This window comes from Streptomyces sp. NBC_00885 (assembly GCF_045207475.1).
Classification (GTDB): Bacteria; Actinomycetota; Actinomycetes; order Streptomycetales; family Streptomycetaceae; genus Streptomyces.
Window position 1 is genome coordinate 8538187 of the sequence record NZ_CP108796.1, and the last position, 55996, is coordinate 8594182.

Here is a 55996-nt window from a genome sequence, read left to right on the forward strand (position 1 = left end):
GCGCGGCTGGACGCGATGCTGGCGCAGGTGGAGTCGGGCACGACGCCGGAATGGGACCCGCTGACGATGACGAGGGGGCCGGGCGGATTGCCTGCGGAGGCGGTCCCGCTGCCACTGGGCGGGCCGCCCGGCGCGCACGACCCGACGCACCGCGCTGCTCCTCTGGCCGGCGGGCCGGGCAGCTCCGACTCCCGCGGCCCCACCATCCCCCAGCCGCCCGCCCAGCGGCGGAACCGGACGCCCCTGCTCCTTGCCGTGATCGCCGTGGCCGTCGCCGTGATCGCCGCGACCGCCGTTGTGTTCGCGCTGCGCGGCTCGGGCACGGACGAGGCGGGCGGCAGCGGGGGCCCGTCCGGCAGTACGGCATCGAGTCCGGCCACACCGACGACACAGCCGAGCCCCACACCCACGCCGAGCGAGCCACCGACCGCCTCCGGCAAGTGGATCGCACAGCTCTTCACCGAGCCGGTCGCATCGGGCACCGGCGTGCGGGGGCAACGCCTCAAGAAGATCCGGCAATCCATCCCCCAGGCGGTCCTGCTCCGCACCGACGACTTCGCCTCGCTGCGGCCCGGCTTCTGGGTGATCTACGTTCCCGGTCCCTTCACCGACGGCCACGCCGCGCTCAACTTCTGTGCTCAGCACGGCCGTACGTCGCCCAACGACTGCCTCGGCCGTTATCTGAGCACCAGTTCCGCCGACTACGACCTCCAGTGCCGTCCCCCGGTGAGCAGCCCGACCGGCCGCTGCACCCGTACGTAACCGCCAGCGGTGGTTTGTTGACTTCGGCAGGGACCGCAGTAAGTGGACGAGTGGGGGTGGTTTTGATGACTGCTCGTCGTCCGTGTCCGTCCGGCGCTGGGACCGATCGAGGAGCGCGTGCTTTGATCATGTGTTCGTCTCGCTGGCCCAACGGCGCGCTTTCCGCGAGTATTGACCGGGTTGTTGGCGCCGCGTGAGCGGAACAAGACGCTGACCTGTCTGGCCGGGGCCGAACCGGTGGGGGCTCAGCACCCGGCTGACTCGACCACACGACCTCACCCCGCCGGCGCGCTGATCTCCCTTTTGAGGATCTTGCCGCTGGGGCCGGTCGGCAGCGTGTCCACGAGCCACACCTCGCGCGGGTACTTATACGCCGCCACCCGCTCCTTGACGAACTGCCGGAGCTCGTCGGGCGTGACCTGCTCCTTCGGGCGCAGCACCACCGCGGCCGCGATCTCCTCGCCCAGAAGCGCGTCGGCGACACCCACCACCGCGGCCAGCGCAACGGCCGGGTGCTCGTGGAGCACCTCCTCGACCTCGCGCGGGTAGACGTTGTAGCCGCCGCGGATGATCATGTCCTTCTTGCGGTCGACGATGTACAGGTAGCCGTCCTCGTCCTGGCGCGCGAGGTCGCCGCTGCGCAGCCAGCCGTCCGGGATGGTGGCCGCCGTCTCCTCCGGGCGCTTCCAGTAACCCTTCATCACGTTCGGCCCGCGGACGGCCAGTTCGCCGATCTCGCCGGGAGCCACGTCCTGCCCCTTGTCGTCGAGGAGCCGCACCTCGACGTCCTTGATCGGGGTGCCGATGGACCCGGCCTTGCGCGGCCGGTCGGGGTGGTTGAAGGTGACCACCGGACTCGTCTCGGACATGCCGAAGCCCTCCAGTACCACGCAGCCGAAGCGACGCTCGAAGCCGTGCAGGATCTCCACCGGCAGCGAGGCTCCGCCGGAGACGCACATCCGCAGCGTGGACACGTCGGCCTCCGACGGGTGCTGGAGCAGCGCCGCGTACATGGTCGGTACGCCCTCGAAGATCGTCGCCCGGTCGCGGGCGATGGCGTCCAGCACGGTCTGCGGGTCGAAGCGGGGGATCAGGGTGAGCGAGGCGCCGGCGCGGACGGTCACGCTCATCGTGCAGATCTGGCCGAAGATGTGGAACAGCGGCAGACAGCCCACCACCACGTCCTCCGGCGTCATCCGCTGCACATGGACCGCGTTGACCTCGGTGTTGTGCCGCAGCCCGGCGTGGGTGAGTGTGGCGCCCTTGGGGCGGCCGGTGGTGCCGGAGGTGTACAGGAGCACGGCAACGTCCTCGCTGTCCGGCTCGCTCACCTCCGGCAGCGGTTCGTGACCGGCCAGCAGGCCCGCGAAGGCGGCGGGCTCGACGGCCATGTGCCGCACTCCGGCGGCGGCCGCGCCCCGCGCGCCTTCGCCCGGCGCCTGGTGCCACTCGAAGAGCATCTCCGCGCCCGAGTCGCGCAGGTGGTACTCGGTCTCCCGGGTCTTCAGCAACGGGTTCATCGGCACGACGACCGCTCCGGCGCGCAGCACGCCGTAGTACAGGACGACGAACTCGGGAACGTTGGGCAGCATCAGCGCGACCCGGTCTCCCGGTCGTACGCCCTCGGCCCGCAGCAGCGCGGCGGCGCGGGCGCTGCGCTCGTCGAGCTCCGCGTAGCTGGTGACCTGGCCCCCCAGTCGCAGCGCGGGGCGTTCCGGCTGCCGCCGTGCCGTCTCCACCAGGAACTGAGCCAGATTGGCCATGACCGCCTCCACGAACGTCGCCGTCGAAATCCGTTGTTCACACTGACGACATCGTGCAGAGGTCCGTGGCGACGGCATATGTGCGGTACGACAGCGTCTGCCCACCCGGATTGTTCCCGAGAACAAAACAGGGGCGTTACGCTGCGGGAATGAACCTCTCAGGGGTGGTCTCTGCGCTTCAGGCGAGTCTGCCGGAACTGGGCGAGCGGATGGCGCAGCGCATTCGCTCGGACGTCGATGCCTACAAGGACGAGTCCCTGATCCCCTTCGACTCGCTGCGCCGCTCGTGCACCGCCAACGCGGACCTGCTCCTGAACCAGCTCGGCCGTGCGGGCGCGCAGGACCCGAGCCCGGCGCGGGAGACCGGCCGCCTCCGCGCCGAGCAGGGCGTGCCGCTGGCGGACACCCTGCACGCGTACCGGATCGGCTTCGAGCTCCTGTGGACGGAGGTCCTCGCCGAGGCACGCACCCATCCCGAGGTCACCGACGCCCAACTGGTGTCCCATTCCGCGGAGATCTGGGCCCTGTTCGGCCGCTACGCGGAGGCGGTGGCGGCGGCCTACCGGGAGACGACCGCCGAGCTGACCTCGCGGCGTCAGGCGCGCCGCTCGGCACTGGTGGAGGCGCTGTTCACCGGCGTCATCGCCGACCGCACGCTGTGGGAGGCCGCTCGCGAGCTGGGTCTGCCCGACCGCGGGCCCTATGTGGTCGCCGCGGCGGCGGCCGACGCTCCCGGCGAGGAGCCGCTGGCGGGGACGGAATCGGCGCTGCGTCAGGCCCAGGTCCACTTCGCCTGGCGGCTGCTGCCCGACCAGCAGATCGGTCTGGCCGCCCTGCCCACGGCGACGGCGGAGAGCACCTGCCTGCGCATCCTGCGCCGCGCGGGCGCCCGCGTAGGTGTCAGCCCGTGCTTTCACTCGCTGCGGGACACCCCCCAGGCTCTGCGCTTCGCCCGTCTGGCTCTGGCCGGCCTCCAGGGCACCGGGCCCGGCGTCGCGCGGTTCGACGACAACCCGCTGGCCATGGTCGTCGCAGCCGCCCCGGCCGAGGCGGCGCACCTCGTCGAGGTGGTCCTCCAGCCCCTGCTCGATCTCCCGGCCGCGGAGCGTTCCCGTCTCCTGGAGACCCTGGAGTACTGGTACGCCGCCGCCGGCTCCGCCACGGACGCGGCGCGGAGTCTCTTCGTCCACCCCAACACCGTCCGCTACCGGCTGCGCCGCGTCGAGGACCTGGCGGGCCGCTCCCTGTCCGATCCGCGAGCGGCGGCGGACATCGGCGCGGCGCTCCTGGCCGTCCGCCGGGCGGGCGCATCATTCGGTGACGTCATTCAGTAACTCGACTGCGTACTTCTACTGGCGTCCTCGCCTGGGTCGGCCCGTAGGATTCGGCGGGCCTTAGATCTCGAAATGGGTTGACTCTGGCGGGAGTTGGGCCGGAGCCGGGTCGGCGCTGGGCTGAACCGGACCAGGTGGGGAACGACCCGAGAGCACTCACGCGACTCGTCGGACAGCCCCTGGTACGCAGGGCGTCGGGCAACAACTCCCCGCAGCGAGGGCGCCCACCGTGGTGGACGCCCCGTCGCTGCCGTGTCCGCTCATCCGTCTCTGTTCCCCGGTCTGCGGGTCCTCGGCGAGCTTCATCAGCGAGCGGTCCGGCAGTCCGAGCAACTCGGCGGGTTCCACGTTTCGTCGCCGGGGCGTGCTGGGCACCTCGAGCACTCGCCCCTCCGACGGCCACCGCCGAGCGATACCACAACTGACGGGCATACAGGGCAGAAACCGCACCAGCACGGCTTGATCCAGGGTCCATGACCTGCTTTCGGTCAATGATCCGCGATCCGTGAACTCACGGACAACCCAGGGTGGGTCCCTTCCCTTCTCACAGGATGGAAGACCGTCTCGCGCCCAGAGTCCGTCGCGTCGCATCCGGCCCAAGCGGCGTTCCGTGCGCCGCTGTCCGTCCACCGTCCCATCAGGCACTCGTAGAACCGAGGAATGATGACCAGATCCCTCCTGGCCCGGCCATGGCGTCCGGCGATAGCCGTCGCTGCGGCGATCGCTGTGACCGCAGGCGTCGTCGCAGCCGCCCCCGACGCCAAGAAGGCGCAACCCACGCCGAAGCTCAGCCTGATCGCTGCCTCCAACTCGGTGACTCTGGACTCATGGAAGGAATCACCTGGCGTCTACCTGGACCTCGGTACGTACGTCACTGCCGAGAACGGGCCTCTCGAACTCAAGGTGACCCGCAAGTCCTACAAGGACCCGGTCGTCGCCACGCAGATCATCCGTGCGGGGAAGGAGGTCCGGACGAAGGCCCTTCCCAAGGGTCTGGTGAAGGACTTCTCAGGGCTTCCGAACTTCGCCGAGATCACCATCACCGACGCGGCCGGCAAGAAGGTGCTGACCAGGTCGGAGGCGTTCTGTCCCAACAACGCGTCCGGTCGGGTGCGCCCCGACGCCCCGGCCAAGTCGAAGTACCCCGAGAGCTGTCCCGTGAACCCCTTCACGCTCGGCTCGGTGTGGGGCGTCGAGAACGGCTGGGCGTCCAACACGTACTCGGGCCACTACTCCGCGCCGGTTGTCCTTCCGGCCGGGAAGTACACCGCCAAGGTGTCCGTGGCCAAGCGCTACCGCGACCTGTTCGACATCGCGGACAAGCCTCAGACGGTCAAGGTGACCGTACGCGAGCTCAGCGGAGAGGGGCCCGCGGGCAGGTCGGCGGCCGACAGGAGCCACGGATCCCACGGGGCCGGGCACTCCGGTCACGCCGCGACCCCCACGCCCGCGCCCGCGCCCGCTCCCGCGACGAGCGGGGCGGGGCCGTCGTACAACGTGGGCCACGGGCCTCACACCCCGGCGCCGCCCGCCCTGCCGTGGGCACTGAAGAAGGCCGGTTTCAGGTCGGCACAGGTGGGTGACGGGTCCGGACAGACGGACGGCTCCCGGAAAGCGCCCGCGGCGGCGCCCAATGCGCAGCGGCCGACCGGCAGGGCTACGGTGCCGGACGTTCCCAAGCCCGACCTCCGTTCTCTGCCGGCGTATGGCATCCAGATCAGTGACGGCGGTGCCGACGTCCCCGGGAAGGACTACCTCGCCTTCAGCGCGAATGTGTGGAACGCGGGGCCCGCGAAGCTGGTGGTGGACGGATTCCGCTCGCCCGGCAAGAAGCTCATGGACGCCTACCAGTACTTCTACGACGCCGGCGGCAAGCAGGTCGGCTACACGCCGACCGGCACCATGGAGTGGGACCCGCGCCCGGGGCACGAGCACTGGCACTTCACGGACTTCGCGAGCTACCGGCTGCTGAAGGCCGACCAGAAGGAAGCGGTGCGCAGCGGCAAGGAGGCCTTCTGCCTGGCCAACACCGATGCCGTGGACTACACGGTGAAGAACGCCAACTGGGACCCGGACAACACGGACCTGTCCACCGCGTGCGGGCAGGAGAACTCGATCTCTGTCCGCGAGGTGCTCGACGTCGGCTCGGGCGACACCTACACCCAGGACCTCCCCGGCCAGTCCTTCGACATCACGAACCTGCCCAACGGCACTTACTACATCCAGGTTCTGGCCAACCCCGAGAAGCGGCTGAAGGAGACCAACCTCAGCAACAACAGCGCGCTGCGCAAGGTTGTTCTGGGCGGTCGGCCGGGCGCGCGTACGGTCACCGTGCCCGCTCACGGCCTGGTCAACGCCAACTGACCTCCGTTGAGGGGAACGCCTCGTGAAGCCGGGGCGTCCGCTGTCGGCCGGACGCGGTTGAGACATCCGGCCACGGACCGCGACGTCGCCCCCGGGACGTGGGCGAATTCGAGGGGTCGTTGCAACACTGCTGGTCAACTGGCTAGGTCCAGTAGCTTGGCGAGGCGCTCGGCTGGGGTTTCCCAGCCGAGCGTTTTGCGTGGGCGGCTGTTGAGTTCTTGGGCGACGGCGGACAGGTGCTCGGGGGCGTGGGCGACAGAATCAGCGGGGAACAACGGTCGCTGGCAGGCAAGGCTGATGAGAACGGTCCCAGACAGGGGCAGGCACCGTTCACGTGTGAGCGAGTCCGCCGCGAATCCCGCGATCATCTCCAGCTCGGCGATCGAGGAGGTGGGCGAGCACGTGCCGGTGCTGACCGGCTGACCGCCCGCCCCTGGGCGGGCGGTCAGCCGAAGCGTCAGATGCGGTGCACGGTGTGCAGCTTCTTGGCGTAGGTGCCCGTGCCGTCCAGGAGCGAGGCGCCGCCCAGATCGGACATGGTGGGGCCGTTGCCGGTCTTGCGGCTGGAGAGGAAGCGGCGCTTGCCGACCGCGTCCCTGCCTAGATAGATGCCCACATGGTCGACCGTGACGGTCGGGTTGTCGTCACCCGAGTCGGCATTGAACAACACGAGGTCGCCGGGCTGCAGCAGCGCCGCGGCGGGCGGGTTCGTGCCGTCGGTCTGGTCGATGCGCACGCCGGGCGCGTGGTCGACCATGTTCCGGGACTTGCGCGGGATCCGGCTCTTGGAGGTGTCCTCACCGGCGGCCATCGGCACGCCCATGTGGTAGCCGTAGACCATGCGTGTGTAGCCCGAGCAGTCGAGGTTGCCGACCTGCTTGCTGGACGGCCCGGTGTAGGTGCCGTCGGGGAAGGTCCAGCCGAGGTTCATGTACTCGTGGAAGTCGGCGCCTTCGTAGCGGTAGCCCTGCGGGTCCAGGTAACCGTAACCGGCCTCGCCCAGTACCTGCTTGTCCTTGGTCGGGACGGCCCCGCTCGTCACGGCAGGCGCCCCGGCGAGGAACATCGCCGCATGAGCGAGCACGTCCGGCGCCGTCGAACCGGCCCAGCCGCGGATGGTCTGTTCCAGCTCCGGCGTCCAGGTCCCGTCGAACGGCTGGGGCAGCACGCGTACCCAGTCGCTGTGCGTGACGCTGGGCGGCGCCTCCCAGGTGGCGGCGTCCACCTGGAAGCGGCTGACGACCACCTTGACCGGCAGGTTGGTGCAGCCGTCGTTGGCGAGTGCGCGCAATCCCACCCGGCCCTTGGTGAAAGTGGAGTCGCTGACGTCGACGGCCCACGAGGACGGCTCAGCGAGGTCGGAACGCCATGCCTTGACCTGGATACGGGCACCCTCACGGCGCACCCGGATCGTCCAGTTCGTGCCCGCAGGCACGCCAGTGGCACGCGTGAGGGCCGCGCTCAGCTGAGTGACCGAGTCCGCGACCTCCTTCTCAACGCGCAACTCGACCGCCCCGGAGGTCAGGAAAGACAGCCGGGCCCGGTAGCTGTTGTGAGTGTCCTGGTAGCCGAAGGACAGTGCGTACGAGCAGGCCTGGCCGGCAGGCACCTTGTCCAACTTGGCCACGGCACGCACGTCGACGTCCGTGATCTCGTCGTCGCGCACGCTCGCGTGACGGCTTGCGAAGTCGGTGGTGAGGGCGATGACGCCGGTGCCCGGCACGACCGAGTAGTCGGTCTCTGCAGGCCCGAGCGTGGACCAACTGCCGCCGCCCGGTGAGCTGCCCCAGTACTGTCTCTCCACCACCGGAAGCGCCGGATCCGGAAGCGTGCGTTGGAAGTCGTCCACGAAAGGCTTCTTGTTCTCGGTGAACGTACGCTCCGGGCCGGGCAGTACGACGGTTCTGGCACCTTTGGTCAGCAACGCGATCCGTTTGCCGCCGGATGTGACCTCGGTACGGGCCGGGGTACCCGGCAGCACGGTGGCGGTAAGAGGAGTATTCAGCGTCACCTGGGTGAAGAACGACGCGTCCAGCGGGGCCAGTGTTACGGAGGACCGGGCCGAGCCCAGACCGGCGGGGGCCGAGAACGACTGCACGGAGAGGGCAGCGGACTCGGCGGCTCGGGCGGGGGCGGCGGCCAGACCGCTGAGCGGAACGGAGGCGGCAGAGGCCGCGAAGAAAGCGAGCAGACTACGCCGGGATGTGTTCGACATGCCCGTCATTATCTGGCCGTCTTCGCTGCCCAAGATCACCGCCCCCTGGTTGAACCCTGGGGCCGAAACTGAGCGGCTACTCGGACTTCGCCGGGCTCACCACCCGGGCGCGGCCTCAGCGGAGAGTCGCATGTCGGAGCGGGGCGATCAATGCTGCGGTGACGGGGTGGTGAAGTCCCGGGCGGCGACCTCCTGCTCACGCGGCGACAGCCGCTCACCGTATCGGGGGCGGCCCGGTGGGCGCCGCTCGGCGCCGGGGTGGGCTCGCAGTACAGCCCGTACTCGGGCCACGTCCCATGTCGCACCGAGGACTTCCAACTCCTCAGTAGAAGTGGCGAGTCGTACGAGTCCGGTAGTGACGAGCAGTCCGATGGCAGCAACGATTGGAGGGTTGCTGAACACGTACGACCTTGGGTGAAAATTGCGGTCGGGGTGCTGGCCCGGCGGTTCGCTGGTGGGTGATCAGCAGATGGTGTCGCGGGCGAGGGCGAGTTCGTCGCTGGCGGCGAGTCCTTCTTCACCTCCCTGTCCCTGGGAGTGGCCGACATCGTCACCGCCGAATCGGCGGCCAGGCCCTCGACAACCTCTTTTGCGGACGTGTCGGCTTCCCGCTTCAACGCAAGCGAGTCCTTCTGGCCTGACGCTCCATGACGGCATGTCACAGAAGGCCACATCACCCGGACCCCGAAACCGCGAATTCCCGCCCGATCGAAGTGATCGGACGGGAACTCTTCAGCCGCTCCCGAACCGACTCAAGAGCAGCCGGGCTCTGGCGGCAGTGCCCCTCTGGTCAACCCAGCAGCACGTCGCAGGTGGACGCGAAGAACTCGCCCGTCTTTCCGCCATTACCGCCGTCCGGGGTGTCAGGGCCGCCGTGGCCGCCCCAGATGTGCACGATGGCTGCCCTGCCGGTCCGCCGTGGGAAGGTCGCGAACTCCCACTTGTCGGATTCGTCTTCCCTGTGCGAGCCCTGGACCTCGACCAGGAAGGGAGTCGGTTCGAGGTCCACCCAGCTCAGGCCCCTGGTCGGATCCCAGCCCTCACGGGTGATGAACCACCGGTGGGACCATGACTCCGACGTGTGGTAGGCCGTGTAGTCGTACGTGAAGGTCTGGCTCGGGGCGGAGGTGTCCAGCTCCGTCAGGGGCCACTCTCCCAGTGCGGAGTCCGGCGCCAGGTCCAGGCCGCGGAAGGCTGAATTGCCCGTGGACGGGACGGTGTTGTCCTGGAAGAACTTGCGGTACTCGAGGTACTTCAGGGCGTCATTCCACGGGTAGTCGGCGAGCATCCGGTCGGTGCCCGGTACCACCTCTTGCCAGACGGTGCTGGTGTTCAGGTTGCGGGCCTCGACGCAGATCTTCGCGGGATCCTCGTCCCGAATGGCGGCGGCCGCTCGGCTGCGTGGGTGGTTGACGGTGCCGTGCTGTGGAGCTGCTTCCCTGCCCTCGGGGGCCTGCCGCGCCTGCCGCGGGGACGACCAGGGCAGGGAACCCGCCCGACTCACGGTCACCTCATTGGTGAACGGCGTGAACTGGCCGTCGACCTTGGCACGGATCTTCACGCTGTACTCGCTGTCCGGCTCCTCGCCCAGGTCCACCCAATGGGAGTTGGACGGCGCCCAGTCCCACGCGGGCCAGTAGAGGAAGACGGTCTGCCGGGCCTCGCCGTTGATCCACACCTCGTAGACGTGCGGGTAGGGCGCTTCGCCGTTGTTCCAATCCTCCGGGGGAGGCCACGCCCCCTGCTCGGGGCCGTTACCGCCGATCTGCCACCGCAGGCTGATGCCGCACATCGTATGCGGGCCGTCAGCGCGGTGCCTGACGTCGGCGCGAAGGTCGGACGGAACCGAGTTCTGAGAGCCGCCGCTCATGATTCCCTCTTCCTGGAGAATGCGTCCCGCGGGATATCACCGCGACACGTATACATGACGCACAGTCACGCCTCTCCAGGCGTCGACACGCACGACGCAAGCGTGCGTTCACCCGTGCGTGTGCCGATCGAAGGCGAGCACCTCTCATCTTCGTTCCTCGCCGAGGGTGCCACCGCCGGCGCTCCGCAGGCACTCGTCGACGCCAACCACCCGCGGAGCGGTTACTTCCGGCTCCGGAAGTTCGTCTACCAGCGGCAGGACCGTGCTGCGGCTGGCCGGCGCACCGACGATGTCGGCCAGGCGGGATCCGGCTCGGCCCGCGAGGGCGAGGCCGAGCGCGGCCAGGGGCGAGCGGGGCTGCTCGGTCCGTTGTGGCCGTGCCTTCGGGTCAGGCCTGGTATCTGCTCGACGAACGTGCGGCGTCCACGTCCAGCGTCCCCGGTAGGTGAACCGGCGGAGCCGTAGCTGGAGTACGGCCGTGGCCCGCACTCGGAACATCGGCGGGAACCGCAGGCAGGAGCCGTGAACCTGGGCGGACCATGCTCCGCAACCCGGACACGAGGCGCCTGCGGCGGTGCATCGCACATCAACACGCACTTTCGCGATGCTCACGCCTACCGACAGCACCGCGACGTCGGCGATTGACGGAAACAACAACTCCAATCGAGGCGTTTGACACCGAACCCAGGCGTCCACGCCCTCGCGCCGCCCCGACCGGCCGGTACCGCCGCGATCGGGGCGGTCATGCATCTGCCGGCCACCGCCACCGAGGAGGGCCGGGACCTGTCCTCGATGAGCGGCATCCCGTTCGGCACCACCTACCGTCTGCTGCCGGTCTGACGGCCCGGTCTCACTTCAGGTGTCGGCCGAGGAACCGGTTCCCGTCGTCCACCTCGAACCACGGGGTACCGGTGTGCCCGCCCATGTTGGCGTGCAGCGTCTTCTCCTTGGTGCCGAAGGCGTCGAACAGGTCCAGGGCGCGCTGCCGGGGGTTCCCCTCGTCGTCCCACTGCAGCAGGAACAGCAGCGGAATGGTGACCTGCCGGGCCTCCTCGCGCTGGGCGCGGGGCACGTAACCCCCGGCGAAGAAGCCGGCGGCAGCGATGCGCGGTTCGGCCACCGCCAGCCGAATGCCGACGGCGGTCCACCCGGCGTACCCGACCGGGCCGCCGATCTCGGGCAGCGTAAGGAGGGCGTCGAGGGTGGACTGCCATTCCGGGACCGTCTTTTCGACCAGCGGGCCGATGAAGGACTCGAAGATCTCGTCGACCGGCTCGCCGGCCTGCATCGCCCGGCGGAGGTCGGCGCGGGCCCGCTCGTCGGCGACGGAACGGGGCCGGTCGCCGCACCCTGGGGCGTCGATGGCGGCCACTGCGTAGCCGTACGCCGCGGAGTGCCGGGCCCGGGCCACCAGCCGGGATTCCCTCCTGGGCAAGCCGTTGTTGTGGGCCATAAGGATAAGGGGGACCGGTGCGGCGGATCCAGGCGTCCACAGGGTGCCGGGGATCTCGCCGAGGGTGAATTCGCGTTCGAGGACGCCGTCGTCGAGGCGCTGCTCGGAAGTGAAGTGCATGGTCGTGCCTTTCGGGAGTGCTCTTGAACGGCGCTCCCGGACGACCTATCGCCCGACCGTGACCCCGGAGGGGAGCACCCATGTCGATACTGCATTCACGGGTACCACCTCCTCGTTCGCTCGCACGGCCTCCGGAAAACTAGCAGTGGTCGCCGTGGCCCGCCAACGGGTTTTGCCGAGGGTGGGCGCAGAAGGCTCCCGCCTTCCGGCGAGGGCCTTCGATCTCTTGGAAGGTGCGCGGGATCCCGCCCGTCCGCTCCCGACGCGGCCCGCGTCGTCGGCGCCCGGCCAAGCTCGATGCGGACAAGGGCTACGACTACGACCACCTGCGCAGATCTCCGTAAGAGGAGCACGCGCCACCGCATTGCCCACAAGGGCATCGAGCCCTCCACACGACTGGGCCACCACCGCTGGTCGTCGAGAAGACGGTCTCCTGGCTGTCCGGATGCCGACGCCTGCACCGCCGGTAGCAACGCAAGGCCGAGCACGTCCTCGCCTCGTCGGTACAGCCGCGGCGCTCATCAACTACCGCCGACTCACTTCATAGAGAACAGCGACTAGGATCTACCGCGACATCGCGTGTCGGTCACCGGCTGGGTGAGGCATGGAGGTGTCGGGAGGTGCCCTCGGAGGCATTCCTTGACAGTTGAGTTGAACCACACGATCGTCCACGCCCGGGACAACCGGGAGTCCGCAGAGTTCTTCGCGGACCTGCTGGGCCTTGAGATCACCGCCGAGTGGGGCCCGTTCATCGCAGTCGACCTGAGCAACGGCGTCACGCTGGACTTCGCCACGATCCCCGCCGACCGGATCACTCCCCAGCACTACGCTTTCTTGATCTCTGACGAGGAGTTCGACTCGGCGTACGCGCAGCTCACACAGCGCGGCATCGAGCACTACGCCGACCCGCGCCAGCAACAGCCCGGCACGATCAACCACAACGACGGCGGCCGCGGCGTGTACTTCATGGACCCGGTGGGCCACGCCATGGAACTCATCACCGTGCCGTACGGCGGCTGGACCTCGTAAGCACATGTGCCGAGGGCCGCACCCAAGCACCGGGTGCGGTCCTCACCGCTGCTTGTGCCCGAAGTGCTCGCGGCCGCGCCCTGCGACTACCTGCCCTGCAGCCCGGCGGGGACCCAGCCCTGGGTGGTAGCTGCGCACGGACGCGTCCGACGCCGCCGACCAGGTTGTCCGCCACGACCAGCTGCATGGGACCAGCGTGACCGGAGATGTCCCGACGGGGCTGGGAACACGGCTGCACCGACGCAGAGACGGACGCGGTCCGCGCCTCCGTGCCGCGTGAATGGCTGGCCGGTCAGGAGGAGTTCGCCGATGGTTGAGCGGGCGAGGTAATGCCCACGTGTTCGGCTCGGCCGGGGAGCCGGCCTCGGGGAATTAGGGGTCGTGCAACGGGTCTGGATGGGGCCCGGGACGGTACTGGTCCCGGGCCCCGTGCAGTCCATCCCCGCCGAAGGCGTTTTGGCCGGTGGCTACGCTTCCAGGAGCTTGGCCAGGATCCACTGGCCGAGTTCTGTGGTCATGACGGTGTGCCCTTCATTGGCGGTGGCGCAGGCGAAGTCGTGGAGGTCGCTGCTTTCGCGGTCAACCTTGCTGTAGAGGGTGTTGCGGTCCTCGATGCCGGCCGACGCCACGGCGCTGACGGTGGGGACGAAGGTGGAGGCGTTGTAGGTCAGCTCCGCCGGCTCCTGGTCGATGAGTCCGGCCAGCATGGCGGCCATGCCGAAGTTGGCGGCGTTGTCCAGGAGCGGAGCCTTGGGGAACAGGCCGCCGGGAGCGCCGTCGATGTCGGGCAGGTTGCTGGTGCGGACCGGGACCGGGTCCGCACCAGCCTTGTGCAGTTGGGCGACGGTCTGTTGCCCCTTGTTCTGGGTGTCGAGGTGGGTGCCGCCCAGCTGCGGACCGGAGCTGACGACGGCGGGTACGCCGGCGGGGATGTTGTTCCCGGCCCCGGTGCCCGTTCCGTTGGCGACGCCGAGCAGGCGAGGGCGCTGGGGCCAGCCGCCCACCCGCTCGAGTGCTTTCAGGAAGTCGGTGCGAGCCTGGTCCTGTCCGGCGGAGACGTCGACGGGAACGTCGGCGGCGCCGTCGGCGGTTTCGACATGCCAGCGCAGCAGCTGTCGGGCGGCGTTGCTGTTGACCATGGTGGAGAAGCGGCTCAGGAGCGGGCCGAGCCCGGGGGTGCTGCCCCAGTGGTCCTTCACGAAGTGCGCGAAGGCCTGGACGGAGATGGGCAGCCACGCGCCGCGGTGCGGGGTGTCGTAGGAGAGGTAGGTGGAGGTCTCGTGATCCTCCATCTGGCTCTCCATCTTGGCCAGGGCGTAGCGGGTGACCAGTCCTCCCATGCTGAAGCCACCCACCGTCAGCATGGCCGGGCCCTCGCGGTCGGCGATCGCCCTGCGGATGCACTCCATTGCGACGTTGGCGTTGTCGAGGATGGACGCGGAGCGCTCGTCGAAGCCCAGGAGGATGACGTCGAAGCCGTTCTCGCGCAGGCTGGAGATGAACGGGTACTGCCCGTTCTCCAGGCCCTCCCACAGCAGTGCGGGCTCGCTGGGCCCGATGGAGAAGCCGTCGGCGAGGATCACCGGCCGCTTGACGTGCGTCTGCTCCGGCGAGCTGTAGAACACCCAGGCGGTCCCGCCCCTGAGCGGCCAAGTGGTGTTCCATGGCTCCGCTTGCGGGGATGGGGGCTGTGTTCCCGGAGGGGTGCCCCAGATACTGACAACAGGCGTGGACATGCTTCGACGACTCCCTTGGTGTCGCGGCTGGTCATGCCGAACATGGTTATCGTCCCCGCGCGGTCATCCGAGCCTCGCCCCAACTCGCGCTGCATCACTCTTACGAGGACGAAACCACCCTTACCGCCCCCCGGTGCGCCTCGCGTGTGCGGGCGCGCCCTCCGGCCCGAGGCCACCACGGTGACTGTTCGGCTCGGGCATCGGGGCGGGTTCCACGGCCCCTCACTCACTGGTGGGGTGCTTTGAACTGCGGTATTGGGAGTTCCTGAGAAGGCCGCAGGTGCGCTCTGGATGCTGTGTGCGGTTGGTGGCGGTGTGGTGGCCTGGGATTGATTGAGGCTTCGCTGAGCCTGTTCCCCAACCTTGTTGTGCTGCGACGCTTGCTTTCCCCCGCGTCACGTCGGCAGCCGAGGTAGCGTGAGATGCATCCTGATCTTGGATCGTTATGGACCGCGGCCGGAGTAGTTTCCGGCTTCCAGGTCACCGGATTTGCTCTACGGATCAATAGAGAGATCGACGTTAGCGGCAAGGGCGACATCACGTGGCTGCCTCCCGCAGACATCCTCAACTTGCTGTCGATCGCCGTGACAATGCTCGGGGTGTTCATTGCACCCGTCCTTGATATTGGTAGCGCAGCTGTCCCAGTCAAGGCGTTTGGCTTGTCTATCCTCTTGCTCGCGGGATATCCATTCGCACTCGCAGGCCACTACGACATGTTCAACCCGCGAACGCATCGCTCATGGACGTATTGTCCGAGGCAGGAGCGGATCGCCTTAGCCGTTGTTGGTGTCTCGGCAGTCGCCTATACCGTTCTTGCAACACTCCGCTAGGGAAACCTGACAGCGAATGAGAATCTGCCGCTTCACGCGGTATCCACATGAATCAGACGACTTGCCTGAGGCGATGGAACTGCCCTCCAGAACTCACACCGCCAAGCCGTAGTCCGGATAATCATCGCCCCCGACAGGCAAGGTCTCGCCGCCCGAATCGACCGAGATGCCGCAGCCCAACCCACCCGTGGCCATGGAGCATGAGCACACAAGCTCACCCGTCGGGGTGTCGTCAAAGGCTCCGCGTCAGGACGGGGCGAGGACGCAGAGCTCATGGCCCTCCGGGTCGGCCAGGCACGTCCACGGGACGTCGCCCGGGCCGAGGTCGAGGTCGGTGGTGCCGAGGGCCCGCAGCTAGCGTGCCAGGTGCCGCAAACGTCAACGTACCGCCGGATCAACCGGCGATGCTTCGCAGCCGCGCGCCTCGGCTGCACCGGGCCGGGATCACGCCCCGTCGCAGCCGAGGCGCGCGGAGACCAGTTGGCGCACCTGAGCCTCCTGCTCGTCCAGATAGAAGTGCCCGCCGGGCAACACGCGCAGCTCGAAGCCACCCCGCGTGTGCCTGGCCCAGGCCTCCGCCTCTTCGAGCGTGGTCCAGCGGTCGTTGTCTCCGATGATCGTCAGGATGGGCGTGCGCAGCGCGAGACCCGGTGGGCAGCGGTACGTCTCGATCGCCCGCAGATCGCTGCGGACGGTCGGGAGAATCATGGCTCTCGCCCGGGGATCTTCCATCAGACGGCTGTTGGTGGCGCTCAGCTCGGCAATGTGCGTGGTCAGATCGGCGTCGCCGAGCTGGTGTACCAGCACGGCGCGGTGTCGGGAGGGGGCTCGACGGGCCGATGCAACCAGCAGCTCGGGGCCGGCGTCGCTTTCGGCCTCCAGCCGACGGGCCACCTCGAATGCGAGGGTGGCGCCCATGCTGTGTCCGAACAGCGCGTACCGGCTGTCGCCGACCGCGGCTCGCAGCGGCGGCAGCACCTGCTTGGCCAGCTCCGTGAGGTCCTCGAGGCGCGGTTCGGCAAGCCGGTCTTGCCGACCCGGATACTGGACGGCGAGTATCTCCACGTCCGGGTGGAACGCCGCTGCCCAGGGGTGGAAGACCACCGCCGAGCCCCCGGCGTGCGGGAAACAGACCAGCCGCACCGAGGCGTTCGGCCGTGGCCGGTAACGGCGGATCCAGGCGGCAATACTGCGGTCGCGGTGCACGGCGGAACATCCTCCTGGGTGAGGGTGGTGCGCAATGGGATACGGAAACCGCAGCGCGGGCTGGTGGCGGGCGCGGCGCCAGGCTACCGTCCAGCGGCGGGGCGGCCAGGGGCGGCCCTGTTCTGGACCTACCGGTATCCCGCCGGGACGTGACGGCGGTGTGCGGGGGCGTCCCCGGGGCTTGATGCGAGATCCTGGTCGGCAGCCGCCAACGAGGCCCCGGCGATGCCAAGGGGCGCGCGCCCGCGCATACCGACACGGGAGACGGCGTTCACCACTCCCATGCGTCGAAGGCCGGCAGACAGCCGATGACGGTTTCCGGTCGCTCCTCTACCGCAATGGCTGAATGAGGTGCATGCTGTGCGCACCCCGCTCGCCCGTGGCGGGCGGGGGCCAGCCGTCCCTCCCGGCTCCCCACGGGAGGGCCAGCTCCTGCGTGCCCTGCGCACACCGCGCCTTCGCCGTCCCCCAAGATCTGATCACTGCGGTCCGGTGCTGCCGCCATGCCTTGCGGATCCGGCCGGAACGCTGCGCCTTCGCGGTGGCTGTGAGGCCGTCCAGCGCGATGTCCGTGCGGTTCCAGTCGGCGAGTTCATGAAAGACCGCGACCGACTCCTTGAACGCGTCGACAGCGGGTCACGGACCGGCCGAGGGCGTCGACGGCCTCCTCGAACCGCTTCATCGCGTTCATCGCCAGGCCGAGGTTGTTCATCGCCATGCCATCGTGGTGGGGAGTGGGTTGAGCCCGTCATGGTTACCGTGCGATATACGTGGATCGCCTTCGGCAGACGGCGACGGTGTGTCGACTCATGGATGAACTTCTGCCCGGCGGGCCGGCTTTGAGGTCGGGCGCGCGCCGGGCAGCACCGGCTGGATCATCTGCGGTGGCGGGTCCGGGAGGACTGAAAGAACTGGGGAGCCCTCGCCGGTCACCACGGCCGACGCGAGCACATGACCGACACCATTCAAGCCGTCGCCGGGTTGCTGTCACACCAGCAGACCGCCACCCGCGTGGCCGATCAGCGAATGTGAACACCGGGCGGAACCGCACCTCTCGACACCCCACCGCCAACCATGCACGAGCTCGTTGGGCACCATCTGCCGGCGGGGCACCGATCCTCCCCGGTCGGGACGAGTTCAGACGGCAGGAATCGTCAAGACCTGTGGATCAAGTCAGTTGGGCTGGCCCCGGTGCCGCAGCTGTCGTGTCGCTGCATGTCGAACGCGGCGGGTTCGTCCGCGCTCGGCCAGCAGCCTGAGGGCCTCGGGTGAGGTCACGATCAGCGTGGTTGCCGTGCGTTGGAACCAGTCGGATGCACTGGTGAGCTCCTCGGCGGCCCACGGCTTACCCAAGGCAATGGCTCTGAGCAGGGTCCACTCGTGCAAGCGGCGGGCGAGGAAGTCGCGATCCGCGATCACCTCGGAGAGGGTCTGGGCCCAGGCCGTGAAACGGGGGTCGCTCAGCAGGCCGGCGGCCCGGCAGTCCAGATGGCGGCCCACCGCGCTGTCCGCCATCGTCGTGTCCTGGTCGCGCAGGACGGCGGCCACCAGGTCGGCCTCGTCCCCCTCGGCGACGACTTCCAGAGCCTCCAGATAGTGGGCGAAGCGCCGGTGCTCGGCGGGCTCCTCGTCGGCGTGGCGGCCGGTCATGCCGCGATCCCTTCCGGCCGCTCAACCAGCTGGCCGCGCTCGAAGCGGGCACCGGCCCGGACCAGGGCAACCATGTGCGGCGCGTTGACCGCGCGCCAGCTGGCCTGCGCGGATTCGATCAGCTTGAACACACCATACTCAGCGCGGCGGACCGGCTGCCGGCGCCTTTGGTGACCTTGGTTCGCAGCCGCACGGTGGCGAGGGTCGACTCGATGGGGTTCGTGGTCCGCAGATGGATCCAGTGCTCGGCAGGGTAGTCGAAGAACGCCAGCAGCTCGTCCTCGTCGTCGGTGACCCGCTTGACGACCTTGGGGTTCGTTGCCATGCACCGCAATGCCAACAGTCCGGTCATGAAGGCGATCGAGGACCAGATCCGCGCAGCCGTGGACAAGAACAACGAGACGATCGAGTACACCGTGACCCCGATCTACCGGACGAACGACAAGACCGACGTGGTCCCGATCGCGCTGACGATCCACGCCGAGGGAAACAAGCGGTTCCAGTTCATCCCCTACGAGGGCGGAGCCCCGAGCAATCACATCACTATCCTGAAACGTCCCCAAGCCCTGAACAATCCCCGGGAGCCACCCGGATGCATCCCGATGTGGAACAGCTCACCCGGATCGTCCCGCCGCCGGCGGAGCCCGGCCCGCGGGCCTGGCCCGAGGTCGAGGCACGCCTGGGCACCGCCCTGCCCGAGGACTTCAAGGACCTCGTCGACACCTACGGGGGCGGTGTCTTCGACGAGACGATCTGGGTGCTGGAGCCCGACTGCGCGGACCGCGACTACGACCTCCTGGCCATGAAGGAGGAGCGCGCCGAGGTACTTGCGCGCCTGTGGGAGATCGGCCCGGAGCCCCGCCCCGTACAGCTCGAGGCCACGGGAGCCGGCCTGCTCCCCTTCGCCTACATCGAAGGAACCAGCGCCTACCTCTACTGGCTCACCAGCAAGGACGGGCGGCCCGAGGACTGGACCGTACTGGCGAACGCCGGCCGCGGACCGGAACGGGAACACCACCCGGTACAAAGCACCCAGTTCATCCTGTCCGTCATCACCGGCGAGATCCACTCCGACATCCTGTACAACCTTCCGGTCGAGGACCACACCTTCGACTCCAACGACGACATCCTGGAAGCCTGACCAGGACCTCGCCGCAGCACGGTCAGCTCCCGGCAGGGCCGGGTGAACAGGAGTCTCGGCGAGGGTCTGCTCCCCGGCGTGGGCGAGCTCTCTCAGCCGCCATCAGACTTCTAGCGAGGGGACCCGCGCCTTTAGGCGCGGGGGGAATCGCTTCTCGGTGTTGCTCTGACCTGGATTTGTTCACGGGTCTCACTGTTGATCTCGGGTTTCCGATACCCGCAGCCACTAGATGCGCGCCATGCGTATAGTCGCGGTTGTGACTGTGACTCGGAAGGTCCGCCGGTATTCCGGTGGCGTGTACGACCTGGGACTGCACGTCGTGTGGTGCCCGAAGTACCGCCGGCGGGTCCTGGGTGGCCGGGTCGCTGTCCGGCTGCGTGAGCTGATCGAGGCGAAGGCAGCCGAGAAGGGCTGGGAGATCATCGCCCTTGAGGTGATGCCCGACCACGTCCACCTCTTCGTCAAGCACGAACCGAAGGCGTCCGCGTCCTACGTCGCGAACCAGTTCAAGGGCTTCACCTCCCGGGTGCTCCGCGAGGAGTTCCCGCATTTGAAGTCGCAGATGCCGACCTTGTGGTCGTCGTCGTTCTTCGTGGCCTCGGTCGGCGCGGTGAGCGCGGACACGGTCGAGCAGTACATCAACACCCAGTGGGAACGCCCCTGGACCAACAAGCGGAAGGAGGAGGGCGAGCGTGCACCGCGCGTATAGGTTCCTTCTCCGTCCCACCGTGCGCCAGAGCCGGGCGCTGGGTGAGATGCTGCGGGATCACTGCTCCCTCTACAACGGGGCGTTACAGGAACGTCGGGACGCCTACCGGCACGTCTCGAAGACGAACATCAAGTACGGCAGCCAGTCGGCGCAGCTCAAGGAGATCAGGGCGTTCGATCCGCAGCGGCAGGGCCGGTGGTCGTTCTCCTCGCAGCAGGCCACGCTGCGGCGCCTGGACAAGGCGTTCGCCGCGTTCTTCCGCCGGGTCAAGTCCGGGGACACCCCCGGCTACCCCCGGTTCCGGGGCGTGAACTGGTTCGAGACGGTCGAGTTCCCCAAGGACGGCGACGGCTGCCGCTGGGACTCCACCCCGCACGACCCGGTCACCCGCGTCCGTCTCCAAGGCGTCGGACACGTCCGCGTCCACCAGCACCGCCCCGTCAGGGGCCGCGTGAAGACAGTCAGCGTCAAAGCGTGAGGGGCGGCAGTGGTACGTCGTCCTCGCCTGCGACCAGGTCCCGGCCCAGCCCCTGCCCCAGGCGGGCGCAGTGACCGGAATCGACATGGGCGTGGCCCACTTCCTCACCACGTCCGAGGGCGAGCACATCGCGAACCCGCGTCACCACAAGCGCAACGCCGTAGCCCTGGCCGATGCCCAGCGCGCCCTCAAGGAGTTCCCAGGGCGCAGACGGGACAACCGGTCGGCCCGCCACCGCCGGGCCGTGGAAAAGGTCGCCGCCCTTCACCGCAAGGTCAAGCGGCAGCGCACCGACCACGCACACAAGACCGCCCTCGCCCTGGTCCGCGACTACGACACGATCGCACACGAGCAGCTTCGCATCGTGAACATGGTCCGCGCCCCAAGGCCCAAGCCCGACCCCGAAGTGCTCGGCGGGTTTCTGCCGAACGGTGCCGCCGCGAAGGCCGGCCTGAACAAGAGCATTCACGATGCGGGTTGGGGGGTGTTCCTGGGCATCCTCGCGCACAAGGCTGAAAGCGCCGGTCGCGTACTGATCCCCGTGGACCCCCGCAACACCTCCCGCACATGCCCCCAATGCGGGCACGTGTCCGGCAAGAACCGCACCACGCAAGAGAAGTTCGAGTGCACCCGTTGCGGCCACACCGCCAACGCCGACCAGGTCGGTGCACTCAACGTCGCTATCAGGGCCGGGCTGGTCCATCCCGACGTGGCCTAGCCACCGACAGGAGAAGCCCGCACGTTAACGCGTGGGAGGAGTCACCTGGTCCGGTTCGTTGACGGTGATGTCGTCGCTCTGGACTCCAAGCGGTTCCGGCAGGTGATCGAGCCGTACATGGTGGCGCGCGATCCGGAACTCGGCTTGCGCTCTGGATAGTGCGGGGAGGGTGGGGAGCGAAGAGCAGGTGTTGACCTCGCCGACCGTCGGGTCGGCGAGGCGGGCGATCGTTGACCGTCAGCGAGCGGACAATTGATCAGCCCGTACCTCGAATTCGACGCGTCCTTCGAGTGATTCCAGTCCCCACGGAGCGACGGAGACCTTGACCGTGTCCGCGGTGGCTGAACTGTCGTCGTCCGCCAGGGTGTCGCAGAGGATTCCCACCGCGACGGGATAGGTTGAGTCGGGCGTCAACCGGTTCCTGTCGGCGAAGACGGGCCATTTCTCGACGAAGGTCCACTGTTGGTTGTGGGCGTCTGTGAACCGGACCTCGACCAGGCCGGGCTGCGGCTCATCATCAACCCAGCGGACGGCTTCGCAGCGCAGGAACACCATGCTCACACCCTGCCATCTCGGCCTGAGTGCGGGCACGGCGCATCCGGTCGAGCACCGGGCGGAACGCGTGGCGCGCTCGAGCGTACGCAGGCTGCATCGCCCGGTGCGGCGAGAAGTAGGGGCTCTCGCGTGGTGCCCGGCGCTGTGCGACGGCGCGCGTCACACGCCTGTGTGAGTATGGATTCATGCCCAGTGAGCTGGCCGTCCTTGGCGTCCCCACCAGCGCGGGCGCTCATCACGCCGGACAGGATCTGGCACCCGCGTCGCTGCGCGAGCACGGTTTCGTCGACAAGCTGCGGGCTGCCGGGTTCTCGGTGGCCGATGTCGGTGACGTCGCCGGCGAACCGTTCGCAGTCGACGCTCTGGGCGCGAGCGCCCGCAACGTCGACGCGGTGGTCCGTGTGGCGCTCGGTGTCGCGGACGCCGTCGAGCGGGAGACCCGGGCCGGGCGTCTGCCCATGGTGCTGGGTGGCGATTGCACCATCACCCTCGGGGTGGTGGCGGGGCTGCAACGCGTTCGCGACGACGTACGGCTCGCGTACTTCGACGGGGATGCCGACCTGAACTCTCCCCAGAGGACACGCAGCGGGATCCTCGACGCAACCGGTGTCGCGCACATGCTGGGAATCGCCGACACACCGCTGGCCCGTATCGGGCAGACAGTGCCCTTGCTCGCCGATCATCAGCTGGTCCTGCTCGGCTACGACCCGGGCGACCCCGACAGTTTCGATGCCGGCGCACTTGCCGCACGGCCCTTGCTGAAGCACTTCGACGGTGCGGCCCTGAGGGCCGATCCGGTCGCTGTCGCGCGGCGCGCCGTTGCCGCACTCACGGGCGAGACGATCACCCTTGCCGTCCACTTCGACGTCGACGCCGTCGACTCCCGCGACCTTCCGCTGGGGAACTTTCCGCACTACGGCACCGGCGTGACCCTCAGCACTGCCGCCCGGGTACTGGAGAACCTGCTTGCCGCCCGCGGCGTCGGCGCGCTGACTCTCGCGGAGGTCAACCCGACTCATGACCCCTCGGGCCACCAGATCGCCCGCTATGTCGACACCGTCACGGGAGCGATTGCTCAGGGCTTGGGCCGCTGAGTCTTTCCTTGAGCCACCGTTTGAACGCCTCGGGATGGCAGGCCCGGGCATTTAGCGGGCCGGGCAGGGCGCGGCCTGGGCAGTCGCTCTGACGGCTGCAGCCTGACCGGGCCGCTCGCGGCTGTACTCGGAGGTCGCCTTCATGACAGTGAATCCGGTCTGGGGAACGCTGCGAAACGTGAGCGCTTCACTACCGATGCCAAGCGCCTGAAGCAGCAGGTTCAGTGTTGCATCCCTGCCGGTTACTGCTCGACGCATGCAGGGGAAGCCGTCCGGACATGGGCTGCCTGTCCCCGCCCCGCTCGATGTTCAGCCGCAAGCGTGTCAGTGCTTCCAAGCTGTCGCTCGATGCGAGTTCCGAAATCCACCGATGAGTTCCGCAGGCCGGGCCGGTCTACCCCGTCGTACGCCATCGAACCTCGGACTGGAGACCCACAATGACCACTCCCGCACACGCCGGTCGCATGCTGTTCGTGAACATCCCCGTGGCCGACATCGAGCGCAGCAAGGCGTTCTTCGCGCGGCTCGGGTTCAGCTACAACCCGATGTTCACCGGCGAGACCGCCGCCTGCATGCTGGTCGGCGAGCAAGCCTCCGTCATGCTGCTCAGCCACGAGACGTTCGCGCAGTTCGCGAAGCTGCCGATGGCCGATCCCACCACGCACACGCTGGCGCTCTACTGCTTCAGCGTGTCAGCCCGCGATGAGGTTGACACGGTCGCTGAGGCTGCGCTCGCCGCGGGCGGCTCCGAGGCGGATGGCCCCGAGGACCATGGCTTCATGTACTCACGCAGCTTCTTCGACCTCGACGGCCACGGCTGGCAGGTCATGTGGATGGATCCGTCGAGCACCTCGGACAGCTCGACTTCTGGCACGCCCGCGAGTACGTGATCCTGCTCGGACCGGTGGCTATCGCCGGTTGAGCGCGATCTGATGGACCGGCCTCTTCGCGGCCGGATCCGGCGCCAAACAGCAGGACGAGCAGGGTGATCACGCCCACGGCCGCATCGATGGCGCCGACCAGGTCTCCTCGAGAAGGGCACCAGCAGTGCGTACGTGAGGTGTAGTTGAAGACGCAGCCCACGACGCAGCGCATGAGCAGAAGCATCGAGGCCTGGGGGCCGACGTCCTCCAGCCCTGTTCCCAGGCCGGCACCCCCCGCCCCTCCGGGGACTGCACGCCCAGCACTCGAGGAGGCGTGGAGGGGAGCGTGGGTCCGCCATGTTCATGGGACCCGGGTCCGGTGGCTTTGCCGTGACAGCGCTCTTCAGCCGGAGGCCGTGGAGTAGCGCAGGGAGTTCGTGCCTGGTCCGCCCTGTGGACCGGACAAGCGGGTCCACAAGGTCATCCGTACACTCGGCTCCTGCTCCCGGCCGCCGGCCGGGAGCAGGACGACGTACGAAGGGACCCTTACACCGTGAGCTTCACGGACCGATCAGATGCCCCCATCTATGCCGAGCTCGTAGCGGAGCTCGGGGACGCCCCGGCCGAAGCACGTCGGACGGCCGAGCAGACACAGCGAGAGCTTGAGCGGACGATGGACTTCAACGGCATGCCCTCGTACGAGTTCAGCTGAGGCAGCAACCGGCTGCTTGCTGTCGATTTTGCTGGCCCGTTCCAGGCTCAGGAGACGCCCGAGCCCGCGGGCTGTGGTCACCGCCGCCGCATGGTCCGCATGACGATGCTGACGAGACCAGCGAGAGCGGTCAGGACGGCGGCGCCAACTTGCAGGGGCTCGGCCGTCGCTGAGTGGACGCTGGCGAGGTAGACGGCAGTCCCGGTAATTAGCAGCCCTGCCGTCAGACCAAGCAGCACAACCAGCATGCGCGGACCCGAAGTCGCCCACCGTCCACAGCCGGACTGCGCCGTTTTCGCTGGCAGTGGCGAGCGTCTTCCCGTCCGGGCTGAGTTCCGCGGAATCCCGTTCGACCGAGAAGCGGAACAACTGATCCGCCATTGGCTGTACGGGCGTCCCCAAGGCCGGACTAAGACGCTCCGCACATGGCCAGCGCGGTTCGGGCCAGCCCGCGCAGCCAGGCGTGGGCGTGGTCGGTGTCGTAGCGCTGATGCCACGACAGGTATATCGGTGCCGACGGCAGTTCGAGGGGGAGGGGGAGCACGACCAGGCCGAGGTCGGCGATTGCGGACCGTGTGGTGGCTTCGGGGACGCTGATCAGGAGATCGGAGCCGCGCGCGAACTCCAGCGCGGCCGCTTCCGTGGGCGCGGTCGCCACCACGCGGCGGGTGAGGCCGAGCCGCGCGAGGGCGTCGTCGAGGGCATTGCTGAGGTTTCCACGTCGCGAGACGGTGACGTGCTCAGCGGCGGCGTAACGCTCTGCGGTGACGGTCCTGACGCGGGTGAGGGGGTGCCCGTGCCTCACGACGATGACGAGGCGGGTCTCGCCCACGTTCTCGGCACGGATGTCCGGTGCGCTCGGGCGGTTGGCGTTCGCCTCCAGGTCGACCTCGCCGCGCCGCAACTCGGGGGTGTCGATGCTCGATTCCGCGACGAAGCGCAATCGCACGCCCGGCGCCTGTCCGCGCACGGCCGCGAGCAGTGCGGGGCCGCTCAAGGCGACCAGGGAATCGTGCCAGCGGAGTGTGAAAGTGCGCTCCAACGTTGCCAGATCGAGTTCGCGGCTCGGTGCCAGCACCCCCTGGACCTGGTGCAGCAGCTCGTGCACCTGTTCCCTGACGGCGATCGCATACGGCGTCGGGGTCATCGTGCGGCCTGTGCGCACCAGGATCTGATCCCCGGTCGTGCGCCGAATCCGGCCCAGACTCCGGCTCATCGCGGGGGCGGTGACATGCAGGCGCGCGGCTGCCCCGGCCACACTGCCCTCCTCCAGCAGCGCGTCGAGCGCGGCGAGCAGATTCAAATCCAATTGCATGCGAGTAATCCTAGCCGTGCTTGACATGCATTTGAAGTTAATGAAAGGGCTGCATGCCGTTGAGACGAAGGCGCGGGACGGACCGCACAGTCCGGCCCGAGCGACCTCACTTTCACCTCCGAACAGGTGATTATGCTCGGCGGCCAGCTCCGGTGATGAACCTGCCGATTTCGGTGAACTTCTCCCGGATGACGGCGACCTCCTATGCCTGGAGCTCGGCTGCAGGATTCGCCCGCAGGGCGGGCAGCCCCCGGCCCGGTCACGTAAGCGGTGACAAGGCGTACAGCTCTCGCCGCAACAGGCGCTGTCTGCAACCGCCTGCTCGATCTGCCAGTGGGACCGAAACTGCTGGCGTTCAACAACGCGTCGACCAGCCGGCCATCCCCTTACAGAGCCCGTACCGTTCGTCGTCGGCCCAATCGGTACCCAGGCGCCGCCAGCAGGCACCCGACGATCCGCCGGACACACTGCCTAGCCCCGCCCTGAACGGCGTTGTCCAGCATTGGACGAGATGGAGCGCCTGGCCTCGCTCGCCGGAACGTCATCGTGACGCCCGTCGATCCGGGATCTCCTCCAATCGCGGCCCGAGTCGAGGTGTCGAAGCGCACCGTGTACGACTACTTCGGCGAAAGGCGGCGGCCATTCCTGGCCATCCTCTCCGCCGCCTCCGATTCGATGCTTGCCACGAGCCGCCGGGCGCTGGACGAGCACCTCCCCACGGACGCGCAGATCACGAGAGTGCCGCAACTGGAGCAGGCGCTCACGGCGTTCGCGATCGACCTGGGCACGTCGATCGTCGGCTCCGCCGCCTTCGCCCTCGTCGCCCAGCAGCGCTTGCAGACGCCGACGACCACGGACAATCTCGCGACGGACGGGGCGTCGCAGGACCTGGCGGACCGCATCGCCCACTTCGCCGGCGCCGGACTCCTGGACACGGACAACCCACGCCTGGCCGCCGACCACTTCAGCGCCCTGACCGTCCTGCCGGCCTACGAACGGCAACCGATCCCCGCCACCGGGGAGAGGGCGTGAAGTAGCGGATCGACTTCCCCCGGGGCTGGTTCGCTGAGCTGGCCAACAAGCAGATACGACGAGGCGTCCGCCGATCCGTGCAAGCCCTGGCGGGTCGTTTCGGGGAATCGCGTTGCGTCGGGGGTTCGGCGCGCGGAGGCCGACGTCGGGGTGTGGAGTTCCCCGATGAACCGCCAGGTGACGCTGCCGGACCGTCAGGGCCGGACCGGGAGGTTGGCCTCCCATCCGTCGAGGAGCCGTTCGAGTCCCAATTCGAACCCGCGCTCGGCCCTGTCGGCCGCGTGGGGAAGCTCGGCATCACGAATGACCCGGGCGAGGAGTGGATGGCGCCCGCTCTTGACGACTTTGTCGAGGTAGGGCGCATGGGCGTCCATCCATTCCTGGATGCCGACTCCGGAGCGTCGGACGGCTTCCTGTTGGGCGAGCTCGCCGATGGCGTAACCGCGGACGAAGGCCTGCAGCGTGTCGACGACGGTGATCATGACGTCGATATCGAAGCCGAGGGGATCGAGGGCGGCTAGTGCGTGTTCGATGGTATCGAGGGAGTTCGGTCCAAGCGATGGGCGCCCTGCTGCGAGGGAGATCATCCAGGGATGCCGGTGGAAGGCGGCCCGGGAACGATGGGCCAGGCCTCGCAGGTCGCTGCGCCAGTCGCCGGTGGGGGCAGGCGGGCCGCCGTCTTCGGCCGCTACGGCGTCGAGCATGAGGTCGAGCAGGTCGTCTTTGGAGGCCAGGTAGCGGTAGAGCGAGGCTGTGCCCGTTCCCAGCTCCTTGGCGACGCGCCGCATGGACAGTGTCTCGATGCCCTCGGCGTCGGCGATCGCGATAGCAGCGCTGGTGATCTCCGCCCGCGTGCGTGACGGCGCGGGGCCTTTCGCGGCCCGCTCCGGCCGGTTCCAGATCACCGTGTGAGCGTCGTCCATCGGTTTTCCTCCTCGCTACTGCGCTCACTGTTCGCAGTAGTGCTATCGTGGCGCCGGTACTGCGAACACTGTATCGCAGTAGAGCGGTGTCCAAGCGAAAGGGAACCACCATGACCACTCCCGTCACGATCGTCGGCGCCGGGCTCGGCGGCCTGACCCTCGCACGGGTCCTGCACCTGCACGGCATCCCCGCGACTATCTACGAAGCCGAGATATCGGCGGACGCCCGCACGCAGGGCGGTCAGCTCGACATCCACGAGTACAACGGGCAGCTCGCCCTCGAAGCGGCCGGCCTCACCGACGAGTTCCGCGCGATCATCCACGACGGCGGCGAGGCCCTGCGCGTGCTCGACCAGCACGGCGCGGTACTGCTCGACCAGCCCGACGACGGCACAGGCGGTCGCCCCGAGGTGCTCCGCGGAGACCTGCGTCGGATCCTGATCAACTCGCTGCCCGACGAGATGATCCAGTGGGGACACAAGGTCACCAGTGTCCGCCCCCTCGGAGACGGTAGGCACGAGCTGACCTTCGCCGACGGGCCAACCGTGACGACCGGCCTCCTCGTCGGCGCGGACGGCGCCTGGTCGAGGATCCGGCCGCTACTCTCCGACGCCAAGCCCGAGTACGTCGGCACGTCGTTCATCGAGACCTACCTGTACGACGCCGACCAGCGCCACCCCGCAGCGGCCAAGGCCGCCGGCGACGGTTCCCTGTTCGCCGTCACACCCGGCAAGGGGATCCTTGGCCACCGCGAGGCCGACGCCGTTCTTCACACCTACGTCGCGCTCAACAAGCCGCAGGACTGGATCGCCGCCATCCTCGCCAGTCCCGAAACGGCGGCGGCCCAGGTCGCGGCAGAATTCACCGGATGGGCGCCTGAACTCACCGCACTCATCACTGACGGGGAAACCGCCCTCGCCCCGCGCCCGATCAGCGCCCTGCCGATCGGCCACCGCTGGGACCGCGTTCCCGGAGTGACGCTGCTTGGCGACGCCGCCCACCTCATGTCACCGTTCGCCGGGGAGGGCGCCAACCTCGCCATGTTCGACGGCGCCGAACTCGGCAAAGCCATCGCCGCACATCCCGACGACGTCGAAGCCGCCCTTGCGGAGTACGAGCAGGCCCTTTTTCCCCGCAGTGCCCAGTTCGCCGCCGAATCCGACAAGAATCACCAGCTGATCTTCGGCGACAACGCCCCCGCCAGCCTGCTCGACCTGCTCATCGGCCAGGAGTCGACTGAGTGAGCGAGATCGCCGGAGGGGAGAGGGAGTTAACGAGCTGCATGGGCGGGGCGACGCGCGTCGGTGACGTAGGCCGCCGGGCCGTGCTCACCAGGCCGGCGGACCGTTGCGACGAGTCGTCGCAACGCAGCGGTGGCGGGTGGACCCCAGGTGGCCTTGCCGCCAGCGCGCCCGTGGACGCCGGCCTCCCCAATGAGGATGCCGCTCAGAGCGCGCAGCACCGCCCAGCCGCGGGCGCGGCGCAAGGTCGCGGCGTCCGGGGTCGGCTGGTAGGCGCCACAAAAGCGGTCTGCGATCCCTGTCCATGACCTGGTGACCATCCTGAAAGACATCTCACGTGCCTAACAAGTCAAGCCGCGACGGCCAAGTCCGCTGCTGAGGAGGTGAAAGCATGCTGCTCGTCGAAGAGCTGTCCGGTCTGCAGGCAGTGGTAGAGCTGGCCGATCATGCGGTTGAAGAGGTTCCTCTGGGCCTGGGCATGCCAGTCGCCCCGCTCGCGCCGTCGACGGTAGTGCGCGTCGGCTCCGGGCGAGGCCCGCAGGGCGGAGAAGGCCCACAGGAAGCCCGCGTTGATCAGCCGGTCGTTCTTGATGAAGCGGCGCCCGACGAACCTCTTTTTCCCGGAGGCGCGGGTGATGGGAGCCGAACCCGCGTAGGCCTTCAGGCCACGGGCATTGGCGAAGCGGCTGCGGTCGTCTCCGATCTCGGCGAGCACCCGGGCGGCAAGCTGCACTCCCAGGCCGGGGAAACTGAGCAGGATCTCAGCGTCCGGGTGCCGGCGAAAATGCTCCTCCACCGCCGCCGCGAGGTCGGCGGCTGCCAGACACGCCGCATCCAACTGACGTATCAGTGCCAGAAGTTGATGCCCCATCGCGTCCTCGACGGCCTGCGGCTGGTGGGCGTAATCACCGCGGAGGACCGTCCGCAGACGATCGGCCTCGACGTCGATGCCACGGGTGCGGCCGGCGCGTTTGAGCGCGGCCCGCAACTGGGCCGGGGTCAGCCTGGCGGCCGTGGCCGGAGTCGGCGCCGCGGCCAGCACCGCACGGGCCTCGGGACGGGCCAGGCCGAACTGCTTTCCCAGGAAGGCGTCCAGGGCGGCGGGGAAGTACTCACGCAGCAGCGAGCGGACCTGGTTGACCAGCTGCTGACGCGCCCAGACCGCGTCCTGCTGGGCGCGGGCGAGCACGGCGACGGCACGGGCAAGATCGCTGTCGGTGGGCAGGCAGCGGTGCGCGTGCAGGTCCGTGCGCAGGATGTTCGCCAGCACCAGCGCGTCGCCGGGGTCGGACTTCTTGCGGGAGACGCTGTGCCGGTCGCGGTAGCGGGCCGCCGCCAGGGGGTTGACGGCGTAGACCGGCCGCGTTCCGGTGTTCAGGACGGCGACGAGCAGGCCGCGTCCGGTCTCGATGGCCACCGGTATCGGCTCATCGGCGGTATCGCCGTGCTCGGCGAGCAGGTCCAGCAGCAGCCGGTAGCCGGCCGCGTCGTCGGTGATCCGCCGCTTGGCCAGCAGGTGTCCGGTCTCGTCGACCAGAGCCACGTCATGGTGGTTCTCGGCCCAGTCGATCCCGCAGAACACGGTCATACAGTTCTCCGTTCTGTTGCTGTTCGCGCAGGTGGTGAACCTGTGCGGGCCACGCGGCGACCTAATTCCAGGACTCTTCGGTCCGCCATCTCACTAGCCGTTCGCGGCACCAGCGCACCGCAGGGGCCTCCGTCTTGTGCAGAGCTCGGCGGCTCGGGACGAAGCGAAGAGGTCGCCCTGCGACGGGCTCACACCGCAACGATCTACGTGCGAGAGGCCGGGCTGGGTTCCGCAGTGGCCCGAAGACGCCGGGCGCCACCGTTCTTTCATAAGGCCTCGACGGGCCGGGAACTGACAGGAGTCAGCCCGGCGCCCACGCGGCCACTACGAACCCAAGCGACTTCAACAGTCCAGCGACTCGTTCATGAGCCGATCTGGAACCGCCTACTCACGAATTAGGAACAACCGTTGACCGTCGACGAACGGTCCAACGCCGCGCTACTGGCCGAGGACGAGTTTCCTGACCACCAGCAGGTGGTGCAACGGTTCGGCGACCTCGCACCGGGCGGCACGACAAGCACGATGGCATTGTCGCGTCTGTTCGAGCATCCCCGGGTTGGTCTGCGCTTCTCACGCTTCGACAAGCTCACGGCTGACGGCGGGTTCAAGCCGTACCAGATCCCCTTTGTCGGCCAGCGTGTCGAACGGCAGACGGCCTTCGGCAAGGTCGGCGCGACCGTCCGGATCGGCACCGGTATCCGCGCGATCGGACGATCCTCGTACACCTACGGTCAAGGCATGTTCGTCGACGGGCACCTCGTCGCCACGGCTGAGGCCACCATCGTCCTCGCCGACAAGTCTGGGCCGATCCCTTGCCGGACGAACTGCTCGCCGACCTTGAGTAACTGCAACTGCCGCAAACCAGTGCAGCAGTCGCGTCGAAACCCGGCCCGCGTCGCCGCGAGCGGCAGTACTACCTGGCCGCTGCCACCGTCCACAGCCGCGTGGGGGACGTCGACCGCAACCAGCACGTCAACTACATCGCCCAACTGGGCTGGTACGACGAGGCGATCGCGTCTTATGCACACCGTCTGCTGGGAGACGACGCTGCCAGGAAGCTCCCCCGATACCTCTCTTGGCGCTACCGCGTGACCTACCTCGGCGAAGTCCTTCACCCTCGCTCCTACGACATCGGGATCGCCGTCAGCGGACACGACGAGCACACCGTGCACTACGAACTGGGACTGTTCGACGGCGGACAGTGCCTGGGGACCGCGGACGCCGCCGCACCACGCGGCAAGCTTTCCGCCACCGCACTCGCCTGGTCCCGCCAACGGATCAGCTCATGAATTCGCCGTAGCTGATGACCGCTACGCGCTCAGGTTCCAGAACACCAGTCGATCAAGCCGCAGGCAAGAGAGATCGTCGCTGGCCAGCCGATCAGAAACGTCCTGTCATACCGCTGAGCAGGCGACCGCCGAACGCACTCTCGTGCCGCGAACCGGTCGTTCGCCCGAAACGGCCTGGCCGCCGGGTCCGGTGGCCAGGCCGCAGGTTCGGACGAAGTGGAGCGTCCAGGTCTAGTGATCGCGGTCGGATCGACGAGTTTGACCTCCAGGCCGGCGACGCGGCGGTCTTGGAAGCGCAGGTTGGAGCGAGCGGCCTTCAGGCGTTCCTCCAAGGTGCGGTTGTCGGTGGTGAGCTGACGAACGCGCTGCTTGAGGGTGGTGTTCTCCGCGGTGATCCGCTGGATCGCGAACACGTTACCGGGGCGCCATCGCGAAGGCCATGGACGACCTGATGGACTCCAGCGCCGGCTCTCATTTGGCCGGACTGGCGGCCCCGAGCGGTGAACTCGTGCGTGACTTCGTCGATCTCCAGGAACAGCGTTGGTCGACTGGTTCCGGAGGCAGTTGGTGATCAGCAGAGGTGCGGATGTCGATGCCAAATGACGGCATCGTCGTGTACCAGATCGAGTTCACGGCTCGGTGCCAGCACCCCCTGGACCTGGTGCAGCAGCTCGTGCACCTGTTCCCTGACGGCGATCGCATACGGCGCCGGGGTCATCGTGCGGCCGGTGCGCACCAGGATCTGGTCCTCGGTCGTGCGCCGAATGCGGCCCAGACTCCGGCTCATCGCGGGGGCGGTGACGTGCAGGCGCGCGGCCGCCCCGGCCACACTGCCCTCCTCCAGCAGCGCGTCGAGCGCGGCCAGCAGATTCGATCCAATTGCATACGGGTAATCCTAGCCGTGCCTGACATGCATTTGAAGTTAATGACGGGGCTGCATACCGTTGAGGCGAAAGCGCAAGAAGTAACGCGCAGTTCGGCCCTCGACCGGCCTCACCATCCCCTTCCTCAGACGGGAGTACCACCGTGTCCGAAACGCTTCAGACCACCGCAGTCGCCGCCTCCGACGCAGACCTGCTCGCCCAGACCGAGAACGCCGTGCGTGAGGCGGGTTCGGCGCTGCGCGAGCGCTTCGGCGAGGTGGTCCGGTACCAGACCCGCGACGAGCTGATGCGCGCCCTCGCCGCCAACGACGACACGGCCCTCGACATCCTGCGCCCCCGCCTCACGCGCCTGCGCCCGGACGCCGGCTGGGTGGAGGACGAGCTGGACGGCGGGGCGCTGCCGCCCGGCGAATGGTGGGTCGTGGACCCGGCCGAAGGCAACGTCAACCACCTGCACGCCCTGCCGGAATGGGCGGTAACCGCCACCCTCGTGCGCGAGAACCAGCCGGTGCTCACCGTGGTCCACCTGCCGTTGACCGGCGAGACCTACACCGCGCTCACCGGTGCGGGCGCCCACCTAGACGGCCGGCCGCTGCACGTCTCCCAGACCGCGGACCTCGGCCTGAGCATCGTGGCCACCAGCCAGGCCCGGCCGGACGAGGACGAGAAGGTCGTGCGGCGCGTCGGCTCCTCGATCACCGCGATGCTCTTCGACGCGCTCGTCGTCCGCACCGCCGTGCCCGCGACCCTGCACCTGCTGAACGTGGCCGCCGGCCGGATCGACGCCTTCTGGCAGTTCGCCGGCGCCCGCGCGGACCTACTCCCCGGGGCGCTCCTCGTCACCGAGGCCGGCGGACAGATCTCCGACGCCGAGGGCCGCCCCTGGACCCCGCAGAGCGAGAGCTTCCTGGCCGCCGCGCCCGGTATCCACGCCGAAGCCGTCGCCACCCTCTCCCGCTGACCGCGCACCACAACCGCACCCACGGAAGGACCACATCATGATGACCACGATCGCAGTTCTCGGAAACGGCCGCGTCGGCGGCAACCTGGCCACAGCCCTCACCCGGGCAGGGCATGAGGTGACCGTGGCGGACCGCGCGCCGGGCGCCGCCGCCGACGCCGCCCGGACAGCCCAGATCGTCATCAACGCCACCCCGGGCAACGGCTCCGTGGAACGTCTCGCCGCCCTGCGCGAAGAACTCCGGGACAAGATCCTCGTCGACGTCTCCAATGCCACCACCGACGGACCGGACGGACTGCCCGCCGACCTGATCTACCCCGGCTCAAGCCTCGCCGAGCAACTCCAGGACGCCCTCCCCGAAACCCGCGTCGTCAAGACACTCAACACCATGCTCTTCCCGGTGATGACCGCGCCAGCCACGCTCACCCAGGCGCCAACCGCGTTCCTCTCCGGCGAGGACCCCCAGGCCAAGCAGACCGTCCGCGAACTGCTCATCAACCTCGGCTGGCAAAAGGACTGGATCACCGACCTCGGCGGGATCCAGACCGCCCGCGCCACAGAGGCCGCGATCCTCTTCGTCCCGCACGTCATCCGGTCCACCGGATTCACACCCTTCGCGATCTCAATCGCCCGCTGATCCGCACACACTGCACCGCCCCCGGCGGGCCCACATCCAGAACGGATACGGCAGCGCAGGCAGGGCCAGCGATTCAGCGCCGGACGGCGACCCGTCGCCACCCTTCCCGGGGCCGTCGGCCTCGCACCGAGTACCCGCGGCGGCCGCCGGCACCGGCCTCACACTCGCCGATCCAGGTGCGCGTGCGTGTGCATGGCGCTGGCGCCGGAACGGCTGCCGTCGGTCGCGTGGTGACCTGGCATCGATGGTCAGGCTGTCTGGCCGCAGCGGTCGGCGCCGGGCCGTCGCCGCGCAGCGGGCCCTCCTCCTGGAGCTGGCGCACGATCTCGGCGATGTCCGGGGCGTTGTGGAAGATCACCCGCGGTGACCCGCCGGCGTAGTGGGGCAGCCGAGAGGTAGCGCCGCAGCTGGACGTTACGGATCACACGGCCGACCTCACGGAAGGCGGTGTAGGTGGCGTTCTTGCGTGAGCCCGCGCGCAGACGACGCAGCAGCAGCGTGGAGGAATATGGCGCCCCGGCGTACGGAGGTCGAAGTCGATGACGTTGCGGGCCGGCTCGTCGAACAGGGCATCGATGTGCACATACTCCGTCTGCTTCGTGGGCCGGTAGAAGGTCAGTTCCTCCCAGTTCCGGATCCTGGGCATCAGGTCGAAGCCCAGCAGGTGGGCGAGCGCAAAGGCAGGGAAGCCCTGGCCCCGAGTACGCGTGCACCGTGGTCGGCTTCACCTCGGAGGTGTTCTTCAGCACGGGGCGAGACCCCCAGGGCGGAGGCGGCGGCGAAGCCGGCCGCGCCGATGAGGAAGGCCGGTTTGCGGCCGAAGAAATCGGCCAGGCGCCCGCCCAGCAGAAGCAGAGCGGCGAACGCCAGTGCGTACGCGGTGACGATCCACTGCCGGGAGCCGTCCGAGAAGCCGGGGTCGGCCTGCGCGGAGGGCAGTGGATCGCGAACGTCGCCGACTCCGTCCCGGCGCGGATCGTGGACGTGAGCAGTGGTCCCGGCACCGGCAGTCTCGCGCTCGCCGACCTCTCGAATACGGACACTCCACCAGTGCATCCGCAACACCGCTGAAGCGGTCATCGGTGCGGTCACGGGCAGCGTCATCCTGCCGGGGACCGTTCTGCTGGGCCGCCACACCACCGACGGGCACTTCCTGCTGGTCGCCCGGAGCACACCGCTGGCGCCGCGGTTTCGTGCGGAGCTCGGCGGCGGCTTGCTCGCACCCGCAGGCGCCGAACGCCCCTGGCACGACGTGCACTTCACGTCGCACTGGGCAGCCGCTGAACCGCTCGCCTTCACCCCCGTCGCGCCCCAGTCGCCGAATTCGCGGCGGCACCGCTGTCGATCGCGGCCGCTGGCGCCACCCCGTCAATCTCCACCGGGTTCGGGCGGAGTTGCATCCAATGCAAGTTCCGAAGTTCGGGGAATAGGGCGAATCGCCTGATGAAGCTACCGCTCCTGGGCGACGGTAGCCACGCTGATCTGGCTCTTTCGTGAAACAGTCCACGCGATGCCACGATGTTGTATTAGATGCAACCCAATGGAGAGGCGAGTCGACTTACCTGGTGCAGCGCATCTGCTGCTGGTCGAGAACGTGATGCCGCTCGATCCGGAACCGCGGGTGTTCGAGGCGATGCTGGAAGGCTGGGCCCGGCAGCAGCGGGTGCGGTTCCTCAAGGACGAGACGATCAAACGGCGTCTTGCGCTGGTCGAAAGGCTGTCGCGATTTTCGGGCCAATACCCGTGGCAGTGGGGCGCTGTTGAAGTCGAAGCGTTCATCGACCATCTGCGGTCGGGAAGCCGCCCCATCAAGGTGTCGACCGCCCGCGGTCACCTCGGCCACCTGCAGATGTTTCTGGAGTTCGTGACCGATCCCCGCTACGGGTGGCCGGCGACGTGCGAGGAGCGGTTCGGCGAGGTGCCGCAGCAGGTGCTCGGCGAGTGGAACACCATCGTTCACTCCAGTGAGTACGAAGGCAGCCCCGAGCGGCGGCCGCTCACCTACGACGAGGTGCAGGCGCTTTTCGACGCGGCTGACGGGCTGGTTGAGCTGATTCGTTCTCGCCGGAGAAAAGGAGCCTTGGCGGCTCTGCGGGACGCCGCGCTGGTGAAGATGATTTACGCGTTCGGGTTGCGTCGGCGCGAGGCGTGGGGCCTGGACCTGGCGGATCTGCGGCGGAATCCGAAGATGCCGTCGCTCGGCGGGCTCGGCGGGCTCGGCGTGGCGCACGTGCGGTGGGGAAAGTCGTCTCGCGGCGGGCCGCCGAAGCGGCGAACGGTGCTGCTGGTCCCGGAGATGGACTGGGTGCTGCCGGTCCTGGAGCAGTGGGTGACTGAGGTGCGGCCGCTGTTCTCGCCGGGTGCTCACCCGGCGTGGTGGGTCACTGAGCGGCGAGGCCGGATGTCGTGTCGCCGCATAGACGAGGTCTTCGCTCAAGTCCGTGAAGCAGCTGGCCTGGACGAGGAGTTGGACCTGCACTGTCTGCGGCACTCCTACATCACCCATCTGATTGAGTTCGGGTATCCGGAGCGGTTCGTGCAGGACCAGGTCGGTCACCGGTACGCGTCGACGACGGCGCTGTATACGGGGGTGTCGTTGGAGTACCGCAACGGCCTGCTGACACGTTCCATGCGTGATCGATTTCCTGAGCTGTGGGAGCCAGTCTCGTGATCAAGAAGATGGGCATTGTGTGGCACCTGCGGCTGAAGATGGCCGAGCAAGGGTTGTTCCAGACATCGGATCTGGTGCCCCTCCTGGCTGAGCGCGGCATCCACCTGTCCCGTGAGCAGGTCTATCGGCTGGTGACCAATCCGCCTCAGCGGCTGTCGATGGACACTCTGGCCGCGCTGTGCGACATCCTCGGTTGTACTCCCAACGACCTCATTGAGGTGCAGGTCGCGAACACGCAGGTCCGCAAAACGGCGGAGGGCGGTCCCCCTGCGCCGCCGCCGGTGCGTCGCAGCACCATCAGGCGTCCTGATTCGTCGTCATGAACCCCCCACAGCCACCGGGCGTGGTTCGCGCTTGCGTCGTTACGCGCCTGTGCGCCGTTCTGCCGGATCTCGATGCGGAGGCGGCCGAGCAGGCGCTGGTCGCCGTCAACGCGCACCGCCATGTCGGTCTGCACCGGCTGGAGGAACATCTGCGGGACCACCCAACCGCCTTGACCTCCGGCGACCCGGATGTGCCGCCCTCCCTGCACCGGCTCGTGCGTCACCTGCACGCGGCCGGGCACCCGGTGACGGTCCCGGCGTGCGCGCGGTGCGGCAAGCAGCGTCCGCTGCCGGAACGGCGCCCCGAGGGGCGGGTCTGCTGGCCCTGCGCCTCTGCGGGCCGGGCCCGGGTCTGCGTCCGTTGCAGCCGAACAGGTGTCGTAGCGGCGGTGGACGTGGACGGTCCGGTGTGCCGTACCTGCCACGCAGCAGATCCTGCACGGCATGAGCCGTGCAGCGTGTGCGATCGGGCTGCGCGCGTTCACCGCCGGCTGGCGGACGGGAGACCGGTGTGCAGCACCTGCGGCGGCCAGCGCCCGCCGGAGCCTTGCAGCGCCTGCGGCCGCACTGCCCAGGTCGTTCGTCGGCTTTCAAGCGGACCCGTGTGTGACAGCTGCTATCGCGAGCAGCGGATCCCGCGCACATGCGGACTGTGTGGACGCACCGCAGTCATCCACATCAGGGCCCGTGCCGGTTCGCCGGACTTGTGTCGGGCGTGCGCGAAGGGTCCGATGGCCGTCTGCGTGGACTGCGGACGGCTGCGTCCGTGCACCGGCATTCGCGCGCAAACCCCTCGATGCAGCACCTGCAAGTCCGCACCTCTGGAGACCTGCGCGCGGTGTGTGCAGCAGCAGCGGTGTCGGGCCCGTTGGCCGCTCGGCAAGGTGTGCGCCTCCTGCTACGGCTATGTCCGCTCGCACCCGCGGCCCTGCGCCACCTGCGGCCGCACCCGGCCTCTGATCGGCCCAGGCCCGGACGGCCGCGGCACGTGCGGGGAGTGCTCCGGCGCGGCCAACGCCTACCTGTGCGTCAGTTGCGGATCCGGCCGGGAAACCGATCGCAGCCCGCGATGCGCCCGCTGCATCCTGCGCGAGCGTCTCGCCGACGAGTTCACGGACAGCGCCAGCCAGGTGCCAGCCGAGCTGCGGCCGCTGACCGATGCGCTCCTGCGCGTCCCGAAGGCTCGATCGATCCTGGTGTGGCTGGACAAGCCCAGCGGCGCTGCCGCCTGCCTGCGTCAGCTCGTCGCCGCGGGCATCCCCCTCAGCCACGAGGCCCTCGACGCAGCCGGCCCCGGCCAGGGCCCGGCGAGTCTACGGGCCACCCTCATCCACCTGGGGATTCTCCCGCCCCGCAACGAGGCCCTTGCCGCGCTGAAGCCCTGGCTGGAGCGCATTCTCGCCGAGCTACCCTCGCAGCACCGGCACACGCTGCGCGCATACGCCGAATGGTCGGTCCTGCGGCAGGCCCGACGCCGAGCGGCCCGAACCCGCTTCACGTCCGCCGGCGCAGCGCGGGTACGCCACACCATCCGCTGCGCCGCCTACCTTCTCACCTGGCTCAGTAACCAGGACCTATCGCTGGCCGACCTCACCCAGACCGACGTCGACCGGTGGCTGTCCGAGCATTCAGGACGCCGGCAAGTAGGGAACTTCCTGCGCTGGGCCCATCACCGCAACCTAACCGGCGAACACGAGGTCCCCGACCGACCCAGAGATGATCCACACCGCTGGTGGGACCAAGCCAATCACTGGGCGCACCTGCAACGTTGTTTACGGGACGAGGCGCTGCCGCTCGACGTCCGAGCAGCCGGCTCCGTGATGCTGCTGTACGGAATACCGATCACCCGCATCACGGAACTCACTGCCACAGAGCTGACCGACGGCAACGAGCCGTCTCTCATCCTCGGCAAGGATCCCGTCCTGCTTCCGCCAGCCGTCCACCGCATCCTGCGTCGGCAAGCAGACCAGGCCCAGCCTGACTCGGCCATCGGCCGCACCACTCGCCGCACTGCCTGGATCTTCCCTGGCTACGCCGCAGGTACCCGTCGTTCAGCCGCCACCCTCGCCCGCAAGCTCCGCCGTCACGGACTGCCCGCCCATCCTGCCCGGAACACCGCGCTCCTTACGCTGGCCTCAGACTTGCCGGCCTCGGTTCTCAGTGAGGCCCTGGGCATCAGCATCACTTCCGCCCTCGGGTGGACCCGCCGGGCCGCCCGCGACTGGAACGCCTACCTCACGTCGCGCCCCACGCACGCGCCTCGCGAACGCGAGCAGGACGGAGGAATACCGCACACCGTTACGTGACGGGTACCAGCAGTTCGAGACGACCTCACGCCCGCCGAGGTCCCCTGTTCGGCCATGCCCGTCTACAGCGCGTGTTCAGCTATGCAGCGCGGCCTGTGGGGCGGGGGCGAGCGCCGGAAAGCCCCTGCATCACCCGTCTCAAGAAGCACCGTAAATGCCAGACCTCTCGGCTGGCCGGGCAGTAGAGTCCGCACGTGCGTTGATCTTCCGCGTGGCGGCCAAGCGTCGCCGCAGATGGTGCGGGCGACCCCGATGCGATCGGGGCCGTCCGGCTGGCATATCCATTGTCACCACACCGGAGATCACGCATGACCGTTCAGCAGCCCATTGCCTACGACGCGTTCGTCGAACTCGCCGCCGCTGATTCAGCTGTCGTCGGCCTTGTCCTCAAGGGTTCCCGGGCCCACGAGGGCATGACCACCGAGCACTCCGACTACGACCTGTACGTCGTCCTCGCCAATGGCGCGACGACGACCCTCACCCGGTTTGCGGAACACCGCACCCCAGAGCTCGACCTCGTTATCCTCCCCCTCGACGAGTTCCGCGCCGCAGGGATGCCCGGCTTCGAGCGATACGCCCTCGCCCGCGCACAAATCGTGCTTGACCGGCTCGACGGAGGCATCGCCCAGACCCTGGCCAGCAAAGCACGGCTCGACGCCGATGAAGCCTTCCGCAAGGCAGGCGAGTGGCTCGATGCCTACGCCAACTCCCTCTACCGCTCGGTCAAGAACCACCGCGACGGACATGAGCTGGCGGCCCGGCTCGACGCGGCCGACAGCATGGGGTTTCTGCTGGAGTTGCTCTTCACTCTCGACTGTCGCCCTCGCCCCTACAACAAGTACCTGGAATGGGAGCTTGCCCGGTTCCCGCTACCGGGCTGGAACACCGGCACTCTGCTCAACGCTGCGGACCGAATCTCAGGATCGGGCGACGCATCCACACAGCGTGGCCTCTTCGCCCACGTTGAGGCAGTAGCCCGCCGGGCCGGGCGCCCGGCCGCGGCTTGGCGCGGTGTTGGATGCCTGGGGTGAGGACTTGGACCTGATGCGACCGCAGTAAGAACGCACCGCGGGAGCTACTGCATCGCCACTTTTGCCGTCGGCGGCTTCACAACAGGCCCTAGCTTAAGATTCAACCTTCAGCTGGCTCGTTGTTCCAGCGGAACCACGCCCGGTCCTGGTGTACGTGCAGGAGGAACTCGTCAACGGGCCCAGACGGTGACAGCAGCGTTAGGGCGTCCTCGATACGGTCGTACGCGTCGTCAAACCGCTCGAACTCCTCCGCTTCCACGATCGCGTGTACCTCGTCGAACCACGGCTTGACCTGTTTGAAGGCAGGCTCGGGGACGAACCGGCCTCGCAACCAGGGGAAGTCGGCTTCATCCACGGTGATCGTGCCGAGAAGATCGTCCTTGCGCATCAGCCGCCACACGATGTCGTCGTCGGTCATCCTGATCGCATGGTTCCCATCGTCGGTTCGCGGTCCCCGTAGCCTCCCCTGGCCCAGGCGTCCGGCAAGAGGTTATGGAACACCGGCGAGACAAGCCTTCGGCGGGGTGGTGTTCCCGAACCGAGCTGAGCCCGTCGCGAGGGGGTCAGGTTAGACGCTGACCGGCAGAACACGGGACGAAGTCGACAGCCGAGGTTAAAGATCAAGCTAGCTGGGACTGACGGCCAGGCCCTGTCCTCCCCCGAGGAATACCGCAGCCTCCGAATACGTGACGGGTACCAGCTCTCCGTATAGACCTCACCCCCGACGACGTCCCGCTGTACGGCGCGGAGCCGCCCTCCGCCGACCCGGTCCTGAGGCGGCCGACCTAGGCATTGAGCTCCCTCCCCGGTCGTGCAACGAGCAATTCGAGATTCCCCTCGGTCGGGACGCCCCATCGTTGCGCGCACACCGTGAACGCCAACGAGCTGAACGCTCCCTGGCTCTTCCCCATCCAACCCCCCGGACAGGCGCAGTCGGCGTCATCAGAACCGTCTAGGCAGCCGAGGTGACCCGTGGAGGAGGTGTTCGGGATCGAACCGACCCTGCTCAACTCGCGGACGTACCTCAGCGGGACCCCGCGTCCCTGGCCGGACGTCGAGGACAACGACTGGCTGTCCGACCACGCGGCGGTGATCACCACTTCGTGCTCGGCACGGCCGGCGAGGAGTGATCCCCCATTTACAAGGGCACCGTTTCCCGCAGGGCCGTCGTTTCCACAGGGGTCTCGATATTCGCTGGGCCGCACGGCACCGGCCACCTACCATCGGTGCCATGACCTGGCGACATTGATCCACCAGCCGTGCCTCCCGAGGGCCGCCTCGGACGCCGTACCTCCGACGTCCGAATCGCCCCTGCGGGAAGGCCTCATGACTCTCTCACCTGCGTGTGCGCCCGGCGCCGACAACATCGGAAGCACCGGTGTCCGGCGGCTGACGGCCACACTCTACGGCTACGCGTTCCTCGACGACTTCATCCTGCTCTACCCGGTGTACGCGCTGCTGTTCAGCGACACCGGTCTGTCGATCTGGCAGATCTCCTCACTGTTCGCCCTGTGGTCGATTACCGGGACCCTGCTGGAAGTCCCCTCTGGCGCCTGGGCCGACGCCGTCTCCCGGCGGCTGCTGCTGTGGCTGGGCCCGCTGCTCACCGCCGGCGGCTTCGCCCTGTGGGTGATCGTGCCGTCGTACTGGACCTTCGCGCTCGGCTTTGTGCTCTGGGGGGTGCGCGGCGCGCTCGGCTCCGGTGCGCTGGAAGCACTGGTGTACGACGAGCTCGATCGGTTGGGGGCGGCCGGCCGGTACGCGCGTGTCATCGGCCGGGCCCAGGCGGTCGGGATGGTCGCCGTGATGGCGGCGATGGGACTGGCCGGTCCGGTGCTCGACTTCGGCGGCTACCCGGCCGTGGGCGCGGCGAGCGTGCTGGTCTGTGTGCTGGCCTCGGTGGTGGCGACCCGGTTCCCTGAGCATCGGAAAGCGGTGTCTCACGGTGATGACCAGCTCTCTGCCCTCACCACCCTGCGGGCCGGGCTCGTCGAGGCACGCCGGGACCGGTCCCTACGCGGGGCGCTGCTGCTCGTTCCGGCCGTCGGTGCGGTCTGGGGTGCGCTCGACGAGTACACGCCGCTGCTGGTTCGGGACACCGGCGTGGCCCAGCAGACGATTCCGTATCTGCTGCTGGTGATCTGGGTGGGCCCCGCGATCGGCAGCCTGCTGACCGGGGCGGGGGAGCGGCTGAGCACGGCGGGGCTCGGAGTGGTGCTTGCGGGCTCGGCGTTCGCCCTGGCCGTGGGTTCGCTGATGGGCACTCCGGCCGGCATCGGTCTTGTCGCGGTCGCCTTCGGTGGCTTTCAGTTGGTCAACGTCCTTGCTGACGCGCGGCTCCAGGACCGGATCGAGGGGACTTGCCGGGCGACTCTGACCTCTGTCGCGAGCATGGGGACCGAGCTGGCCACGGTTGGGGTGTTCGCCGCGTACGCCTCAGTCGGTGCGTCGTACGCGCACGGGATCGCCTTCGCTGTGTTCGCGGTGCCGTATCTGGTGACGGCGCTCGTGTTGGTCCGGAGGGCCGCCTAGCCCGGACTTTACCGGCCTCGCACGGCTCGTATCGGGCGGCCTGGGCGGCGGCACCCAGTACCCGCTGAAACTCGCCGCGGCCCTGCTGTCGACGCTGCCGGTGGCGGCGCTGTTCTTCTGCTTCCAGCGCCACTTCGTACAAGGCGCCAACGCGGGAGCCGTCAAGGAGTAACGGGCGGGTAGCGACCCGCGCCGGTGCCAGGCCAAGGTCGGGTGAACGCAGCACACAGCGTGAGGCGGGTTACGACGAACGGTGCCGCCGACCCTCCGGAGCAACCGGCGCGCAGTCCAACAGGCAACGCAGCATGTCCGAGCCGGGACCGCACCGCGGTAGCGCAGCGCCACGGATTGCGCTCCGCAGGCGGGGCTATCGGTGCTTCGAGCGCCCCCGATTCGCGCTCCGCCTCGTCGTGCCGGGTCCGAGACACGGTGGATGCAACCTGCGGGCGGAATTCCTCCAGCCACCGTGGAGGGGTCCGATCCGGTCCCTGGTGCAAAGCGGTCAGGCAAATGGCAACGCTTCAGGCTGTGTTCGTTGACTGGACATCCCGCACCGATGAGCGGGTCACCATGTGTGGGCGACGTCGACGATCAGTTTGCCGCGGGTCTGGAGGACCCGGAATGGCAGCCGTGCCCTGACGCCGAGTCCCACCTGCGTCTGTCCTTCGAAGCTGGCCCCGAACCTGGTGTCGCGGAACGTCTTGTACCCGGCCACGTTCACGCCGGGCAACGGCTTGCCGGCCCTGCCGGCATATGTCGGCTGAAGCGTCACCGGGTCGTAGCTGGGAGCGGATACGAAGATCTGCAGGATGGCGCCCCCGCGTACGGGTATCGGGTCACCCGAGCCGTCCTGACGGAACGTCTCGACGTAGCCGACGTGATGGCCCACCTTGGCCGATGCGCCCGTGACTTGGAATTCCGTGCGGTCGAAGCACGCGCCTCGGCTCACCGTCACGTTCCTCAGTGGCACCGCACCGGCCTCAGCGGTCGACTTCACGCCGCTTCCCCACGCGGTCGAGCATGCGGAGGCGGATGCCGTCGCCCCCATGCCCGGCATCGCGGCCCCCGACGGCACCGCCGTGCCTGTCAGACCCGCTCCCGCGAGCACCAGCGCCGCACTCACTGCCCATAAACGCTGCACAGCCTGCTCCCACTTTCCGCTATCGGTCACGTACCCGGACGCATAGGAATACACCAGAATGCCTTCGGCAAGGGCACCGATGGTGGCCGAAACCACCGGTCGGTACCCTTGAGCCGCTGCACCCGGATGCCCTCAGAATTCGAAGACGTCCGATCCTTCGGCATTCTTGATGCACTCATTGGCGAAGGTGTGCTCGTAGGTCACGCGCTTGCCGCCCCATACCCCCTGCGCGGTGACGGTGACGGGGGCGTACTCCTTGGTGCAGAAGTGGGGCTGGCCACGGCTGATCTCCGCCAGGCTGCTGAAGTCGCCGTTCACCTGGGTGAGGGCGGCGCAGGCGTCTTCGGCGGCCGGGTGCGTGCCCGTCGCGTCGGGCGTACAGGTGAGGGTCACCGCGCGCTCCGGAGTCGCGGTGGCGGCGCTCTGTCCGTGTGCCGTGGTCAGGACCAGCGCCGAGGGCGCGTAGAGCGAGGAGGGCTCGGCGTGCGCGGTGCCGGCCGTCGATCCCAGCATCGCTCCTGCGACGAGAACGCCGGCCGCAGTCCATCGAGAGGTCTTCCGCATGGTGCGCATCCTTCCTGGCTGTGCTGAATTGTGCGGGTACCGATCGGCGTTCTCGAGTTTGCCTAGCGCTCGCAGCAACGGCACGCGCACCCCGTGCGTTTCAGATATCATGCGCGTTCAATCAGTGGCCAGGACGCAACGGCGCGGAAAGGGAACTTCCCTGGCGACCGTCGCCCCGCGTGCGTCCGTGCCGGGCGCGACGGCCGAATCACCCCGGATCGCATTCGGCCGGAAAGGTCCGCTCCCCGTCAATACCGGCGAGGGTCATTGAACATCGGAAGGTTGAAGCGGGCTTCACTGCAATGCGCTTGTCGCGCCGTTGAACCAACCGGCCCTGCAGAAAGGAAGTTCACCGGAGCCCAGCGAACTATCTGTCAGCCCTCCCGGATGAAGCCCTCCCGCACCAGCCAGTCCTTCGCCACCTCGTGCGGGTCCTCCCCGTCCACGTCCACCCGCGCGTTCAGCCGCTGGGCCTCCGCTCCCGTCAGCCGCTTGGTGATCGGGGCGAGGACGTCGGCGATGGCGGGGTACTTCCTCATCGTGGCGCTGTTCATCTCGGGGGCCGCGTTGTAGTTGGGGAAGAAGTGCCGGTCGTCCTCCAGCACCTTCAGCTCGAGTTCCGGAATGCGGCCGTCGGTGGTGGCCGCCACGCCGAGGGTGCAGGCCGCGCCCTTGGCGACCTGGGTGTAGACGACGCCGTCGTCCATCTTTTTGAAGTTCCCGCGCCGGAGGGCGAATCCGTACGTCTTCGCGACGCCCGGCAGGCCGTCCTCGCGCACCGAGAACTCGCTTCCGCCGCAGATCGTCGCCGCGCCCGGGTCCTTCTTCGTCAGACGTGCCACGTCGGAGAGGGTGCGCAGCCGGTACTTCTGCGCATTTGCCCGGTTCGCAACCAGCGCGTAGGTGTTGTTGAGCGGGGCGGCGGGCAGCCAGGTGATGCCGGTGCGGCGGTCCTCGTCGCGTACGGCCTCCCACTGCTCGTACGGGTCAACGACCGGCTTGGTGTGACCGAGGTAGGTGATCCAGGCAGTGCCCGTGTACTCGTACATCCCGTCCGCCGCACCGGACTTGACCGCCTCGCGGGCACCGATCGAGCCCTGGATGTTCGTCCGGTCCAGGACTTCCGCGCCGGCCGCTTTGAAGGCCAGCCCCATGATCTGGCCCAGGATGATCTGCTCGGTGAACTCCTTGGAGGTCACGGTCAGTTGGGCGCCCTTCAGCGGTCGTCCCTTTCCGATGGAGCCGGGCTGCACCGGGTCGGCCAGCGGGCTGCCGCTGGTCAGTCCGCAGCCGCTCAGCCCTGCGGCGGCGAGCAGCAGGGCGCCCGCGCCCGCGACGGCCGTCCGTACCCGGGTCAGGCGCATCAGTCCACCTCCAGGCCGCGTGGGCGCAGCAGCAACTCGACGAGCATCCCCACCCAGTCCACGATCAGCGCCATGGCGACCGTCAGTACGGAGCCGAGCACCAGCACCGGCATGCGCTGGTTGGTGATGCCGGAGGAGATCAGGTCCCCGAGTCCTCCTCCGCCGCCGAAGGTGGCCAGCGTCGCGGTGCCGACGTTCAGCACGAGCGCGGTGCGAACGCCCGCCAGGATCAGCGGTACGGCCAGGGGCAGTTCGACCCGGAACAGCACCAGCAGCGGCGACATCCCGATGCCGCGCGCCGCCTCCACGAGTGCCGGGTCGGTGGCCCTCAGGCCGGCCACGGTGTTGCTCAGCACCGGCAGCACCGCGAATGCCACGATGCCGACCAGGGCGGCTCGTTGGCCGATGCCGAGCCAGATCACCAGCAGCGCCAGCAGGCCCAGGGCCGGGGTCGCCTGGCCGATGTTGGCCGCCGCGACGAACAGCGGTGCGGCCCGGCGCAGGACCCGGCGCGTCAGCGCGATGCCCAGCGGGATCGCGATGATGAGCACGAAGAAGGTGGAGATCGCGACGAGTTCGGTCTGCTGGAGGAGTGCGGTGCGCACGGCGCCGTCTGCGAGGGCGTTCCTGGCGATCGAGTCCAGCTCGGTGGTGCGGAGATACAGCGCGGTGGCGCCGAGGACGACCGCGACGAAGGCCGGCAGCGTCACCAGCTTCTGCCAGGTGATACGGGGCGGGACCCGGTCCAGTGCGGCGAGCTGGGTCACGGGCTCGTCATGCCCTGGCCCTGGAGCCGGCCCCGGGGACCCGTAACCGGCCTCGGTAGCGGCTCCACCACCGGCGCCGACACCGACCTCGCTCCGGCTCACGCGGGCTCCCCCCGGCCGGTCGGCCGAGCCTCCTCGGCTCCCCGCTCGCCCGGCGCCCCGTGCATTGCGTTCAGCAGTGTCGACATGTCCACCACGCCGGCGTACGCGCCGTCCTGTCCCGTGACCGCGACGCGGCCCGCACCGTCGGCCAGCAGCGCCTCCAGCGCGTCCCGCAGCGTCATGTCCACCCCGATCCGCCTCCGTACGGGAGTGCCCGCCGACAACGGCAGCGGCTCTCCGGCGGGTTGCGCACTCCGGGCGCGCGTCAGGTCCTCGCGTCGCAGCCAGGAGCGCGGGCGCCGCTCTCGGTCCAGTAGCAGCAGGTGGTCGGCGGAGGCGGAGCCCGCGTCCAGCAGGTGCAGGGCGGTCTCGAGCGGGTCGTCGACGGTGGCGGTCGGGACGTCGGCGAGCTCCACCTCCCGTACGCGCTTGAGGTGCAGCCGCTTCACCCCGGCTCCCGCGCCCACGAAGCCGGCGACGAAGTCGTCCGCCGGACTGGCCAGGATCGCTTCCGGAGTGTCGAACTGGGCGATCTGCGACCGGTCGCGCAGCACCGCGATCCGGTCGCCGACCTTGATGGCCTCGTCGAAGTCGTGCGTGACGAAGACGATCGTCTTGCGTAACTCGCGCTGCAGCCGGATGAGCTGGTCCTGCAGGCGCTCGCGGGTGATGGGGTCGACCGCCCCGAAAGGCTCGTCCATCAGCAGCACGGGCGGGTCGGCCGCCAGCGCCCGCGCCACCCCGACCCGCTGCTGCTGGCCGCCGGAGAGCCGGCGCGGATAGCGGCCGCGGAACTCCCCGGGATCCAGCCCGACCAGTTCGAGCATCTCCTCGACCCGGTCCCGCACCTTCGCGCGGGGCCAGCCGGCCATCTTCGGTACGAGCGCGATGTTCTCGGCGACGGTCATGTGCGGGAAGAGGCCCGTGGCCTGGATGGCGTAGCCGATGGTGCGGCGGAGTGCCACAGGGTTGATGCCGGTGACGTCCTCGCCGCCGATGGTGATCCGCCCCGAGGTCGGCTCGATCAGCCGGTTGATCATCTTGAGGGTGGTGCTCTTGCCGCAGCCCGAGGGCCCCACGAGGATCACGGTTTCGCCTGCCGCGACGTCCAGGGTCACGTCCTCCACGGCTGGGGCTTGGCTGTCCGGATAGCGCTTGGTGAGGTTGTCCAGCCGGATACTCGCGCCGGCGGCCGGCCGGTCGGGCCCGGCGGAGCGGGCGTTTCCGCCGGGGCCTGCGGCGCCGGACGTCGGGGAGGTCGGTTCGACGATTTCGGCAGAGTCAGCCACGGATCCCCCGTGAGATGGTGAGCCGTCCGATCAGCACGTACCCGGCGTCGAACAGCAGGGCCAGGACGACGATTCCGAGCGTCCCCGACAGTACTTCGTTGAGCGCGTTCGCACTGCCCAGGCTGGAGATCCCGCGGAAGATCTGGTTGCCGAGCCCGGGTCCCGATGCGAAGGCCGCGATCGCCGCGATGCCCATCAGCATCTGGGTCGACACCCGGACACCGGTGAGGATCGGCGGCCAGGCGAGGGGCAGTTCGACCCTGAGCAGCTGGGCGAACCGTGACATCCCCATGCCCTTGGCGGCCTCGACGAGGGCCGGGTCGACTCCGCGCAACCCGACGACCGCGTTACGGACCACGGGCAGCAGTCCGTACAGCGTCAGCGCGATGACGGTCGGCGCGACGCCGAGGCCGACGACCGGGACGAGCAGGCCGAGGAGAGCCAGGGAGGGGACGGTGAGGATGCTTGCGGTCGTGGTGATCGCGAGGTTTCCCGCCCACTCGGTGCGGTAGGTGAGGACGCCGATCAAGAGCCCGAGCACCGTGGCGACGACCATGCACTGGAAGACGGCGCTGGCGTGCTGATAGGCGTCCACCAGCAGCTGCTGGTAGCGGGTGCCCAGGTACTCCCAGAAGCTCACTTCTCGGTCCCTCCCTCAAGGCCGGTCCTCCAGCGGTCAGCGGTCCATACGGCGCCTGCTGCGACGCCTGGCGCACCAGTGGAGTGATCCGGAGCGGCGCCGGATTGTCCATCATGATCGCCGTCGAGGCCCGCACGATGCCATCGAATACCACCATCCGGCCGATCATGCGCTGCAAGTCGGCATTCGAGCGTGCCACCAAACGGCACAGCATGTCACCACCCCCCCCCAGCGGCGAGGAGTACTTGGGCGCGACCGACGGGAGCTGCATCACCGGCTCAGCACACTCGTATTGCTCGCCAACCGCTGACCCACCCGGGCATCCGACACGATTCTCCCCGGTGGTGGGGCAGTTGGGCTCTGTCCGCAGTTCAGTGAATTGGAAGGGGCGGCGACGCCGAAGGTGGGGGACGGTTCGGAGCGGGCCAGGGTGCTGGGGCAGGCGCCGCCGCTGCTCCTTGGGCTCGGACTACCTGCCATGGCCGTCTTGGGGGTTGTGCGCGGAAGCACAACCAACGGCGCGAGCAAGGCGGCTGAGGCCGGGGCCTTTGGGGACCGTCGTCATGCCGATGCGGCAGATGCACTGGCCCGGCGGCGGGCAGGCGTCACCTCACCCACCCACACCCCTGAAAGCGGGAGGGCCTGACAAACAGGGGGGACCCGATCGGGAACCGCCGTGATCGTCTTGTCATCTTCCCGGCGGAAGGAGTCATCGCCTCCAAGAACCGGAGTTCACGATATGTCGTACGAACCCGACGGGTACTACCAGCCGCGCCGGGCGTCGTATCCACCACTCGAGGGTGACGGGCAGCGTCCTGGGTACCCGCGCGAGGGATCTGGCGGGCACCACCAGCAGCCGCAGTCTCCGTACGGGCAGAGCCCGTACGGAGCCCCCCGCCATCACGGGAGGCCGCACGACGAGTACGAGCCGTACGACGAGTACGACCAGACCCGCCCCTACGAGCGCTACTACCAGCCCACTCGCCCGCCTCAGCGGCGCCGCAGTCCGTTCCGAGCCCGCCGATGGATCATCGCCGGTGCCTCAGTGCTCGCGCTCGCCGGTATCGGTGCCGGGGTGATGACCTACTACGAGATCCCGCCCTTTACGGACAAGGGCAAGGACGTCTCCTTCGACACTCCCACGGGCAGCGGCCGGTCCGGTGGAAAGAAGCAGGGCAAGAACTCCAAGGTCCTGATGCCGACCGGCCCGAAAGCCGACTTCAAGAACTCCATGACCCTGGACGACGGCACCCATGTCGCCGTCACCACCCTTGAGGGCGGGAAGTCGGGCTTCAAGGGCAAGCTGTGGGTATGGGCGCCCAAGCAGTATTTCGACCCGAAGTACGAGAACAGCGGCTTCCCCGTCATGATCGCCCTGCCCGGTGGTCCGGGCTACCAGAGCAACTACTGGATGGGCACGGACCTCGGTCTGCAGCAGAGCATCACCGAATGGTCCGAGCAGGGCAAGAGCAAGCCGTTCCTCCTGGCCATGCCCGTGCTCAACCCCGGCCCGGACGACGGCGGGCTCTATTGGGACGGCTCCGACATACCCGGCCAGCCAAAGATGGGCACGTGGCTGACCGAGGACGTCCCCAACCTGATCAAGGCTAACTTCCGCACCGTCAGGTCCCGTGACGGATGGGCCTTCATGGGCTCCTCCACCGGCGGCTTCGCCGGCCTGAAGGCCGTGCTGAAACACCCCGACAAGTTCAAGGCAGTGATCGCCTCCGGCCCGGACATCGTGCCGGACTCCCGGCTGTGGAAGGGGCATGAGAAGGAGAAGGCACAGAACAACCCCAAAGTTCTCGCGAAGGAACTCATAGCCAAGGGCGGCCCGGACGTCTATCTCGCCTTCCAGGTGGGAACGGCCGAGAGTAATACCCACACCCTGCCGGACGTGAAGAGCTTCATCGCCACCTACGGGAAGGGTCCCATACACACCAGTCTCCGTGAAATACAGGGCGGCAGACACAACGCCAGGACCTACGTCCCCAGCATGGGCGAGGGCCCGATCCAGTTCATCAGCGAAGTGATGGAAGGACCTGTCTCGGACTGACCGCGAAGGCCGGAGTCTCCTGCACTAGCGCACGGCCCCGTGATGTGAACAGGCGCTCTCGATTCGGTGGACGTCGACGGCCGTCACGCTGTTTCGAGGTCTAGAGGCTCTTGCTCCTCATAGGGGCTGCAGCCGGTCGAGCAGGGTTCCCGTGAGGGCGATGTGACGGTGCCCAGGCTCGAGGACACGCTGCGCGTCGTTGAGAATCTGCGTGAGTTCATCTCGCGCCTGCCCGCTGCGGCCTTCAGCAACCAGCGCCTGAGCCTTTTGCAGACGGCTGTGGATGGCATGCGGGTGGTCGGCGCCAAGGACGCGACTTCGGTCGGTCACCAGCTGAGTGAACGCCACGGTGGCTTCGACGGTCCGTCCGGCCCGGGCCGCAAAAGCTGCCTGGGTGCTGCGTATGGCGAGTGTGTGCGGGTCGTCCGGCCCCAGACAACGCTGGGCATCCGCCAAGAGCTCGCCCAACTGCCGCTCTGCCTCGGCGAGATCGCCGTGCAGGCTGAAGAACCAGACAAGGCTGCGCCGGACAGCAAGAACTTGCGGGTGGTCGGGTCTCTCCAGCCGTAATCGTTCGTCGAGGAGAGCCTGCAGCTGCCGGACGGCCGCCTGGGTCTCTCCCGCTTCCCCAGTGAAGTAGGCCTGCTGGTGCCGCGCGGCCAGTGTGTCGGTGTGCTCCGGACCCAGGGCGGCGATTGCGTCAGTCACCAGTTCACTGAATGCGGCAGCGGCCGCCTGCGAATCGCCAGTCTCTCCAGTGAAGAACGCCCACTGATGGCGGGCAGCCAGCGTATCGGGGTGACGCAGGCCGAGCCTTGCGTTTCTGCGCCGCACGATGCTCTCAAGATCCCTCACCGCCCGGCGCGGCCAGCCGCTATCGCCGATCACTATCGCCAGCACAAAGTCCGCCCCTGCTGCTCCCCCTGCCCGGGCGCGTTCGAGAGCCGCAGTCGCCCGTGACAGATGACTCGCCTGATGGGCAAGCAGCCCCATGTCAAAGGCATCAGCGGGCTCGACCCGGGACAGCAGGGCCTGCCACAAGTGGTCCGGCACTGGAGGCAGTCCCGGCACGTTCAGCAGGTAGTCGAAGGCGGTGTAGCCCTGGCTGTAATTGCCGATCAGGAGCCCGCTGGTGGCGTAGGCAGCCTTGCACGCCCAAGCCATCGCCTCGGCAAAAGGTTCCGGCTGCAGGTCTGGCCCGCCGCGCTCAGCGAGGTAGGGCGGGTGAAGATCTTGGAGCCACTGTCTGCTCACTGGGCGTCGCAGCCCCGACCGGCGGCAGTCGACGGCCGCCGTCACGATGGCCGCGCCCCGCGGATTGGCCCCCGGCGCCCAGGCGTTCTCCCACGCACCCAATAACTCCGGGCCGGCTGCGACCACTTCTGCGAGACCGAACCGGTCGCAGCTGACCAGAGCCAGCCTGATCCGCGGATCCCCCCGGTGCGCCGTAGCACGCTGCCGCTCTGTCGTGGACCAGTGGCGTGCCAGGCGGATTTTCACCGCCAGGTGCAGCACTTCCCGCTGGACCCGCCAGGCGTCCCGGTCGGATCCTGTCAGCCTGCTCTCCTCACGGGCGTCATAGCGCCGGTACTCCTCCGACCGCATGGTAGCCAGCACCACGACACGGCCGGGTCGGCCTTGAAGGAGACCGGCCAGCATGGAGGCGGTCACCCCGTCGGCACCCAAATAGTTCTCAAGATCGTCCAACCACAGAACAGCATGTCGGCGACGCTGGGCCACCTCAATGGCTGGGGTGAGCGCTGCCCTGGTCAAGGGCCGTACGAAGGCATGCCGGGGGAAACAGGACCGAGCAACCTCATATGCCAGACGAGTCTTCCCGGCAGTCGATTCGCCCACAATGAGCACGAAGCCACCCCGTTCCAGCGCCTGCCGCAACAACGGATCGGCATCGCGTTCCACGTAGGGCGTTGCCGAGCCATGAGCATGCTGGCCGTCTGCAGGATGAACACCAGCCAGTTCGGGACGGTCCACCTGGCCGACCCTGGGAATGCCTCCCGACGCCGTTCTCAACAGCGCCGCGACACTCCGCTCGGCATGCTGCGGCCGCAAATGGTCCGCAACAAGGGTGTATACGGCCGTGACGGCCGCGCCGATACCGGTGGCCAGCGGACCGGACGTCCAGGTAGAAGCGAGCGCCAACGCGCAGGCGCCGATTCCCACGGCCGTCGAATACCTCAGCCAGCCCCGAGTCCGGCTGCCCTCGTGCCGAAGATACGGTGACACGCTGCCCCCATTGCGTGACGTGGTTCTCCATTCTCGTCACCGTGCCGGCCCTGTCGAGGGGGATTGCCGTACGTAACCGAGTTGGGGCCAGCAGATCTGAACGGAACGGCACGCCGCGGTTCGCCGACAACGTTCCTGCACGCACGCCTGAGGGCAGGGTGAAGGATGTGCCACCCGGGGCACGGCTACGCCCGCCAGGTGATCATGTCGGGACCTCAAACATCCCTGCCGCGCATCCTGCGCCGAGCCGTGACGCCACTGCCAGCAATGATCATTCTGTTTGCCGGAGTTGACCCCCACTGACGCTCTTGTCTGGTAGTCGCCAGGTGTCCTGTCGTTCGCTATTCCGTTCGCCCTTGTCCCACCGGTCCTGCGGCAACGCGCCATAACAAGCGCGCCTACGTCTTCCACGGCACCGTCACCGTGGCCTCGCTCCGTCTGTGGCTCAGGCGATGATCAGCCCGCCTCGAGGGCGGCGGCCCGCTTCGCCAGGTCGGCTGCGATGTCGTCCCAGTCCGGGCCGTGCATCCACAGGTTCTCGGCAGCGTCTCGCATCAGCGCCGGCTCGTCCGTCCGCTGCAAGAGCACCAGCCGATAGGCCAGGTTCCGAAGCCATACCGGTAGTCGGCCATCAGCCACGTGCGGGCAGAGCTCGCGCAGCATGGCAAGGATGGAATCTGCGTCAGCGAACGTCAACTCCTCGACGAAGTAGTGCTCCCGATGTTCGAGGCCGCACTCCGGCGTGGGTCGGTACTCGTCTCCGTAGAGACACCGGGCGTGCTCCGTCAGGGTGCAGTGCATGGCCTGGAGCCTACGACGCCATGATCCGCCGGTCAGAACCCAGTCGTTCCGGCAGGCTACTTACCCTGCGGCGATCCACTCGACGGACTGCCTCAGCATGCCCGCTACCTGCCTCGCGGCACCGTGACGAGGAGGGTGGACGGGGATCAACTGGCAGGTGCCTGGTAATGGCCACGGCCAGCACGCTGGGCGCGCGATGTGGCGACGAGGCGGTCGAGTGTGCTGCGGACGGTGTTGCTGCCGTTGAGTGTGTCGTCACGGCCCAAGGCCTCGGCGACATCGCGGGCACGGACCGCCTTGCCGCCAGAGTTGGAGAGAATGGCCACGACCTGCTCGGTCAGGCCTCCGGCTCCACGAGCGACTACCTGCTGCGCAGCGTCCGCGTGCCTCGGCGGGGGGCTGACGGCGCCATTCATCCGTACGTCATGGGCAGGTTTTCACGTGAACTCCGGCGCAGGCACGAGTGGTTTTGCACGCGCGATGTCCCGCCCGTTCGCTTGGATCAGGCGGGACCTGGAGCACATGGCGGGAGCCAGAAGATGTTGGTGATGGTGGCGTCCCAGTTGCTGGTGCCGGCTAGGCGGGGTGGTCGATGGGTGGTGGGGCCGCCGGGGTGGAAGAGGAGGCAGCGGGTGGCGCAGGTGGTGGTTTTCGTGGTGCCGGTGGCGTCGACGTAGCTGATGTTGAAGTTCGGGTCGGCTGGGGTGGTGGGCCCAGAGGTCGCCGTAGGATTCACCGGCCTTGGGCTGGAAACTGCGGTAGGTGACGGGTTCGCCGGTGTCCGGGTCGGTGTAGGTGGGGGTGGCCACGGTGCCCTCCACGCTGCCGGGTGAGGTGAGGTGAGGTGAGGTGGAGCTCCTCTGCCGCATCTCCGAAGAAGTCGCGGAGCGCGGAGTACTCGACCAAGAATCTGCGCGATCTTCAGGCCATCTGCCGTCGCCTCGGCGAGATCGATGCCCCTTGCCGCGTCGGCCTCTGGGCCAACGCCCTGGCCACAGATCCGGCGTGGGACGAAATACGTCCTCCGGCGGCTGCGCGAGATCAGTCGAAGTTCAGAGACGGGTTCTGACGCTCCAGCGGCATCGGGCCGTCAAGCCATGCAGGTGGCAGAGACGTCCATCAGGGATCGTTTCCCCCAAAAGGCCTCACCCAGGGGCCTGTTGGTCAGGCTTGGGTGAGCCTTTGGCTGGTGTGCCGTGTGGATTGTTAGCCGGGTGGCTGGCCGTGCCAGGCTTGGTAGATCGTGATCACGGTGGTGATGACGTTGCCGATGGCTGGTGTCCACAGTCGTACGGTCCTGCCCCAACTCCGTGTTCTGTGCGTCGCTTCGGCTTTGCTGCCGGGCTGCCGTTGCTCCTCGTGCATCCGCCCCTCCCTTTCCCGCCTTGGGGATCTCTCAAATTTCTCGGAATCTGTTGAGACCAGGGTGCGGTGGGAGGGTTCCCGCGGTCACGGGAGCGGTCTACCGACGCGGCGGGGGTGGTGGGTCAGGGCGGCGTTCCGAGGCCGGCTGCGCGTGCGAGGGCGATGAGTTCGGCTCGGTCGGTTGCGCCGAGTTTGGTTTTGATGTCGGTGAGGGCGTTCTCGACGCGTTTGTGGCTGATGCCGAGGTGGGCGGCGGCGGTGCGGGTGGTCTGTTTGGGGATGGCGATGATGTTGAGGATTTCTCTTTCCCGGGTGGTGAGTTGGGGGA

At 68.3% G+C, this 55996-nt stretch carries 52 protein-coding genes and 10 pseudogenes (2 of these 62 running past the window's edge); 27 read left to right on the top strand and 35 right to left on the bottom strand.

What is annotated here, in order from left to right:
• Positions 1-762, top strand: partial view of a serine/threonine-protein kinase gene (locus OHA61_RS38785; protein ID WP_406307082.1) — the end only. It extends 762 nt beyond the left edge of the window; 762 of the gene's 1524 nt are visible here — the last part of the coding sequence; the start codon falls outside the window, past its left edge; the stop codon is at positions 760-762.
• Between the two features lie 275 nt (positions 763-1037).
• Here the strand turns inward: OHA61_RS38785 and OHA61_RS38790 are convergent, their stop codons facing one another.
• Positions 1038-2525 (bottom strand): long-chain-fatty-acid--CoA ligase, encoded by a 1488-nt coding sequence (locus OHA61_RS38790; protein ID WP_406307083.1) that lies wholly within the window; start codon positions 2523-2525, stop codon positions 1038-1040.
• Positions 2526-2674: 149 nt separating this feature from the next.
• Here OHA61_RS38790 and OHA61_RS38795 point away from each other — a divergent pair, with 149 nt between their 5' ends.
• The 3 genes from OHA61_RS38795 to OHA61_RS38805 all read left to right on the top strand — a co-directional run bounded on the left by OHA61_RS38795 (position 2675) and on the right by OHA61_RS38805 (position 6646).
• Entirely contained in the window at positions 2675-3859 is a 1185-nt protein-coding gene (locus OHA61_RS38795; protein WP_406307084.1) for a PucR family transcriptional regulator, read from the top strand.
• 660 nt (positions 3860-4519) lie between these two features.
• Complete coding sequence (locus OHA61_RS38800; RefSeq protein ID WP_406307085.1) at positions 4520-6223, top strand: lysyl oxidase family protein; 1704 nt, start codon at positions 4520-4522, stop codon at positions 6221-6223.
• A 297-nt stretch (positions 6224-6520) separates the two neighbouring features.
• Positions 6521-6646, top strand: a complete 126-nt coding sequence (locus OHA61_RS38805; RefSeq protein WP_406307639.1) for a hypothetical protein — start codon at positions 6521-6523, stop codon at positions 6644-6646.
• Positions 6647-6680: 34 nt separating this feature from the next.
• Here OHA61_RS38805 and OHA61_RS38810 read toward each other — a convergent pair whose 3' ends face one another.
• From OHA61_RS38810 to OHA61_RS38820, 3 genes are all read right to left on the bottom strand, one after another.
• Positions 6681-8438 carry an NlpC/P60 family protein gene (locus tag OHA61_RS38810; protein WP_406307086.1) on the bottom strand — a complete coding sequence of 586 codons (1758 nt, stop codon included), beginning with the start codon at positions 8436-8438 and terminating at the stop codon, positions 6681-6683.
• A 147-nt stretch (positions 8439-8585) separates the two neighbouring features.
• The gene (locus OHA61_RS38815) at positions 8586-8840 is read right to left on the bottom strand and encodes a hypothetical protein (RefSeq protein WP_406307088.1); all 255 of its coding nucleotides are present in this window, start codon (positions 8838-8840) and stop codon (positions 8586-8588) included.
• Between the two features lie 388 nt (positions 8841-9228).
• The gene (locus OHA61_RS38820; protein WP_406307089.1) at positions 9229-10308 is read right to left on the bottom strand and encodes a lytic polysaccharide monooxygenase auxiliary activity family 9 protein; all 1080 of its coding nucleotides are present in this window, start codon (positions 10306-10308) and stop codon (positions 9229-9231) included.
• A gap of 672 nt (positions 10309-10980) precedes the next feature.
• Here OHA61_RS38820 and OHA61_RS38825 point away from each other — a divergent pair.
• Entirely contained in the window at positions 10981-11148 is a 168-nt protein-coding gene (locus tag OHA61_RS38825; protein ID WP_406307090.1) for a hypothetical protein, read from the top strand.
• A gap of 10 nt (positions 11149-11158) precedes the next feature.
• Here OHA61_RS38825 and OHA61_RS38830 read toward each other — a convergent pair whose 3' ends face one another.
• The gene (locus OHA61_RS38830; protein ID WP_406307091.1) at positions 11159-11881 is read right to left on the bottom strand and encodes a dienelactone hydrolase family protein; all 723 of its coding nucleotides are present in this window, start codon (positions 11879-11881) and stop codon (positions 11159-11161) included.
• 233 nt (positions 11882-12114) lie between these two features.
• Here OHA61_RS38830 and OHA61_RS38835 point away from each other — a divergent pair.
• A pseudogene (locus OHA61_RS38835) lies at positions 12115-12428 on the top strand (transposase); the annotation flags it as partial.
• 92 nt (positions 12429-12520) lie between these two features.
• Positions 12521-12910, top strand: a complete 390-nt coding sequence (locus OHA61_RS38840) for a VOC family protein (protein ID WP_406307092.1) — start codon at positions 12521-12523, stop codon at positions 12908-12910.
• A 467-nt stretch (positions 12911-13377) separates the two neighbouring features.
• Here OHA61_RS38840 and OHA61_RS38845 read toward each other — a convergent pair whose 3' ends face one another.
• A complete protein-coding gene (locus OHA61_RS38845) occupies positions 13378-14535 on the bottom strand; it encodes an esterase/lipase family protein (RefSeq protein ID WP_406307093.1) in 1158 nt (385 codons plus the stop codon).
• 533 nt (positions 14536-15068) lie between these two features.
• Here OHA61_RS38845 and OHA61_RS38850 point away from each other — a divergent pair.
• Positions 15069-15476, top strand: coding sequence for a hypothetical protein (locus OHA61_RS38850; RefSeq protein ID WP_406307094.1), 408 nt, complete (start codon positions 15069-15071; stop codon positions 15474-15476).
• A gap of 246 nt (positions 15477-15722) precedes the next feature.
• Here the strand turns inward: OHA61_RS38850 and OHA61_RS38855 are convergent.
• The 5 genes and pseudogenes from OHA61_RS38855 to OHA61_RS38875 form a co-directional block, all read right to left on the bottom strand.
• Positions 15723-15830: pseudogene (locus tag OHA61_RS38855) on the bottom strand (VOC family protein); the annotation flags it as partial.
• Positions 15831-15920: 90 nt separating this feature from the next.
• Positions 15921-16682 carry a thioesterase II family protein gene (locus OHA61_RS38860; protein WP_406307095.1) on the bottom strand — a complete coding sequence of 254 codons (762 nt, stop codon included), beginning with the start codon at positions 16680-16682 and terminating at the stop codon, positions 15921-15923.
• 592 nt (positions 16683-17274) lie between these two features.
• Positions 17275-17400: a tetratricopeptide repeat protein gene (locus tag OHA61_RS38865; RefSeq protein WP_406307096.1), complete on the bottom strand. Its 126-nt coding sequence runs from the start codon at positions 17398-17400 to the stop codon at positions 17275-17277.
• A gap of 455 nt (positions 17401-17855) precedes the next feature.
• A complete protein-coding gene (locus OHA61_RS38870) occupies positions 17856-18332 on the bottom strand; it encodes a hypothetical protein (protein ID WP_406307097.1) in 477 nt (158 codons plus the stop codon).
• A pseudogene (locus tag OHA61_RS38875) lies at positions 18329-18654 on the bottom strand (transposase); the annotation flags it as partial. The pseudogene OHA61_RS38875 and the gene OHA61_RS38870, both read right to left, overlap by 4 nt.
• On the opposite strand from OHA61_RS38875, the pseudogene OHA61_RS38880 reads away from it, so the two are divergent.
• The 4 genes and pseudogenes from OHA61_RS38880 to OHA61_RS38895 form a co-directional block, all read left to right on the top strand.
• Positions 18647-18902, top strand: a pseudogene (locus OHA61_RS38880) (DNA/RNA non-specific endonuclease); the annotation flags it as partial. The pseudogenes OHA61_RS38875 and OHA61_RS38880 overlap by 8 nt on opposite strands.
• A 22-nt stretch (positions 18903-18924) precedes the next feature.
• Entirely contained in the window at positions 18925-19473 is a 549-nt protein-coding gene (locus OHA61_RS38885) for an SMI1/KNR4 family protein (RefSeq protein WP_406307098.1), read from the top strand.
• A 238-nt stretch (positions 19474-19711) separates the two neighbouring features.
• Positions 19712-20182, top strand: a complete 471-nt coding sequence (gene tnpA, locus OHA61_RS38890; protein WP_406307099.1) for an IS200/IS605 family transposase — start codon at positions 19712-19714, stop codon at positions 20180-20182.
• Positions 20166-21378, top strand: a pseudogene (locus OHA61_RS38895) (RNA-guided endonuclease InsQ/TnpB family protein). Before tnpA ends, OHA61_RS38895 begins: the two are co-directional and overlap by 17 nt.
• A 237-nt stretch (positions 21379-21615) precedes the next feature.
• On the opposite strand, the gene OHA61_RS38900 reads toward OHA61_RS38895, so the two are convergent.
• Entirely contained in the window at positions 21616-21933 is a 318-nt protein-coding gene (locus OHA61_RS38900) for a hypothetical protein (RefSeq protein WP_406307100.1), read from the bottom strand.
• A 185-nt stretch (positions 21934-22118) separates the two neighbouring features.
• Here OHA61_RS38900 and OHA61_RS38905 point away from each other — a divergent pair, with 185 nt between their 5' ends.
• From OHA61_RS38905 to OHA61_RS38915, 3 genes are all read left to right on the top strand, one after another.
• The gene (locus OHA61_RS38905) at positions 22119-23027 is read left to right on the top strand and encodes an arginase family protein (RefSeq protein WP_406307101.1); all 909 of its coding nucleotides are present in this window, start codon (positions 22119-22121) and stop codon (positions 23025-23027) included.
• Positions 23028-23464: 437 nt separating this feature from the next.
• Positions 23465-23917, top strand: a complete 453-nt coding sequence (locus OHA61_RS38910; protein WP_406307102.1) for a VOC family protein — start codon at positions 23465-23467, stop codon at positions 23915-23917.
• 526 nt (positions 23918-24443) lie between these two features.
• Positions 24444-24602 carry a hypothetical protein gene (locus OHA61_RS38915; RefSeq protein WP_406307103.1) on the top strand — a complete coding sequence of 53 codons (159 nt, stop codon included), beginning with the start codon at positions 24444-24446 and terminating at the stop codon, positions 24600-24602.
• Between the two features lie 409 nt (positions 24603-25011).
• Here OHA61_RS38915 and OHA61_RS38920 read toward each other — a convergent pair whose 3' ends face one another.
• Positions 25012-25917 carry a LysR family transcriptional regulator gene (locus OHA61_RS38920; RefSeq protein WP_406307104.1) on the bottom strand — a complete coding sequence of 302 codons (906 nt, stop codon included), beginning with the start codon at positions 25915-25917 and terminating at the stop codon, positions 25012-25014.
• Between the two features lie 594 nt (positions 25918-26511).
• Between OHA61_RS38920 and OHA61_RS38925 the strand changes: the two genes are divergently transcribed.
• Positions 26512-26949 (top strand): hypothetical protein, encoded by a 438-nt coding sequence (locus OHA61_RS38925; protein WP_406307105.1) that lies wholly within the window; start codon positions 26512-26514, stop codon positions 26947-26949.
• 194 nt (positions 26950-27143) lie between these two features.
• On the opposite strand, the gene OHA61_RS38930 is transcribed toward OHA61_RS38925, so the two are convergent.
• Positions 27144-27872 (bottom strand): TetR/AcrR family transcriptional regulator, encoded by a 729-nt coding sequence (locus tag OHA61_RS38930; RefSeq protein ID WP_406307106.1) that lies wholly within the window; start codon positions 27870-27872, stop codon positions 27144-27146.
• Positions 27873-27982: 110 nt separating this feature from the next.
• Between OHA61_RS38930 and OHA61_RS38935 the strand changes: the two genes are divergently transcribed.
• On the top strand, positions 27983-29116 hold the full coding sequence (locus tag OHA61_RS38935) for an FAD-dependent oxidoreductase (RefSeq protein ID WP_406307107.1): 1134 nt from the start codon (positions 27983-27985) through the stop codon (positions 29114-29116).
• Between the two features lie 92 nt (positions 29117-29208).
• On the opposite strand, the pseudogene OHA61_RS38940 reads toward OHA61_RS38935, so the two are convergent.
• Both OHA61_RS38940 and OHA61_RS38945 read right to left on the bottom strand, forming a co-directional pair.
• A pseudogene (locus OHA61_RS38940) lies at positions 29209-29412 on the bottom strand (aminoglycoside phosphotransferase); the annotation flags it as partial.
• Positions 29413-29462: 50 nt separating this feature from the next.
• On the bottom strand, positions 29463-30701 hold the full coding sequence (locus OHA61_RS38945; protein ID WP_406301243.1) for an IS110 family transposase: 1239 nt from the start codon (positions 30699-30701) through the stop codon (positions 29463-29465).
• A 408-nt stretch (positions 30702-31109) separates the two neighbouring features.
• Here OHA61_RS38945 and OHA61_RS38950 point away from each other — a divergent pair, with 408 nt between their 5' ends.
• Together OHA61_RS38950 and OHA61_RS38955 are read left to right on the top strand one after the other, a co-directional pair.
• Complete coding sequence (locus OHA61_RS38950; RefSeq protein WP_406307108.1) at positions 31110-31793, top strand: hypothetical protein; 684 nt, start codon at positions 31110-31112, stop codon at positions 31791-31793.
• Positions 31790-31990 carry a hypothetical protein gene (locus OHA61_RS38955; RefSeq protein ID WP_406307109.1) on the top strand — a complete coding sequence of 67 codons (201 nt, stop codon included), beginning with the start codon at positions 31790-31792 and terminating at the stop codon, positions 31988-31990. Before OHA61_RS38950 ends, OHA61_RS38955 begins: the two co-directional genes overlap by 4 nt.
• A gap of 29 nt (positions 31991-32019) precedes the next feature.
• On the opposite strand, the gene OHA61_RS38960 is transcribed toward OHA61_RS38955, so the two are convergent.
• Positions 32020-32403, bottom strand: coding sequence for a hypothetical protein (locus OHA61_RS38960; RefSeq protein WP_406307110.1), 384 nt, complete (start codon positions 32401-32403; stop codon positions 32020-32022).
• A 206-nt stretch (positions 32404-32609) separates the two neighbouring features.
• Positions 32610-32875, bottom strand: a pseudogene (locus tag OHA61_RS38965) (LysR family transcriptional regulator); the annotation flags it as partial.
• Between the two features lie 141 nt (positions 32876-33016).
• Here OHA61_RS38965 and OHA61_RS38970 point away from each other — a divergent pair.
• Together OHA61_RS38970 and OHA61_RS38975 are read left to right on the top strand one after the other, a co-directional pair.
• Positions 33017-33835: a 3'(2'),5'-bisphosphate nucleotidase CysQ gene (locus OHA61_RS38970; RefSeq protein WP_406307111.1), complete on the top strand. Its 819-nt coding sequence runs from the start codon at positions 33017-33019 to the stop codon at positions 33833-33835.
• A 40-nt stretch (positions 33836-33875) separates the two neighbouring features.
• Positions 33876-34472: an NADPH-dependent F420 reductase gene (locus OHA61_RS38975; RefSeq protein WP_406307616.1), complete on the top strand. Its 597-nt coding sequence runs from the start codon at positions 33876-33878 to the stop codon at positions 34470-34472.
• 248 nt (positions 34473-34720) lie between these two features.
• Here the strand turns inward: OHA61_RS38975 and OHA61_RS38980 are convergent, their stop codons facing one another.
• The 3 genes and pseudogenes from OHA61_RS38980 to OHA61_RS38990 form a co-directional block, all read right to left on the bottom strand.
• On the bottom strand, positions 34721-34969 hold the full coding sequence (locus OHA61_RS38980; protein WP_406307617.1) for a Tn3 family transposase: 249 nt from the start codon (positions 34967-34969) through the stop codon (positions 34721-34723).
• Positions 34894-35136 (bottom strand): Tn3 family transposase, encoded by a 243-nt coding sequence (locus tag OHA61_RS38985; RefSeq protein ID WP_406307618.1) that lies wholly within the window; start codon positions 35134-35136, stop codon positions 34894-34896. The genes OHA61_RS38980 and OHA61_RS38985 overlap by 76 nt, the downstream gene beginning before the upstream one ends.
• 95 nt (positions 35137-35231) lie before the next feature.
• Positions 35232-35411 (bottom strand): annotated as a pseudogene (locus tag OHA61_RS38990) (MFS transporter); the annotation flags it as partial.
• A gap of 601 nt (positions 35412-36012) precedes the next feature.
• Between OHA61_RS38990 and OHA61_RS38995 the strand changes: the two are divergent.
• The 4 genes and pseudogenes from OHA61_RS38995 to OHA61_RS39010 all read left to right on the top strand — a co-directional run bounded on the left by OHA61_RS38995 (position 36013) and on the right by OHA61_RS39010 (position 40831).
• Positions 36013-37143 (top strand): tyrosine-type recombinase/integrase, encoded by a 1131-nt coding sequence (locus tag OHA61_RS38995; protein WP_406307112.1) that lies wholly within the window; start codon positions 36013-36015, stop codon positions 37141-37143.
• The gene (locus tag OHA61_RS39000; RefSeq protein ID WP_406307113.1) at positions 37140-37466 is read left to right on the top strand and encodes a helix-turn-helix domain-containing protein; all 327 of its coding nucleotides are present in this window, start codon (positions 37140-37142) and stop codon (positions 37464-37466) included. The genes OHA61_RS38995 and OHA61_RS39000 overlap by 4 nt, the downstream gene beginning before the upstream one ends.
• An 842-nt stretch (positions 37467-38308) precedes the next feature.
• Complete coding sequence (locus OHA61_RS39005) at positions 38309-39772, top strand: hypothetical protein (protein WP_406307114.1); 1464 nt, start codon at positions 38309-38311, stop codon at positions 39770-39772.
• 308 nt (positions 39773-40080) lie between these two features.
• Positions 40081-40831: pseudogene (locus OHA61_RS39010) on the top strand (hypothetical protein).
• 72 nt (positions 40832-40903) lie between these two features.
• On the opposite strand, the gene OHA61_RS39015 reads toward OHA61_RS39010, so the two are convergent.
• Positions 40904-41221 carry a hypothetical protein gene (locus OHA61_RS39015; protein WP_406307115.1) on the bottom strand — a complete coding sequence of 106 codons (318 nt, stop codon included), beginning with the start codon at positions 41219-41221 and terminating at the stop codon, positions 40904-40906.
• Between the two features lie 908 nt (positions 41222-42129).
• Here OHA61_RS39015 and OHA61_RS39020 point away from each other — a divergent pair.
• Positions 42130-43335, top strand: coding sequence for an MFS transporter (locus OHA61_RS39020; protein ID WP_406307116.1), 1206 nt, complete (start codon positions 42130-42132; stop codon positions 43333-43335).
• 565 nt (positions 43336-43900) lie between these two features.
• On the opposite strand, the gene OHA61_RS39025 is transcribed toward OHA61_RS39020, so the two are convergent.
• The 7 genes and pseudogenes from OHA61_RS39025 to OHA61_RS39055 form a co-directional block, all read right to left on the bottom strand.
• The gene (locus tag OHA61_RS39025) at positions 43901-44572 is read right to left on the bottom strand and encodes a hypothetical protein (RefSeq protein ID WP_406307117.1); all 672 of its coding nucleotides are present in this window, start codon (positions 44570-44572) and stop codon (positions 43901-43903) included.
• A 36-nt stretch (positions 44573-44608) separates the two neighbouring features.
• A complete protein-coding gene (locus OHA61_RS39030; protein WP_406307118.1) occupies positions 44609-45040 on the bottom strand; it encodes a subtilase-type protease inhibitor in 432 nt (143 codons plus the stop codon).
• A 374-nt stretch (positions 45041-45414) separates the two neighbouring features.
• Complete coding sequence (locus OHA61_RS39035; RefSeq protein ID WP_406307119.1) at positions 45415-46404, bottom strand: glycine betaine ABC transporter substrate-binding protein; 990 nt, start codon at positions 46402-46404, stop codon at positions 45415-45417.
• Positions 46404-47171 carry an ABC transporter permease gene (locus OHA61_RS39040; protein ID WP_406307120.1) on the bottom strand — a complete coding sequence of 256 codons (768 nt, stop codon included), beginning with the start codon at positions 47169-47171 and terminating at the stop codon, positions 46404-46406. Before OHA61_RS39040 ends, OHA61_RS39035 begins: the two co-directional genes overlap by 1 nt.
• Positions 47172-47269: 98 nt before the next feature.
• Positions 47270-48562: a betaine/proline/choline family ABC transporter ATP-binding protein gene (locus tag OHA61_RS39045; protein ID WP_406307121.1), complete on the bottom strand. Its 1293-nt coding sequence runs from the start codon at positions 48560-48562 to the stop codon at positions 47270-47272.
• Positions 48555-49202, bottom strand: a complete 648-nt coding sequence (locus tag OHA61_RS39050; protein WP_406307122.1) for an ABC transporter permease — start codon at positions 49200-49202, stop codon at positions 48555-48557. The genes OHA61_RS39045 and OHA61_RS39050 overlap by 8 nt, the downstream gene beginning before the upstream one ends.
• 52 nt (positions 49203-49254) lie before the next feature.
• A pseudogene (locus OHA61_RS39055) lies at positions 49255-49428 on the bottom strand (Lrp/AsnC family transcriptional regulator); the annotation flags it as partial.
• 513 nt (positions 49429-49941) lie between these two features.
• On the opposite strand from OHA61_RS39055, the gene OHA61_RS39060 reads away from it, so the two are divergent.
• Positions 49942-51258 carry an alpha/beta hydrolase gene (locus OHA61_RS39060; protein WP_406307123.1) on the top strand — a complete coding sequence of 439 codons (1317 nt, stop codon included), beginning with the start codon at positions 49942-49944 and terminating at the stop codon, positions 51256-51258.
• Between the two features lie 117 nt (positions 51259-51375).
• Here the strand turns inward: OHA61_RS39060 and OHA61_RS39065 are convergent, their stop codons facing one another.
• From OHA61_RS39065 to OHA61_RS39090, 6 genes are all read right to left on the bottom strand, one after another.
• Positions 51376-53439, bottom strand: coding sequence for a hypothetical protein (locus tag OHA61_RS39065; protein WP_406307124.1), 2064 nt, complete (start codon positions 53437-53439; stop codon positions 51376-51378).
• A 519-nt stretch (positions 53440-53958) separates the two neighbouring features.
• Entirely contained in the window at positions 53959-54303 is a 345-nt protein-coding gene (locus OHA61_RS39070; RefSeq protein ID WP_406307125.1) for a hypothetical protein, read from the bottom strand.
• A gap of 146 nt (positions 54304-54449) precedes the next feature.
• Complete coding sequence (locus tag OHA61_RS39075; RefSeq protein WP_406307126.1) at positions 54450-54629, bottom strand: hypothetical protein; 180 nt, start codon at positions 54627-54629, stop codon at positions 54450-54452.
• A 176-nt stretch (positions 54630-54805) separates the two neighbouring features.
• Positions 54806-55039 (bottom strand): hypothetical protein, encoded by a 234-nt coding sequence (locus OHA61_RS39080; RefSeq protein WP_406307127.1) that lies wholly within the window; start codon positions 55037-55039, stop codon positions 54806-54808.
• A 470-nt stretch (positions 55040-55509) separates the two neighbouring features.
• Entirely contained in the window at positions 55510-55668 is a 159-nt protein-coding gene (locus OHA61_RS39085; RefSeq protein WP_406307128.1) for a hypothetical protein, read from the bottom strand.
• A 122-nt stretch (positions 55669-55790) separates the two neighbouring features.
• On the bottom strand, positions 55791-55996 hold the 3' end of the coding sequence (locus OHA61_RS39090; RefSeq protein WP_406307129.1) for a response regulator. It continues 454 nt past the right edge of the window; 206 of the gene's 660 nt are visible here — the last part of the coding sequence; its start codon lies off the right edge, out of view; its stop codon occupies positions 55791-55793.

What these genes read in the sequence shown, in the direction of transcription:
- OHA61_RS38790 (WP_406307083.1), bottom strand. Translation starts at nt 2,525, where the DNA reads ATGGCCAATCTGGCTCAGTTCCTGGTGGAGACGGCACGGCGGCAGCCG.
- OHA61_RS38795 (WP_406307084.1), top strand. Translation starts at nt 2,675, where the DNA reads ATGAACCTCTCAGGGGTGGTCTCTGCGCTTCAGGCGAGTCTGCCGGAA.
- OHA61_RS38800 (WP_406307085.1), top strand. Translation starts at nt 4,520, where the DNA reads ATGATGACCAGATCCCTCCTGGCCCGGCCATGGCGTCCGGCGATAGCC.
- OHA61_RS38805 (WP_406307639.1), top strand. Translation starts at nt 6,521, where the DNA reads ATGAGAACGGTCCCAGACAGGGGCAGGCACCGTTCACGTGTGAGCGAG.
- OHA61_RS38810 (WP_406307086.1), bottom strand. Translation starts at nt 8,438, where the DNA reads ATGTCGAACACATCCCGGCGTAGTCTGCTCGCTTTCTTCGCGGCCTCT.
- OHA61_RS38820 (WP_406307089.1), bottom strand. Translation starts at nt 10,308, where the DNA reads ATGAGCGGCGGCTCTCAGAACTCGGTTCCGTCCGACCTTCGCGCCGAC.
- OHA61_RS38830 (WP_406307091.1), bottom strand. Translation starts at nt 11,881, where the DNA reads ATGCACTTCACTTCCGAGCAGCGCCTCGACGACGGCGTCCTCGAACGC.
- OHA61_RS38850 (WP_406307094.1), top strand. Translation starts at nt 15,069, where the DNA reads ATGCATCCTGATCTTGGATCGTTATGGACCGCGGCCGGAGTAGTTTCC.
- OHA61_RS38865 (WP_406307096.1), bottom strand. Translation starts at nt 17,400, where the DNA reads ATGGCGATGAACAACCTCGGCCTGGCGATGAACGCGATGAAGCGGTTC.
- OHA61_RS38870 (WP_406307097.1), bottom strand. Translation starts at nt 18,332, where the DNA reads ATGACCGGCCGCCACGCCGACGAGGAGCCCGCCGAGCACCGGCGCTTC.
- OHA61_RS38885 (WP_406307098.1), top strand. Translation starts at nt 18,925, where the DNA reads ATGCATCCCGATGTGGAACAGCTCACCCGGATCGTCCCGCCGCCGGCG.
- tnpA (WP_406307099.1), top strand. Translation starts at nt 19,712, where the DNA reads ATGCGTATAGTCGCGGTTGTGACTGTGACTCGGAAGGTCCGCCGGTAT.
- OHA61_RS38900 (WP_406307100.1), bottom strand. Translation starts at nt 21,933, where the DNA reads ATGGTGTTCCTGCGCTGCGAAGCCGTCCGCTGGGTTGATGATGAGCCG.
- OHA61_RS38905 (WP_406307101.1), top strand. Translation starts at nt 22,119, where the DNA reads ATGCCCAGTGAGCTGGCCGTCCTTGGCGTCCCCACCAGCGCGGGCGCT.
- OHA61_RS38910 (WP_406307102.1), top strand. Translation starts at nt 23,465, where the DNA reads ATGACCACTCCCGCACACGCCGGTCGCATGCTGTTCGTGAACATCCCC.
- OHA61_RS38920 (WP_406307104.1), bottom strand. Translation starts at nt 25,917, where the DNA reads ATGCAATTGGATTTGAATCTGCTCGCCGCGCTCGACGCGCTGCTGGAG.
- OHA61_RS38930 (WP_406307106.1), bottom strand. Translation starts at nt 27,872, where the DNA reads ATGGACGACGCTCACACGGTGATCTGGAACCGGCCGGAGCGGGCCGCG.
- OHA61_RS38935 (WP_406307107.1), top strand. Translation starts at nt 27,983, where the DNA reads ATGACCACTCCCGTCACGATCGTCGGCGCCGGGCTCGGCGGCCTGACC.
- OHA61_RS38945 (WP_406301243.1), bottom strand. Translation starts at nt 30,701, where the DNA reads ATGACCGTGTTCTGCGGGATCGACTGGGCCGAGAACCACCATGACGTG.
- OHA61_RS38975 (WP_406307616.1), top strand. Translation starts at nt 33,876, where the DNA reads ATGACCACGATCGCAGTTCTCGGAAACGGCCGCGTCGGCGGCAACCTG.
- OHA61_RS38995 (WP_406307112.1), top strand. Translation starts at nt 36,013, where the DNA reads ATGGAGAGGCGAGTCGACTTACCTGGTGCAGCGCATCTGCTGCTGGTC.
- OHA61_RS39015 (WP_406307115.1), bottom strand. Translation starts at nt 41,221, where the DNA reads ATGACCGACGACGACATCGTGTGGCGGCTGATGCGCAAGGACGATCTT.
- OHA61_RS39020 (WP_406307116.1), top strand. Translation starts at nt 42,130, where the DNA reads ATGACTCTCTCACCTGCGTGTGCGCCCGGCGCCGACAACATCGGAAGC.
- OHA61_RS39030 (WP_406307118.1), bottom strand. Translation starts at nt 45,040, where the DNA reads ATGCGGAAGACCTCTCGATGGACTGCGGCCGGCGTTCTCGTCGCAGGA.
- OHA61_RS39035 (WP_406307119.1), bottom strand. Translation starts at nt 46,404, where the DNA reads ATGCGCCTGACCCGGGTACGGACGGCCGTCGCGGGCGCGGGCGCCCTG.
- OHA61_RS39060 (WP_406307123.1), top strand. Translation starts at nt 49,942, where the DNA reads ATGTCGTACGAACCCGACGGGTACTACCAGCCGCGCCGGGCGTCGTAT.
- OHA61_RS39070 (WP_406307125.1), bottom strand. Translation starts at nt 54,303, where the DNA reads ATGCACTGCACCCTGACGGAGCACGCCCGGTGTCTCTACGGAGACGAG.
- OHA61_RS39085 (WP_406307128.1), bottom strand. Translation starts at nt 55,668, where the DNA reads ATGCACGAGGAGCAACGGCAGCCCGGCAGCAAAGCCGAAGCGACGCAC.